The organism is Mesorhizobium sp. WSM4906 (assembly GCF_029674625.1).
Lineage (GTDB): Bacteria > Pseudomonadota > Alphaproteobacteria > Rhizobiales > Rhizobiaceae > Mesorhizobium.
Map to the genome: position 1 here is coordinate 56,484 of NZ_CP121355.1, position 55,588 is coordinate 112,071.

53 protein-coding genes, 2 tRNA genes and 1 other RNA gene (2 of these 56 only partly in view) are annotated in these 55,588 nt (G+C 64.6%); 32 read left to right on the forward strand and 24 right to left on the reverse strand.

What is annotated here, in order from left to right; translation table 11 throughout:
- The 10 genes from nikC to ffs all read right to left on the reverse strand — a co-directional run.
- Positions 1-382, reverse strand: partial view of a nickel transporter permease gene (gene nikC, locus QAZ22_RS00270; RefSeq protein ID WP_278204960.1) — the 5' portion only. The gene continues 545 nt to the left of window position 1, outside the view; only the first 382 of its 927 coding nucleotides appear in the window; the start codon lies at positions 380-382; its stop codon lies off the left edge, out of view.
- 184 nt (positions 383-566) lie between these two features.
- Entirely contained in the window at positions 567-1,634 is a 1,068-nt protein-coding gene (locus QAZ22_RS00275) for an ABC transporter permease (protein ID WP_278204961.1), read from the reverse strand.
- Between the two features lie 13 nt (positions 1,635-1,647).
- Positions 1,648-3,276, reverse strand: a complete 1,629-nt coding sequence (locus tag QAZ22_RS00280) for an ABC transporter substrate-binding protein (RefSeq protein ID WP_278204962.1) — start codon at positions 3,274-3,276, stop codon at positions 1,648-1,650.
- Positions 3,277-3,545: 269 nt separating this feature from the next.
- Entirely contained in the window at positions 3,546-4,820 is a 1,275-nt protein-coding gene (locus QAZ22_RS00285) for a lytic murein transglycosylase (protein ID WP_278204963.1), read from the reverse strand.
- 75 nt (positions 4,821-4,895) lie between these two features.
- Complete coding sequence (locus tag QAZ22_RS00290; protein WP_278207931.1) at positions 4,896-6,002, reverse strand: IS481 family transposase; 1,107 nt, start codon at positions 6,000-6,002, stop codon at positions 4,896-4,898.
- A 287-nt stretch (positions 6,003-6,289) separates the two neighbouring features.
- Positions 6,290-6,895 carry a recombination mediator RecR gene (recR, locus tag QAZ22_RS00295; RefSeq protein WP_278204964.1) on the reverse strand — a complete coding sequence of 202 codons (606 nt, stop codon included), beginning with the start codon at positions 6,893-6,895 and terminating at the stop codon, positions 6,290-6,292.
- A 104-nt stretch (positions 6,896-6,999) separates the two neighbouring features.
- Positions 7,000-7,980, reverse strand: a complete 981-nt coding sequence (locus QAZ22_RS00300) for a cell wall hydrolase (protein ID WP_278204965.1) — start codon at positions 7,978-7,980, stop codon at positions 7,000-7,002.
- 217 nt (positions 7,981-8,197) lie between these two features.
- The gene (locus QAZ22_RS00305) at positions 8,198-8,521 is read right to left on the reverse strand and encodes a YbaB/EbfC family nucleoid-associated protein (protein WP_071101772.1); all 324 of its coding nucleotides are present in this window, start codon (positions 8,519-8,521) and stop codon (positions 8,198-8,200) included.
- Between the two features lie 118 nt (positions 8,522-8,639).
- A complete protein-coding gene (locus QAZ22_RS00310; protein WP_278204966.1) occupies positions 8,640-10,451 on the reverse strand; it encodes a DNA polymerase III subunit gamma/tau in 1,812 nt (603 codons plus the stop codon).
- 106 nt (positions 10,452-10,557) lie between these two features.
- Positions 10,558-10,654: signal recognition particle sRNA small type (gene ffs, locus QAZ22_RS00315), an RNA gene on the reverse strand.
- Between the two features lie 180 nt (positions 10,655-10,834).
- Between ffs and QAZ22_RS00320 the strand changes: the two genes are divergently transcribed.
- Genes QAZ22_RS00320 through QAZ22_RS00330 form a run of 3 tightly spaced genes read left to right on the forward strand, consistent with a single transcriptional unit; the run spans position 10,835 to position 12,557 of the window.
- Positions 10,835-11,254: an HIT family protein gene (locus QAZ22_RS00320; protein WP_278204967.1), complete on the forward strand. Its 420-nt coding sequence runs from the start codon at positions 10,835-10,837 to the stop codon at positions 11,252-11,254.
- Between the two features lie 45 nt (positions 11,255-11,299).
- Positions 11,300-12,241, forward strand: a complete 942-nt coding sequence (gene nudC, locus QAZ22_RS00325; protein WP_278204968.1) for an NAD(+) diphosphatase — start codon at positions 11,300-11,302, stop codon at positions 12,239-12,241.
- Positions 12,242-12,254: 13 nt separating this feature from the next.
- Positions 12,255-12,557, forward strand: coding sequence for a Dabb family protein (locus QAZ22_RS00330; RefSeq protein WP_278204969.1), 303 nt, complete (start codon positions 12,255-12,257; stop codon positions 12,555-12,557).
- A 260-nt stretch (positions 12,558-12,817) separates the two neighbouring features.
- On the opposite strand, the gene QAZ22_RS00335 is transcribed toward QAZ22_RS00330, so the two are convergent.
- Complete coding sequence (locus tag QAZ22_RS00335) at positions 12,818-13,681, reverse strand: prephenate dehydratase (protein ID WP_278204970.1); 864 nt, start codon at positions 13,679-13,681, stop codon at positions 12,818-12,820.
- 26 nt (positions 13,682-13,707) lie between these two features.
- Positions 13,708-14,436, reverse strand: coding sequence for a 3-deoxy-manno-octulosonate cytidylyltransferase (locus QAZ22_RS00340; protein WP_278204971.1), 729 nt, complete (start codon positions 14,434-14,436; stop codon positions 13,708-13,710).
- A 191-nt stretch (positions 14,437-14,627) separates the two neighbouring features.
- On the opposite strand from QAZ22_RS00340, the gene QAZ22_RS00345 reads away from it, so the two are divergent.
- From QAZ22_RS00345 to QAZ22_RS00375, 7 genes are all read left to right on the forward strand, one after another.
- A complete protein-coding gene (locus QAZ22_RS00345) occupies positions 14,628-15,293 on the forward strand; it encodes a cytochrome c family protein (RefSeq protein ID WP_278204972.1) in 666 nt (221 codons plus the stop codon).
- Between the two features lie 257 nt (positions 15,294-15,550).
- Positions 15,551-17,431, forward strand: a complete 1,881-nt coding sequence (locus QAZ22_RS00350; RefSeq protein WP_278204973.1) for an extracellular solute-binding protein — start codon at positions 15,551-15,553, stop codon at positions 17,429-17,431.
- Between the two features lie 14 nt (positions 17,432-17,445).
- Positions 17,446-19,308 carry an extracellular solute-binding protein gene (locus QAZ22_RS00355; RefSeq protein ID WP_278207754.1) on the forward strand — a complete coding sequence of 621 codons (1,863 nt, stop codon included), beginning with the start codon at positions 17,446-17,448 and terminating at the stop codon, positions 19,306-19,308.
- Between the two features lie 279 nt (positions 19,309-19,587).
- Positions 19,588-20,682, forward strand: coding sequence for a microcin C ABC transporter permease YejB (locus QAZ22_RS00360; RefSeq protein WP_278076057.1), 1,095 nt, complete (start codon positions 19,588-19,590; stop codon positions 20,680-20,682).
- On the forward strand, positions 20,682-21,821 hold the full coding sequence (locus tag QAZ22_RS00365; RefSeq protein WP_278076056.1) for an ABC transporter permease: 1,140 nt from the start codon (positions 20,682-20,684) through the stop codon (positions 21,819-21,821). Before QAZ22_RS00360 ends, QAZ22_RS00365 begins: the two co-directional genes overlap by 1 nt.
- Positions 21,818-23,446, forward strand: a complete 1,629-nt coding sequence (locus QAZ22_RS00370) for an ABC transporter ATP-binding protein (protein WP_278204974.1) — start codon at positions 21,818-21,820, stop codon at positions 23,444-23,446. Before QAZ22_RS00365 ends, QAZ22_RS00370 begins: the two co-directional genes overlap by 4 nt.
- A gap of 37 nt (positions 23,447-23,483) precedes the next feature.
- Entirely contained in the window at positions 23,484-24,425 is a 942-nt protein-coding gene (locus QAZ22_RS00375; RefSeq protein WP_278204975.1) for a glyoxylate/hydroxypyruvate reductase A, read from the forward strand.
- On the opposite strand, the gene QAZ22_RS00380 is transcribed toward QAZ22_RS00375, so the two are convergent.
- Complete coding sequence (locus tag QAZ22_RS00380) at positions 24,419-24,805, reverse strand: hypothetical protein (RefSeq protein ID WP_278204976.1); 387 nt, start codon at positions 24,803-24,805, stop codon at positions 24,419-24,421. The genes QAZ22_RS00375 and QAZ22_RS00380 overlap by 7 nt on opposite strands.
- A 295-nt stretch (positions 24,806-25,100) precedes the next feature.
- Positions 25,101-26,018 carry a methyltransferase domain-containing protein gene (locus tag QAZ22_RS00385; RefSeq protein ID WP_278204977.1) on the reverse strand — a complete coding sequence of 306 codons (918 nt, stop codon included), beginning with the start codon at positions 26,016-26,018 and terminating at the stop codon, positions 25,101-25,103.
- A gap of 107 nt (positions 26,019-26,125) precedes the next feature.
- Between QAZ22_RS00385 and QAZ22_RS00390 the strand changes: the two genes are divergently transcribed.
- Both QAZ22_RS00390 and QAZ22_RS00395 read left to right on the forward strand, forming a co-directional pair.
- Positions 26,126-27,136 carry a ligase-associated DNA damage response exonuclease gene (locus QAZ22_RS00390; protein ID WP_278204978.1) on the forward strand — a complete coding sequence of 337 codons (1,011 nt, stop codon included), beginning with the start codon at positions 26,126-26,128 and terminating at the stop codon, positions 27,134-27,136.
- 232 nt (positions 27,137-27,368) lie between these two features.
- On the forward strand, positions 27,369-28,970 hold the full coding sequence (locus tag QAZ22_RS00395; RefSeq protein ID WP_278204979.1) for a cisplatin damage response ATP-dependent DNA ligase: 1,602 nt from the start codon (positions 27,369-27,371) through the stop codon (positions 28,968-28,970).
- 175 nt (positions 28,971-29,145) lie between these two features.
- On the opposite strand, the gene QAZ22_RS00400 is transcribed toward QAZ22_RS00395, so the two are convergent.
- A complete protein-coding gene (locus QAZ22_RS00400) occupies positions 29,146-30,348 on the reverse strand; it encodes a hypothetical protein (RefSeq protein ID WP_278204980.1) in 1,203 nt (400 codons plus the stop codon).
- Between the two features lie 347 nt (positions 30,349-30,695).
- Between QAZ22_RS00400 and QAZ22_RS00405 the strand changes: the two genes are divergently transcribed.
- The 3 genes from QAZ22_RS00405 (at position 30,696) to QAZ22_RS00415 (ending at position 31,743) form a co-directional block, all read left to right on the forward strand.
- Positions 30,696-30,771 (forward strand) — tRNA-Thr (locus QAZ22_RS00405).
- Positions 30,746-31,450: a hypothetical protein gene (locus QAZ22_RS00410; protein WP_278204982.1), complete on the forward strand. Its 705-nt coding sequence runs from the start codon at positions 30,746-30,748 to the stop codon at positions 31,448-31,450. Before QAZ22_RS00405 ends, QAZ22_RS00410 begins: the two co-directional genes overlap by 26 nt.
- A gap of 38 nt (positions 31,451-31,488) precedes the next feature.
- Positions 31,489-31,743 carry a hypothetical protein gene (locus QAZ22_RS00415; RefSeq protein WP_278204983.1) on the forward strand — a complete coding sequence of 85 codons (255 nt, stop codon included), beginning with the start codon at positions 31,489-31,491 and terminating at the stop codon, positions 31,741-31,743.
- Between the two features lie 270 nt (positions 31,744-32,013).
- Here QAZ22_RS00415 and QAZ22_RS00420 read toward each other — a convergent pair whose 3' ends face one another.
- The 3 genes from QAZ22_RS00420 to QAZ22_RS00430 all read right to left on the reverse strand — a co-directional run bounded on the left by QAZ22_RS00420 (position 32,014) and on the right by QAZ22_RS00430 (position 33,536).
- Positions 32,014-32,268 carry a hypothetical protein gene (locus tag QAZ22_RS00420; RefSeq protein ID WP_278204984.1) on the reverse strand — a complete coding sequence of 85 codons (255 nt, stop codon included), beginning with the start codon at positions 32,266-32,268 and terminating at the stop codon, positions 32,014-32,016.
- The gene (locus QAZ22_RS00425) at positions 32,261-32,764 is read right to left on the reverse strand and encodes a type II toxin-antitoxin system HicB family antitoxin (protein WP_278204985.1); all 504 of its coding nucleotides are present in this window, start codon (positions 32,762-32,764) and stop codon (positions 32,261-32,263) included. The genes QAZ22_RS00420 and QAZ22_RS00425 overlap by 8 nt, the downstream gene beginning before the upstream one ends.
- A gap of 409 nt (positions 32,765-33,173) precedes the next feature.
- Entirely contained in the window at positions 33,174-33,536 is a 363-nt protein-coding gene (locus QAZ22_RS00430; protein WP_278204986.1) for a hypothetical protein, read from the reverse strand.
- 30 nt (positions 33,537-33,566) lie between these two features.
- On the opposite strand from QAZ22_RS00430, the gene QAZ22_RS00435 reads away from it, so the two are divergent.
- The 9 genes from QAZ22_RS00435 to QAZ22_RS00475 all read left to right on the forward strand — a co-directional run bounded on the left by QAZ22_RS00435 (position 33,567) and on the right by QAZ22_RS00475 (position 39,649).
- A tRNA-Thr gene (locus tag QAZ22_RS00435) sits at positions 33,567-33,646 on the forward strand.
- Between the two features lie 475 nt (positions 33,647-34,121).
- Positions 34,122-34,310, forward strand: a complete 189-nt coding sequence (locus QAZ22_RS00440; protein ID WP_278204987.1) for a DUF2158 domain-containing protein — start codon at positions 34,122-34,124, stop codon at positions 34,308-34,310.
- Between the two features lie 144 nt (positions 34,311-34,454).
- On the forward strand, positions 34,455-34,880 hold the full coding sequence (locus tag QAZ22_RS00445; protein ID WP_278204988.1) for an acid-shock protein: 426 nt from the start codon (positions 34,455-34,457) through the stop codon (positions 34,878-34,880).
- Between the two features lie 45 nt (positions 34,881-34,925).
- Positions 34,926-35,468 carry an RNA polymerase sigma factor gene (locus QAZ22_RS00450; protein ID WP_278204989.1) on the forward strand — a complete coding sequence of 181 codons (543 nt, stop codon included), beginning with the start codon at positions 34,926-34,928 and terminating at the stop codon, positions 35,466-35,468.
- Positions 35,469-35,533: 65 nt separating this feature from the next.
- Complete coding sequence (locus tag QAZ22_RS00455; RefSeq protein ID WP_278204990.1) at positions 35,534-35,983, forward strand: hypothetical protein; 450 nt, start codon at positions 35,534-35,536, stop codon at positions 35,981-35,983.
- Positions 35,980-36,426, forward strand: a complete 447-nt coding sequence (locus tag QAZ22_RS00460) for a periplasmic heavy metal sensor (protein WP_278204991.1) — start codon at positions 35,980-35,982, stop codon at positions 36,424-36,426. Before QAZ22_RS00455 ends, QAZ22_RS00460 begins: the two co-directional genes overlap by 4 nt.
- 107 nt (positions 36,427-36,533) lie before the next feature.
- Positions 36,534-36,818, forward strand: coding sequence for a hypothetical protein (locus tag QAZ22_RS00465; RefSeq protein ID WP_278204992.1), 285 nt, complete (start codon positions 36,534-36,536; stop codon positions 36,816-36,818).
- 102 nt (positions 36,819-36,920) lie between these two features.
- Complete coding sequence (locus tag QAZ22_RS00470; RefSeq protein ID WP_278204993.1) at positions 36,921-38,375, forward strand: DUF1800 family protein; 1,455 nt, start codon at positions 36,921-36,923, stop codon at positions 38,373-38,375.
- A 35-nt stretch (positions 38,376-38,410) separates the two neighbouring features.
- A complete protein-coding gene (locus QAZ22_RS00475) occupies positions 38,411-39,649 on the forward strand; it encodes a DUF1501 domain-containing protein (protein WP_278204994.1) in 1,239 nt (412 codons plus the stop codon).
- Between the two features lie 356 nt (positions 39,650-40,005).
- Here QAZ22_RS00475 and QAZ22_RS00480 read toward each other — a convergent pair whose 3' ends face one another.
- Positions 40,006-40,266, reverse strand: coding sequence for a hypothetical protein (locus QAZ22_RS00480; protein ID WP_278204995.1), 261 nt, complete (start codon positions 40,264-40,266; stop codon positions 40,006-40,008).
- 224 nt (positions 40,267-40,490) lie between these two features.
- Between QAZ22_RS00480 and QAZ22_RS00485 the strand changes: the two genes are divergently transcribed.
- A complete protein-coding gene (locus QAZ22_RS00485) occupies positions 40,491-40,937 on the forward strand; it encodes a pyridoxamine 5'-phosphate oxidase family protein (protein WP_278204996.1) in 447 nt (148 codons plus the stop codon).
- Positions 40,938-41,057: 120 nt separating this feature from the next.
- Here QAZ22_RS00485 and QAZ22_RS00490 read toward each other — a convergent pair whose 3' ends face one another.
- From QAZ22_RS00490 to QAZ22_RS00510, 5 genes are all read right to left on the reverse strand, one after another.
- Positions 41,058-42,644, reverse strand: a complete 1,587-nt coding sequence (locus QAZ22_RS00490) for an indolepyruvate oxidoreductase subunit beta family protein (RefSeq protein ID WP_278204997.1) — start codon at positions 42,642-42,644, stop codon at positions 41,058-41,060.
- Positions 42,637-44,790, reverse strand: coding sequence for an indolepyruvate ferredoxin oxidoreductase subunit alpha (locus QAZ22_RS00495; RefSeq protein WP_278204998.1), 2,154 nt, complete (start codon positions 44,788-44,790; stop codon positions 42,637-42,639). Before QAZ22_RS00495 ends, QAZ22_RS00490 begins: the two co-directional genes overlap by 8 nt.
- A gap of 61 nt (positions 44,791-44,851) precedes the next feature.
- Complete coding sequence (locus tag QAZ22_RS00500; protein ID WP_040993909.1) at positions 44,852-45,334, reverse strand: MarR family transcriptional regulator; 483 nt, start codon at positions 45,332-45,334, stop codon at positions 44,852-44,854.
- On the reverse strand, positions 45,334-46,905 hold the full coding sequence (locus tag QAZ22_RS00505) for an NAD(P)/FAD-dependent oxidoreductase (protein ID WP_278204999.1): 1,572 nt from the start codon (positions 46,903-46,905) through the stop codon (positions 45,334-45,336). The genes QAZ22_RS00500 and QAZ22_RS00505 overlap by 1 nt, the downstream gene beginning before the upstream one ends.
- Before the next feature lie 304 nt (positions 46,906-47,209).
- Complete coding sequence (locus QAZ22_RS00510) at positions 47,210-48,001, reverse strand: cyclase family protein (RefSeq protein WP_278205000.1); 792 nt, start codon at positions 47,999-48,001, stop codon at positions 47,210-47,212.
- A gap of 117 nt (positions 48,002-48,118) precedes the next feature.
- Here QAZ22_RS00510 and QAZ22_RS00515 point away from each other — a divergent pair, with 117 nt between their 5' ends.
- The 7 genes from QAZ22_RS00515 to QAZ22_RS00545 all read left to right on the forward strand — a co-directional run.
- Positions 48,119-49,693: an NAD(P)/FAD-dependent oxidoreductase gene (locus QAZ22_RS00515; protein WP_278205001.1), complete on the forward strand. Its 1,575-nt coding sequence runs from the start codon at positions 48,119-48,121 to the stop codon at positions 49,691-49,693.
- An 87-nt stretch (positions 49,694-49,780) separates the two neighbouring features.
- A complete protein-coding gene (locus tag QAZ22_RS00520) occupies positions 49,781-51,310 on the forward strand; it encodes an ABC transporter substrate-binding protein (protein WP_278205002.1) in 1,530 nt (509 codons plus the stop codon).
- Positions 51,311-51,499: 189 nt separating this feature from the next.
- Entirely contained in the window at positions 51,500-52,507 is a 1,008-nt protein-coding gene (locus QAZ22_RS00525) for an ABC transporter permease (RefSeq protein WP_278205003.1), read from the forward strand.
- Positions 52,500-53,348, forward strand: coding sequence for an ABC transporter permease (locus tag QAZ22_RS00530; protein WP_278205004.1), 849 nt, complete (start codon positions 52,500-52,502; stop codon positions 53,346-53,348). Before QAZ22_RS00525 ends, QAZ22_RS00530 begins: the two co-directional genes overlap by 8 nt.
- Positions 53,345-54,223 carry an ABC transporter ATP-binding protein gene (locus QAZ22_RS00535; protein ID WP_278205005.1) on the forward strand — a complete coding sequence of 293 codons (879 nt, stop codon included), beginning with the start codon at positions 53,345-53,347 and terminating at the stop codon, positions 54,221-54,223. The genes QAZ22_RS00530 and QAZ22_RS00535 overlap by 4 nt, the downstream gene beginning before the upstream one ends.
- Complete coding sequence (locus tag QAZ22_RS00540; RefSeq protein ID WP_278205006.1) at positions 54,216-55,046, forward strand: ATP-binding cassette domain-containing protein; 831 nt, start codon at positions 54,216-54,218, stop codon at positions 55,044-55,046. Before QAZ22_RS00535 ends, QAZ22_RS00540 begins: the two co-directional genes overlap by 8 nt.
- Positions 55,047-55,124: 78 nt before the next feature.
- On the forward strand, positions 55,125-55,588 hold the 5' portion of the coding sequence (locus tag QAZ22_RS00545) for a VOC family protein (protein ID WP_278205007.1). Its footprint extends 136 nt past the window's final position; only the first 464 of its 600 coding nucleotides appear in the window; it begins with the start codon at positions 55,125-55,127; its stop codon lies off the right edge, out of view.

A 55,588-nucleotide genomic window follows, 5' to 3' on the forward strand; every position in this document is an offset into this window, starting at 1 on the left:
TGCCGACCAGCAGGCCGATGGGGGCGGCGATGACGGCGACGAGGATGACGACGTAGAGCGTCCAGCGCGAACCGTAGACGATGCGCGAATAGATGTCGCGGCCAAGGTCGTCGGTGCCGAACCAGTGCGCCGCGCCGGGCGGAAGCAAACGGGCGTTCTTCAGATCGCCCACGGTCGGCGAATAGGGCGCCAGCACGCCGGCAAAGGCGGCGACCGCGACCAGCGCGAGGATGATCAGCAGACCGACGAGGGCCAACCGGTTGGCAGAAAAACGCCGCCACGCCACATAGGCGCGGCCGAGCCGCGCCTGCACGCGCGAGGCCGGCCGCTCCGACAGCAACCATTGGCGACGGGAGAGAGGGCCGGCGTCGGAGGCGGTCATGACGATGCCTCTTGAAGCTGTCGACCCCCACTCCGGTCTGCTTCGCAGACCACCTCTCCCCCATTCGACGGGGGAGAGGAAAGGCGCCGGCTTTTCCTTTCCCCCGGGTAGGGGGAGAGGTGGCCCGAAGGGCCGTAGTGAGGGTGATCGGCCGCGGCCACGCCCGAGAATGCGATACCTCTGATCATCCGGCCTTCGTCCTTGGGTCAAGAAGCCGATAGAGCAGGTCGGACAGAAGATTGATGGCGATGAAGACCGAGCCGATGATGATGGTGCCGCCGAGCACCGCGTTCATGTCGGCGTTCTGCAGCGAATTGGTGATGTAGAGTCCGATGCCCGGCCAGGAGAAAACGGTCTCGGTCAGCACCGAACCTTCAAGCAGGCTGGCATAGGAGAGCGCGATCACCGTCACCATCGGCACTGCTGCATTGCGCAGCGCATGGCCCCAGATGATGCGCGTTTCCGACAGGCCCTTGGCGCGCGCGGCGACGATGTATTCCTGCGCCATTTCGTTCAGCATGAAGGAGCGTGTCATGCGGCTGATATAGGCGAGCGCGAAATATCCGAGCAGCGAGGCCGGCAGGATGATGTGGCGGTAGGCGTCATAAAAGACATCCCACTGGCCCTGCATCGCCGCGTCGAGAAGGTAGAAGCCGGTGATCGGCGTGAAGGTGTATTCGTAGACGACGTCGAGCCGCGCCGGAAAGGCGACCCATTGCAACTTGGCGTAGAACAGCACGAGGCCGAGCAGTCCCAGCCAGAAGATCGGCACGGAATAGCCGATCAGGCCGATGATGCGCACGATCTGGTCGATGAGGCTGCCGCACCGCACCGCCGCCAGCACACCGAGCGGCACGCCGATGACGGCGCCGATGATGGTGCCCAGCGTGGCGAGCTCGATCGTCGCCGGGAAGACGCGGCGGATGTCGGACATAACCGGATTGGTGGTCAGTACAGAGGTGCCGAAATCGCCGCTCAGCGCGCTTTTGACATAGATGTAAAACTGCTCGATCAGCGGCAGGTCGAGGCCCATCTCGCGGCGCGTGCGCTCGACGACGGCCGTCGGCGCACGGTCGCCGAGCACGGCCAGCACCGGATCGATGGGGATGACGCGGCCGATGAAGAAGGTCACCGCGAGAAGACCGAGATAGGTCGTCACCGCGATGACCAGGAAGCGGCCAACCGATGATAAAATGGCGACGGCACGGGCGCTGCCGCGCCCTGCCGCCGCCTGGTTTTCAGCTACGCTCACGCGTCCGACGAGCCTACTTGGAAACCGTCCAGACGAAATTGGTATCGAAGCTCGGGCCGAGCTTGAAATCCTTGAGGTTCTTGCGCAGTCCCGCCACTTCCAGCTGCTGATGGATGATGACGAAGGGGCTGGTATCGAGGATCTTCTGCTGCAGGTCCTTGTACATGTCGCCGCGCTTGGCCGAATCCTTCTCCAGCAGCGCCGCCTCGGTTTCCTTGGTCAGGTCCGGAATGTCCCAAGCATTGCGCCAGGCCAGCGTCTTGATCTTGGCCGCGTCGGAATTGTCCGGGTTCGAGGCGAAGGTCTGGGCGTTGGAGTTCGGATCGAAATAGTCCTGCCCCCAGTTGCCGATATAGATGTCGTGGTTGCGCGCGCGGTACTTGGTCAGCGTCTGCTTGCCGTCGCCAGGGATGATCTCCAGCTTGATGCCGGCCTGGCCGAGCGTCTGCTGGATCGATTCCGCCATGCCGGTGGTCGGCTGGCCGGTGCGCACGTCCATGGTCACCTTGAAGCCATCGGCCAACCCGGCCTTGGCGAGCAGTTCCTTGGCCTTGGCGACGTCGAGCTTGAAGGGATTCTCGTCGACGGCGCCGAGGTCGCCCTTGGGCAGGAAGGACTGATGGATCTCGCCGATGCCCTTGAGGATGGTCGAGGCCATCGCGTCGTAGTCGACCAGATATTTGAACGCCTGGCGAACCTCCGGCTTGGCAAGGTTCGGATTCTTCTGGTTGAGGCTGATGTAGTAGACCGTGCCTTTCGGGGCGCTGGTGGTGGTGAGATCGGCGTTCTTGGCGACGGCGTCGAGGTCGTTCGGCTCGAGGTTGCGGGCAACGTCGATGTCGCCGGCTTCGAGCGCCAGACGCTGGGCGGAGCTTTCCTTCATGTTGCGGTAGATGACGCGGGCCAGCTTCGCCTTTTCGCCGTTGTAGTTGTCGTTGCGCTCCAAAACGACGGCTTCATTGGCGCGCCATTCACGCAGCTTGTAGGGGCCGGAGCCGGCATAGCCGGTCTTCAGCCAGGCATTGCCGAAGTCGTTGTCCCATTTGTAGTCGGCGCTGGGCGTTACGGCCGCGACATGTTCCTTGACCAGCTTGCTGTCGACGACGGAAGCGACGGTGGCCGACAGGCAGTTCAGCACGAAGCTCGGCGCGTAGGCCTTGTCGACGACGAATTGGAAAGTCGTGTCGTCGACCGCCTTGGCCTTCTCGGTGACGTTGTCGCCGCTGATGCCGAACTGATTGATGATGAAGGCTGGGCTCTTGTCGAGCTTGATGGCGCGCTCGAAGGAGTAGGCGACGTCGGCCGCGGTGATCGGATTGCCGGAAGCGAACTTCATGCCGGGCTTGAGCTTGAAGGTGTAGGTCAGGCCGTCGTCGGAAACGGTCCAGCTCTCGGCGAGGTCGCCCTTGACCTTGGAGGTGTCGCTGAGGTCGAGTCGTACCAGGAGATCATAGGTGTTGCCGGTGACTTCGGCGGTCGACAGCTCGAACGCCTCGCCCGGATCCATCGAGATGATGTCGTCGATGGCGAAGCCTTCGACCAGCGTGTCGGCAGGCGTGACCGCAAAAGCGGGCGCCGCAAGCAGCGCAGACATCGCCACACCCGCAAGCAAGCCACGGAGAGCAAACTTTTCCAGCATCATGATGATCGTTCCCTGTTTTGTTGACCTGAGGTTCCCGGCTCAGGGCTGCATTATTCTTTGCGAAGCCGACGGCGGCTTGGACCACTTACCGTCGTGGTTTTTGTCCAGTTGGTCAACACCCTATTCGGCAGCGTTCGTACCGGCAACGCGCATTTTGCGAAACAGCTTATTGGGCCAGAACGAGTGGTCACGAGTCGACCCGTGCGCCGGCTAATCGAAGCCTTCAATCAGGAAAAATCTGCTAGACTTTCGACCCTTGGAAGTCACCGTCATTTCAGTTGCGCAACCAGGGTCGCGTCGGGAAAGCAGGTCGCAGGCTTGCCGTTCTTCGCTTGCCAGACGCCGATCGAGCGGCGCGTCTTGAAGCCGGGCAGGCCGTCGGCGCTGCCGACGTCGTAGCCCTTCGCCTGCAGCGCCTGCTGGAGTGCCGCGATGTCGGACCGGTGGAGATCGCCCACCGGGCCCCAGGTGCCGGAGAAGGTGACGTCACCCTTGGCGATGCGGTCGGCGGCGTGGCCGATGAACAGCGCATAGAGGTCGCTGGTGTTGTATTCCTTCAGCACATAGAAGTTCGGCGTGACGATGAAGGCCGGGCCGCTGCGCCCGGCCGGCATCAGGAGGAAGCCTTCGGCCTTCAGCTCGCTGGCCTGGAACGCCTTGCCGTCGGCGCGCCTGATGCCCATCGCCACCCAGTCGGAAATCTTCTTGCCCTGGTCCGGTCCTTCAAGCGAGCAGGAGACGTTTGCCGGCGCGATCACCTCCGTCCCCCAGCCGCGTCCCCTTACCCAGCCATAATGGACGAGATAGTTGGCGATGGAAGCGAGCACGTCGGGCGTCGAGTTCCAGATGTCGGGCCGCCCGTCGCCATCGAAATCGACGGCGTGCTTCAGAAAGGACGTCGGCATGAATTGCGGCTGGCCGAGCGCGCCGGCCCAGGACGACTTCATCGCATCGACCGGGGCGAGCCTGCGCTCGACGATCTCGAGCGCGGCCAGCACCTCGATGCGAAAGAAATCCTTTTTCGTCGACGTGAACGCCTTGGTGCCCAGCACCTCGAAGGCGTCGTAAGGCATCTTGGCGGCGCCGAAGCCGGTCTCGCGGCCCCAGATCGCCAGCACGATGTCGCCGGGCACGCCGTAGCGCTTTTCGATCAGCCCGAGCACCCTCGCATTGGCACTCTCGCGCGCCCGTCCACCGGTGGTGACGGCGCGAATGATCTTCTCGGCGAAATAATTGGCGGGCGGACCGAACTCGGCCTGGTGCTGCTTTTCGGGCGTCGTCGGCTTCACGCCGGGCATGACGAGGTCCGGCAGCTTCAGGTTCGGCTTCACGCCGATGAAGGCGGCATCGAAGGTTTTCTTGGAGATGCCCTTGGCCTTGGCTTCGGGCCAGAGGTCGTTCTGCAGCCAGGCCTGGAATTGACCGTCGATGGGGGCGGCGCGGGTGGGGATGGAGAGGAACAGCCCGACAAGTGCTGCAAGGAAGGAAAGTACAGCCAATCTGAGAAGCCGGCGCCAGGCACCCCCCTCTGTCCTGCCGGACATCTCCCCCTCAAGGGGGTGTATGGACTGGGGACATCGCGAACAGGTGTGCGAAGACATCGCGAACAGTTTCCCATGCTAGCGCTGGAACTGGTTGAGGTCGATGGTTTGGATCTTCTGGTGTCGGAAGAAGACATCGAAGACGCCGTCGATTTCGGTCGGCCTGAAGGCGACGACCTTGCCGGCGACGGCGTTGCAGATCTTGAAGGCACGCCCGAACAGCGAGGTCGCTCCCTTCTGCTGGATTTTGCGCAGGAGGTCGCCGGCGGCGTAGTCGAAGGGCGCCACGGTCTCGCAGAAGTCGCGGCCGGAGGGCCGGTAGCGGTCGAGCGGCACAGCGCCGGCAAGGCCGTCGTGCGGGCGCTTGGTGTTGTAGAGATGGCGCCAGCTGTCGAAGGCGCTCTGGGCGTGCTGGAGGCTCTCGAAGGGCGGCCCCTGCAGCGCCTCGGCCTTGAGGGAGCGGTGGAAGCGCTCGTCCTTGCCCAGCGTCTGGGGATGGTAGGGCCGGGAATGACTGATGGCCACGCCCACCTCGATCAGCCAGACGCCGAGCACGGTGAGGTTGTTGCGGCCGCCGTCGCCCCAGGGCGGGCCGTTGTCGATGGCGATGCGCCACGGCAGGCCATAGCGCCGGAACGCCGTGATCAGCCGCGCCTTGACGGTCTCGGTCGTCTCGTCGGAGCAGGCCTCCAGGGCCAGCGAGAAGCGCGAATGGTCGTCGAGCACGGTGAGCGGATGCAGCCGTCCCTGGCGCAGTGGCACATGGCCCTTGAAGTCCATCTGCCACAGATCGTTGGGGGCTTCGTGCTCGAAGCGGATGAAGGGCTGAGCGCCGCCGCCCAACGCACCCAGCTCGACGCCGTTGCGCCGCAAGATGCCGCTCACCGTCGAAGGAGCAATGGCGCCGATGCCGTCGCGCTCGAGCACGCCAGCGATCTTGCGCCCACCCCAGGCCGGGCATTCCTTCCGCAGCGACACAACCGCTGCTTCCAGCGACGGCGGGCTGCGCCGCGGGCTCGACTTTGGCCGCCGCGAACGCTCCGCCAGCCCGGCTACGCCTTCCGCACCAAACCGCGCGATCAATTTGTGCCCGCAGGTTCGTCCGATCCCGAAGCGACGGCACAGCGCGCTCACATTCGCCCCTGGCGCCAGCGCCAGTCTTACAAACTCTTCCTTCTGGCTCATCACGCTCCTGGCCTCGAATGGCACCACGAACCTCCCCGCGCAAAACGCACGAAACTGTTCGCGATGTCTTCGCACACCTGTTCGCGATGTCCCCAGTCCATACAGGGGGGAGATTGGCAGTTTCGCCGGCAACATTTTCCTTTCAACGTTGGCGATTGGCGAAAGCCAGGGCGACATCCAATCTCCCCCCTTGAGGGGGAGATGTCCGGCAGGACAGAGGGGGGTGCTTAGCGCCAACTTCGAAGGATGCATTCCAGTCATAGCGCGCATCCTCCGTCTCGCTGCGCTCAAAACGCCGTCCTCGAGCGCAGCGCCGCGGCCAGCGTGCCTTCGTCGAGGTAATCGAGCTCGCCGCCGACCGGAACGCCGTGCGCGAGCCGTGTCACCTTGATTTCGAAGCCCGAGAGCTGGTCGGTCAAGTAATGCGCCGTCGTCTGGCCCTCGACGGTGGCGTTGACGGCGAGGATCACCTCCTTCACCTCGCCGCCGGCGACGCGGTCGATCAATGAGCGGATGTTGAGCTGGTCCGGGCCGATGCCGTCGAGCGGCGACAGCGTGCCGCCGAGCACGTGGTAGCGCACGTTCATGGCGGCGGCACGCTCCAGCGCCCAGAGGTCGGAGACGTCCTCCACGACGATCAGCGTGCCGGCATCGCGACGCGGGTCGGTGCAGATCATGCAGGGGTCGGAGGTGTCGACATTGCCGCAGGTCGAGCAGATGCGCACCTTGTCGACCGCCTCGCCCATGGCGGCGGCGAGTGGCTGCAGCAGTTGCTCCTTCTTCTTGATCAGATGGAGGGCCGCTCGCCTTGCCGAACGCGGACCGAGCCCCGGCACCTTGGCCAGGAGCTGGATCAGGCGTTCGATCTCTGGACCGGCGATTCGCTTCGACATCGCTCTGATCTAGGATTTTTCGGAGCGCTTTGGAACAGTCGCAACGATGCACGGCCCGCCTTGCCGCCAAGGCGGGCCGTGTGCCGAGGGTCGACTCAACAGGTTTAGAGCGGTCGGTTCTGGCTGACGATCAGCGCGCCAATGGCATCGGTGTTCTCAGGCGTCGATTGGAAACCCATCGCCGCTTCCTGGGGAGCGCTCGGAACGGAGGTGACATACCGGCCTTTCAGCGTGCCGCCGAAGCGGGACGCGTCCGGCTCCTCCATCGGCTCCTGCATCGCCACCACGGTCGGCTTCGCCGTGACGCGGCCGGACTTCTGCGAGGGCGCGGCGGAAGCCGTCATGACGGTCTGCTCGGCCGGAACGGCCGCTGGCTTGGCCGAAGGCACCGGCGCCGCTACCGCGGTCATTGCGGCCTGCTTGGCCGGATCGGCATGGACAATGGTCTTGACCACCGGCTCGGCGGAAGGGACGAGCACCGGAGCGGCGGGGTCGGTCTTCTGCGACTTGTCGGAGGCCATGGCGACCACGGGCTCGTCCGGCAGCGGCTGCCAATTGCGGCCGCGCTTCTCATAGAAGGCGTTGCCGCCGGCCACCATCGTGTAGTGCATGTTCTTGTAGGGGAAGCGCAGACCGGCGGTGTGGAAATACATCGTGTTCATGAGCTTGGCCTTGCGCTCGCCCTTGAGCACCGCCTGGGCGGCCTCCTCGACATCGGGCAGCGCCCGCGAGTTCATCGGCCGCGTCATCACGCCGGGGGCGAACTGGCCCCTCTCGCCGACGACCTCGCAGATGGTGCTGCCGTGCTGGCCCGAGCGCAGCCGGTTCATGACGACCGTGCCGACGGCGATCATGCCGTCACGGCTCGACCGGTTCGACTCGAAGAACATCGCCCTTTGCAGGCACTCCTTGTCCTTCATCGAGTATTTGTAGGAGCGCGAGCTAAGGAAGCTCGGCGTGACGGCGTCGGTCAGGCTCGCCACCGACATGCCATGTGACGTGGTCTGGCTGCAGCCGGCCAGGAACAAGGGGGAAGCGGCGATGCCGATGAGCAGCAGCGGCGTCTTCCATCGCGTCGCGATCAACAAAAAAGCCTCATTTCCAGATGCCAGCCCGCCCCGAGATGTGGCAAGAATGAGACTCTTTCAGGCAAAAAGATGGCTAGATGGTTAGCAATCCCTGGACTTGGGTAAAACTTTATGAATGCCTCGAAATGAGCCCGTGAGCAAAGCCGGCAAAATGGTTAATATTGCGGCCCGCGCTCGATTTTCATTCATAATCAATTAACTGGCGGCAGGCGCCTCAGAATGGCAATTTCATTCCGGGTGGAATCGGCAGGCCGGCAGTCAAGGCCTTGGTCTTTTCCTGCATGACCTGCTCGACCTTATTTTTGGCGTCATTGTGAGCGGCCAACAGCAGGTCTTCGAGGATCTCGACCTCGTCGTCCTTGAGCAATGACGGATCGATCTTCAGCGCCTTCATTTCGAACTTGCCTGTCAGCGTCACGCTGACCAGGCCGCCGCCCGCCTGCCCGGTGGCTTCGAGCGTCGCGATCTCGTCCTGCATGGCCTGGAACTTGGCCTGCATTTCCTTCGCCTTGCCCATCAGGCCGAGAAGATCCTTCATCGCAAATATCCTCTTTGTTTCTTTTGTCGGAGCATGATCTTGTCCGAACCGTAGGTCAGCGAAGCAAAAACCGGTTCCCACTTTTCACTGACGCGGTCCTTCGGTTCGGGATCATGCTCTAGATTTCGTCATCGTCCGCCGCCGGCTCGACAGGCAGATCGGCCTCGGTGCCTTCGACCTCCGGCACATCCGGAATGCGCACGTCGATGATCTTGGCGCCGGGAAAGCGGGCGAGGATGGCGGCGACGGTCGGATCGCTCCTGGCGTCCGAGAAGGCGTTCTCGCGCTTCGTCGTCTCCTTCTCGGCCAGCGTCTGGCCACCCTCTTCCTTCGACAGCGACACCAGCCAGTTGCGGCCGGTCCAGGCGCGCAGCTTGGCGGTGAGGTCGTTGAGCAGCATCTTCGGCGCATCGTCGGTCAGGCTGACGTCGATGCGGCCAGGCTCGATGCGCACCAGCCGCACGCAGCGCTTCAAGAGCACCTTGAAGGCGATGTCGCGATTGGCGTCGGCAAGGGCCGCAATGTCGGCCAGCGACTTCACCGGAACGGCAGGCGTCTCGACGACCGGCTCGGGCGCAGGAACGAAGGCGGCAGGCACCGGCTGCGCCTCGACCAGCCGCATCGTCTGCGCGCCGCTGGAGGTCGGCATGCGTGTTTGCGCCACCGCGCTGGCGCCGCCATTGCCGGGACTTGCCGGCGCTCCGTTGGCACGCGGCGCGCCGTTCGGCACCGGCGCCGCGCCTTCCAGCGATTTCAGCGCTTCGTCCAGGGTCGGCAGGTCGGCGGCGTGCGCCAGCCGGATCAGCACCATCTCGCCGGCGCTGACCGGGCGGTTGGAGGACTGCACCTCGGGGATGCCCTTGAGCAGCATCTGCCAGGCACGCGACAGCACGCGCACCGACAGGGTGCTCGCGAATTCCGCGCCGCGCCGCCGCTCGTCCTCGGAGAGCGAGGCGTCCTCGGCCGCCGCCGGCACGAAACGCAGCCGGGTGACGAGATGATTGAATTCGGCCAAATCGGTGAGCACGGCGGCAGGGTCGGCGCCGGTGTCGTACTGCGCCCGGAACTCGGCCAAAGCAGCCGCCACGTCGCCCTTCATGACATGCTCGAACAGGTCGATGATGCGGGCGCGGTCAGCGAGCCCCAGCATCGCGCGCACCGCCTCGGCGCTGACCGTGCCGCTGCCATGGGCGATCGCCTGGTCGAGAATCGAAAGCGAATCGCGCGCCGAGCCCTCGGCGGCGCGGGCGATCATCGCCAGGGCCTCGTCGTCGACGGAAATGCCTTCCTTGGCGGCGATAGAAGAAAGATGCGCGACGAGCGCGCCGGCATCGATGCGCCTCAGATCGAAGCGCTGGCAGCGCGACAGAACCGTGATCGGCACCTTGCGGATCTCGGTGGTGGCGAAGATGAATTTGACGTGCGGCGGCGGCTCTTCCAGCGTCTTCAGCAGGCCGTTGAAGGCCTGGGTGGAGAGCATATGCACTTCGTCGATGATGTAGACCTTGTAGCGGGCCGAGACCGGCGCATAGCGCACGCGGTCGATGATGTCCCTGATGTCGTCGATGCCGGTGTGGGAGGCGGCGTCCATCTCGATGACGTCGACATGGCGGCCTTCCATGATCGCCTGGCAATGCTCGCCGGGAATCGAGAGGTCGACGGAGGGCTGGTCGACGGTCGCCGTCTTGTAGTTCAGCGCCCGTGCCAGGATGCGCGCCGTCGTCGTCTTGCCGACGCCGCGCACGCCGGTCAGCATCCAGGCCTGGGCGATGCGGCCAGTGGCGAAGGCGTTGGTCAGGGTGCGGACCATCGGCTCCTGGCCGATCAGCTCGGAGAAATTGGAGGGCCGATATTTGCGTGCCAGCACGCGATAGGCGCCGGCCTTTCCTGTCTCCAGGCTTTCTGGCCCCAAATTTCCGGCTTCGCTCATTCGCCGTCAAAAGCTCCAAGGACCGCGACGGAAGGCGGCCGATTCCTGCGCATAGTCTCGCCCGCACGGCTTGGCGCCGTCAATGTCGCGGGAGAAAGGCGAAGAGGCGGGAGGCTGGAACAATGACCCGTTCCGGGCTCGTTAGGGCTGCTTCCTTCCGGACCTGACCCGGTTGGCGAGTGGATCGTCCACCACCAACCTCCCGCGCTCCATATCGGCAATTCGGCGCCGAAATGCAAGGGCGGAGGTGAATGGCCGGCCCGGCCAGGCGGGCAAGAAGCCTTCAAATCAACAATAGCGGCCAATGATTCGCTTGCAGCCATCTTGCCGCCGCTCTAGCGTTCCCCGGTTTGAAAAAAGTTACAAAAGCGAAGGAAACGCCCATGCTGCCTGGCCTCAAGGCCGGTTTCACACTAGACGCCCGGTTGGAGGCGGACAGTGAGCAGCTCATGTGGCTCGGCCTGTGCGAGCTCAGGGTGATGAACGATCGTCGCTGGCCGTGGCTTATCCTGGTTCCGCAGCGGCCCGGCATCGAGGAGTTGCACGACATGACGCCGCTCGACCAGGCGATGCTGACCTTCGAGACCAACATGGTGGCGCAGGCGCTGAAGCGGGTGACCGGCTGCACCAAGATCAACACCGGCGCGCTCGGCAACATCGTGCGCCAGCTGCATGTCCACGTCATCGCGCGCACCGAGGGCGACCCGGGCTGGCCCGGGCCGGTCTGGGGGCACGGTATGCGCGAGCCCTATCAACGCCCCGATATCCGCCGGTTTGCCGAAACCATCAAGGCAGCGCTATAAGCCGACCAGTGTCCATCCCCCGCTTTCCCGAGACCCCGAGTCCACATGAGCTTCCGTCTGTTTGACGCGCCATTGCGCGAGCCGAGCCAGTTCGTCGGTTTCGCCGGAAACCGGATCGACCGGCAGTCGGAAAACCGCGCCGACGACGCGGTCGAAAAGGCGCTCGCCGAGCGATCGGCGCGGCTGATGCTGATGCATGGCGGCCGGCTCTATCTGAAACTCGCCGACGGCAGGTTCGACCCCTGGTTCGAGACGGCGGAAAGCCGGGCCTTCGAGGTTTCGCTCGACCGCGGCGTGCTGCTCGGCTTTTCCGAGGACGGCCCGGTGCTTGCCGTGCCCGCCGGCATCGAGCCGGAAAAGTTGCCCGAGACGATCAAGGCGATCGACTATCGTTCGGTCTACATGCAGGGTTTGATCGACGAAGCGGCCGCCGGCGCGCTGGCGCAAGGCGCGGCGCTGCTTGCCTGGCATGCCAGCCACGCTTTCTGCAGCAAGTGCGGCAATGCTTCCGAAATGCGCGCCGGCGGCTACAGACGGCACTGTCCGGCCTGCGGCACCGACCATTTCCCGCGCACCGACCCGGTGGCGATCATGCTGACGGCGACGCGCGAGAAATGCCTGCTCGGGCGCGGCCGGCATTTCGCGCCGGGCATGTATTCGGCGCTGGCCGGCTTCATCGAACCGGGCGAGACGATCGAGGCGGCGGTGCGCCGCGAGACGCTGGAGGAGGCCGGCATCCGGCTCGGCCGTGTCGTCTATCATGCCAGCCAGCCGTGGCCGTTTCCCTATTCGCTGATGATCGGCTGCTTCGGCGAGCCGCTCAACGAGGATATCCAGGCCGACCTCAACGAGCTGGAGGACTGCCGCTGGTTTTTCCGCGACGAGGTGCGCTCGATGCTGGTCAGGGAGCATGCCGGCGGGTTGATCACACCGCCGAAAGGGGCGATCGCCCACCACCTCATCCGCGCCTGGGTCGACAGCGAATAGGAGCAGCCGAAAAATGATCCGTCATACCGTCGTGTTCACGCTGAAGCATCCGCCGCATTCGCTGGAGGCGAAACGTTTCCTCCACGACGCGAAGAAGATCCTCACCGAGATCAAAGGCGTCACGCATTTCGAGCAGCTGCGCCAGGTGAGCCCCAAGAACGACTATCAGTTCGGCTTCTCGATGGAGTTCGCCGACCAGGCCGCCTACACCAGGTATAACGAGCACCCCGACCATATCGCCTTCGTACGCGACCGCTGGGTTCCGGAGGTCGAGGCGTTCATGGAGATCGACTACGTGCCGTTGGGTTGGGGCTGATAAGCGGGTTGAGCGCAAACGTCGCAGATTGGCGAAGGCCTTCGTGCTTCGTCATCCACGGGCGAAGCAAGGAGCGCAGCGACGCGCGTAGACCCGAGGATCCATTCCGTGACGTCGAAGCGTTACAACGGTCCAGAATTCTGCTCCGCTGCGCCCCTTGACTGAGGTAACGGCATGGATCCTCGGGTCTGCGCTCCGCTTCGCGTCGCTCCGCCCGTGGATGACGACCTCGCGAAGGCTCCCGCCAATCCGAAGACCGTTCAGTCCGCGACCTTCCACTGCTCGCGCGACGCGCTCGCCGGATAGACGCCGAGGATGCGCATCTCGCGCGAGAAGAAGCGCAGTTCGTCGAGCGCCAGCTTGACCAGCGGATCGTCGGGGTGGCCCTCGATGTCGGCGTAGAACAGCGTCGCGGTGAAGGCGCCGAGCTGATAGCTCTCGAGCTTGGTCATGTTGATGCCGTTGGTGGCGAAGCCGCCCATGGCCTTGTAGAGCGCGGCCGGCACGTTGCGGACGCGGAAGATGAAGGTGGTCATCATCTTGGCGTCGGGCGATGGCCGCTCGGCCCACTGCTTGTTCTTGGTCAGCACGACGAAGCGGGTGACGTTCGAGTCGGTGTCCTCGACATTCTTCTCGATGATGTCGAGGCCGTAGAGCTCGGCGGCGAGCGCAGGCGCCAGCGAGGCCATGGTGCGATCCTTGACCTCGGAAACCATCTTGGCCGAACCCGCCGTGTCGCCGGCGACCACCGGCTTCCAGCCGTTCTTGCGGATGTATTTGCGGCACTGGCCAAGCGCGTGGATATGGCTGTGCACCGTCTTGATCTCTTCGCGCCTGACACCCGGCAGCACCATCAGCTGGAAATGGATCGGCAGGAAATACTCGCCGACGATGTGCAGGCGCGATTCCGGCAACAGATGATGGATGTCGGCGACGCGCCCTGCGATCGTGTTCTCGATCGGGATCATGGCGAGATCGGCCTTGCCGGTCTCCACGGCGTTGAAAGCGTCCTCGAAAGTCGGACAGGGCAACGGATCCATCGACGGGAACATGTTGCGGCAAGCGGTGTCGGAGTTGGCGCCGGGCTCGCCCTGGAAGGAGATTCTGTTGGTCTTTTCGGGCATTCGCCAATGTCTCGCTTACGGATGTCTCAATTTGAAAGGATTTGCCTGGCGCGTTCGAGATCGTCGGGCGTGTCGACGCCGAGCGGCAGCGACCGGACGATCTCGGCATCGATGCGCATGCCGGCTTCAAGCGCCCGCAGCTGCTCCAGCCGTTCACGGCGCTCCAGCGGCGACGGCTTCAACGCGACGAAGCGTTCGAGCGCCGCGCGCCGATAGGCGTAGAGGCCGACATGGTGATAGAGCGGGCCTTCCCCCCAAGGCGCCGTGGCGCGCGTGAAATAGAGCGCCCTGAGCCGCGTCGGGGACAGCGGCGAGCCGACGATCTTGACGACGTTCGGATTGGTCCTTTCCTCGTCGCGGACGATCTCGACGCCGAGCGTGGCGATGTCGACCGACGGGTCGTCGAAGGGCCGCAGCGATGCGCCGATGATTTCAGGGTCGATGGTCGGCAGATCGCCCTGCACATTGACGATGGTTCCGACCTCTTTCCTCGGGTCAATCGCGGCAAGGGCCTCGAAGATGCGGTCGGAGCCCGATTCGTGGTCGGCACGCGTCATCACCGCTTCGAAACCGTGCTCCCGGACCGCCGAGGCAACCGCTTCCGTGTCCGTCGCCACGACCACGCGGCCAAGCCCGGCCTCGGCGCCACGGCGGGCGACATGGACGATCATCGGCGCGCCGGCGATGTCGGCCAGCGGCTTGCCCGGCAGGCGCGTCGAGGCCATGCGGGCGGGGATCAGGATCAATGTCGACATGGGACTTCAGGGCGGCCGGGAAAGCGGATGGAAAGTGGCAAAACGTCTCACTGGAAGCGCCCTTATAGGTGTTGCAACGCCGAAGCAAAAGACCTAGTTTCCGCGCGATTTGACTGGCCCTCCCGGGCCTTTAGCGATACCGACGGACGGAGTGGACGGGACGGTCCGCCGGAAAAGGGAGCAAGGGGCGTATGGATTCCAACGAAGTCAACAAGCTGCTCGGCGGATTCCTCGGAACCTGCTTCGTCGTCTTTTCCGTGGGCATCGTTTCCGACGCGCTGTTTGCTTCCCCCGCGCCCGAGAAGCCCGGCTTCGCCATCGAGGCTCAAGAACCGGCCGAAGGCGGCGGTGCCGCAGCGCCCGCCGCCGAAGCCAAGCCGATCGCCGACCTGCTCGCCACCGCCAATGCCGAGGCGGGCGCCGCCATCTTCAAGAAGTGCCAGGCCTGCCATTCCGGCGAGAAGGGCGGCCCGAACAAAGTCGGTCCGGACCTCTGGGATGTCGTCGACCGGCCCGTCGCCGAGCATGAAGGCTTCGCTTATTCGGCCGGCATGAAGGACTTTTCCAAGGGCGGCGCCGAGAAGTGGACCTACGACAACCTCAACCACTTCATCACCTCGCCGAAGAAGTTCGTGAAGGGCACGGCGATGGGCTTTGCCGGCCTGCCGAAGGATGAAGACCGCGCCAACGTGATCGCCTATCTGCGCACGTTGTCGGACAATCCGAAGCCGCTGCCGCAGCCGGGTGCTTCGGCCGAGGCCAAGCCCGCCGAAGGCGCCAAGCCCGCGGAAGGTGCCGCACCCGCCAAGCCGGCCGAAGGCGCCGCTCCGGCCAAGCCGGCCGCACCCGCTCAATAAACAATTTGTCATGAAGACACCTTGGAAAAGCCGGGTTCGTCCCGGCTTTTCTGTTAGGAAAACCGCATATGCGGCGACAAAAGCCGGCGCTTGCGGTTTTCACCGGCGTCAAATGATCTAGATTGCCGGTGGGCAGAGCAATTCCAGGAAAAGTGGGAACCGGTTTTCCGTCCGGAATTGCGTCGAAACAAAGCGAAGGAGCGGTCGTCGTTTCCGTGAAACGATGAACGCTTCAGAGCTCGCGACGAGGAGAACGCATGACGGTTGGCCGCTCCCGAACGTTTTTCGCATCGATGCTGGCGGTTGCTTTCGCCGCGAGCCTGCAGGCCAGCTTCGCCGACGAATGGCACACGACTTCCTCGCTGATCGGCCCCTCCAAATACGGCGACAATTTCCAGCGCTACGACTACGTCAATCCGGATGCTCCAAAGGGCGGCACCTACAACTCCGTGGTTACCGGCACCTTCGACAGCTTCAATCCCTACATCGTGCAGGGATCGCCAGCCTCCGGCTTCGCGCAGTTCGGCGGCGGCCTGCTCTACGACACGCTGATGGACCAGGCGACCGATGAGGGCAGCGTCAGCCACCCGCTGGTCGCAGAGGCCTACAAATACCCGTCCGACTATTCGTCGGCTACTTACCGGCTCAACCCTCAAGCCAAGTGGCATGACGGCCAGCCGATCACCGTCGACGACGTGGTCTGGTCGTTCCAGGTGCTGAAGGCCAACAGCCCGATGTACAATCGCTATTTCGAGAACGTGACCGAAGCGGTCGCCATATCGGACCGCGAGGTCGAGTTCCATTTCAACCAGAAAGGCAATCGCGAACTGCCCAAGATCCTCGGCGACCTCGTCGTTTTGCCGAAGCACTGGTGGGAGGGCACCGATGCCAGCGGCAAGAAGCGCGACATCACAAGGCCGACGCTCGAACCGCCGCTCGGCTCCGGCGCCTACAGAATAGCCAGCTTCAAGCCGGGCTCGGAGATCGTCTGGCAGCGCGTGACCGACTATTGGGGCGCCAAGCTGCCGGTGAAGATCGGCCGCGAGAATTTCGATACCCAGCGCTTCACCTATATCCTGGACGACAATGCCGCCTGGCAAGCCTTCAGCAAGGGCGGGCTCGACGACATCAAGCCGGAAAACAGTTCGCGGCGTTGGGCGACGGCTTACAACTTTCCGGCGGTGAACGCCGGCGACGTGATCAAAAAGGAATTCAAAACCACCTCGCCCGAGCCGATGCAGGCTTTCGTGCTCAATCAGCGGCGGCCGCTGTTCCAGGACCGGCTGGTGCGCGCCGCGCTGACCTATCCGTTCGACTTCGAAACGATGAACCGCACGCTGTTCTACAATTCGAACACGCGCACCCACAGCTATTTCGAGGGCACGGAGCTGGCGTCGAGCGGGCTGCCGCAAGGCAAGGAACTCGAAATCCTGGAGAAGTATCGCGACAAGCTGCCGCCGGAGCTGTTCACGCAGGAATTCAAGCTGCCGGTCTACGATTCACCGCAAGCGGAGCGGAAGAATCTGAAGCAGGCGGTCGACCTTTTTGCAAAGGCAGGCTGGGTCATCAAGGGCGGCAAGATGGTGAATGCCAAGACCGGCCAGCCCTTCAAGTTCGAGATACTCGGCTCGAACGACACCGACCAGGTCATCGCCAGTCCGTGGATCGCAAACCTGCGCAAGATCGGCGTCGATGCCACGCTGCGCATCATCGACCAGACGCAATACATCAACCGCGTCAACAATTTCGACTACGACGTCGTCACCAGCATACTCCAGCAATCGGAATCGCCTGGCAACGAGCAGCGCGATTTCTGGAGCTCGAAGGCGGCGGACACGCCGGGATCGCGCAACTATTCCGGCATCAAGAACCCGGTGGTCGACGCGCTCGTCGACCGCATCATCTTCGCCACCGACCGCGACGATCTCGTCGCCACCACCCATGCGCTCGATCGGGTGCTGTTGTGGAACTACTATGTCGTGCCGCAATACTACCGCGCGGTGGTTTGGCTCGCCTATTGGAACAAGTTCGGCATGCCGGAAAAGCAGCCCAGCTACCGTGGCGCCGACATCGATTCCTGGTGGGTCGACACAGCGAAGGAGAAGGCGCTGGCCGCCAAGTACAAGGGGCTCAATTGATGAGGCGGCAGACAATGCTTCCTCGTCGCGACTTCCTGGCGCTCGGCGCTGCAACGGCGGCCAGGGCACTGCTTCCCGGCCGCGCCTTTGCCGCCATTCCGACGGGCGTGAAGGTGCATGGCCTGTCGGCTTTCGGCGATCTCAAATACAAGCCCGACTTCACGCATTTCGACTATGTCAATCCGGGCGCCCCAAAGGGCGGCCAGATGAATTTCGCACCACCGAACGCAACTCTGAATCAAAGCTTTCTAACCTTCAACACCCTGAATTCCCTGGTGTTGAAGGGAGATTCACCGCCGCGCACCGAACTCTGTTTCGACTCGCTGATGACAAGCGCGCTCGATGAGCCGGATGCCGTCTACGGTCTGCTTGCGGAGTCCGTTACCTTGTCGCAAGACCGCAACGGCTTCCGCTTCGCCCTAAGACCGCAAGCGAGATTCCACGATGGCACGCCTCTGACCGCCGACGACGTCGCCTTCGCTTTGAAGCTGTACAAGGACCAAGGCCATCCAAACCTGTCCAAGGCGCTGCGCTATATGACGGAGGCGGTTGCCATCGATGCCGTCACCCTCAACCTCACCTTCAACGGCGAACAATCCGCGCAGAACATTCTTTCGGTCGTGGTGATGCCGATCGTGTCCAAGGCCTTTTACACGGCCAATGAGTTCGATGCCTCGACGATGACGCCGCCGCTCGGTTCCGGACCATACAAGATAGGACGCGTCGTGGCAGGACAGACCGTCGAGTATGAGCGCGTCGCCGACTATTGGGGCCGCGATCTCCCCGTGAACCGTGGTGTTAACAATTTCGATCGCATTCGTATCGACTTCTATCTCGACCGCCAGGCCGCATTTGAGGCCTTCAAGAAGGGCGACACCCATTTCCGCGAGGAATTTACCTCGCGGGTGTGGGCAACCGGCTATGACTTTCCGGCGCTTAAGGAGAGCAAGGTCGTCAAACGGGAATTTCCCGGCGAGAAATCGCCGGATATGCAGGCCGTCGCGCTGAATCAGCGTCGCGCGCAATTCCGTGATGTGCGCGTAAGGCAAGCGATCGCCAACTGCTTCGATTTCGAATGGACCAAGCGCGTCCTGTTTTTTGGCTCTTACGAGCGTTCGCAATCGAATTTCGAACGCTCGGACTACAAGGCCGAAGGACTGCCATCTCCCCAGGAACTGGCCCTGCTGGAGCCTTTTCGGGCCGAATTGCCGCCAGAGACGTTCGGCGAGCCGGTGATGCAGCCCGTATCCGACGGTTCGGGTCGCGACCGCAAGCTGATGGGCAAGGCTTCAAGACTGCTTGCCGAAGCCGGCTGGAAGCGAACAGGCGATTTCGTCGTCAATGAAAAGGGGGAGCGGCTGCGCGTGGAAATGCTCGCCGAGGACGATGGCATCGTCCGTCTCTTCACCAAATGGTTTGAGAATATGAAGGCGATTGGGATCGACGCGTCCATCCGGCAAGTCGATTCGACGCAGTATGAACAGCGGCAGAGCGATTTCGACTTCGATTTCAACCTGCTCCATTGGTCGATAGGGGCAACGCCCACTGCCGACGGGCTGGAGATGCTCTACGACTCGCGAATGGCGAAAATCCCGGGGCAGCGCAACTATCCAGGCACCGAGAGCCGGGCCATCGACGCGCTGATCGTGGCAGTGGGCAAGGCCGGCAATCGGGCAGAGCTCGTTACGGTGCTCCGAGCGCTCGACCGGGTCTTGCGCGCGCGGCTAGACTGGATTCCAACATATTATCTCGCGAATCACCGCGTCGCCTATTGGGACATGTTCGGCTTTCCAGAGCAGAAACCCGATTTCGGCTTTCCGGTCGAGACGACGTGGTGGATCGACAAGGAGAAGGCGGCAAAGATTGGCAAAGGGTGACTTTCTTGCGGACGTCGGCGCCGCCCCTCACCTGCCTGCCGGCATCCTCTCCCCGTGTAGGGACGGGGAGAGGGGGGCTTTCGTCGGCGGTTTCGCCAATCACGAGCATCGCAATAAGAGCGCCGAGATTGCGGCCAGCCCATTTCTCCCCGTCACTATACGGGGAGAAATGTCCGGCAGGACAATGAGGGGCGGCGCCGGCGTCTACAATTGGTCTGAAGCGATTGCCTTGGGATCACCCACAGACACAGCGGTTCTCCCGAAGGAGGATAATTTCTGATGGGCGCCTATATCCTGCGCCGCATCCTTTTGATGATCCCGACGCTGTTCGGCATCATGGCGATCTCCTTCGCCGTCATCCAGTTCGCGCCGGGCGGCCCGGTCGAGCAGGTCATCGCCAAGCTCACCAACCAGGGCGGCGCCGATCGTCTCGGCGGCGGCGGTGGCGATGCCGGCGCCACCAATCTCGATGTCGCCGGCGATGTCAGCTCGAAATATCGCGGCGCGCAGGGGCTGGACCCCGAATTCATCAAGAAGCTCGAAAAGCAGTTCGGCTTCGACAAGCCGCCGCTCGAACGCTTCGGCATGATGCTGTGGAACTATGCCCGCTTCGATTTCGGCGACAGCTATTTCCGCGACATCTCGGTGCTCGACCTGATCCTGGAAAAGATGCCGGTGTCGATCTCGATCGGGCTGTGGATCACGCTTCTGTCCTACCTGATCTCGATCCCGCTCGGCATCCGCAAGGCGGTGCAGGACGGCTCGACCTTCGACGTCTGGACGAGCGGCGTGGTGATCGTCGGCTACGCCATCCCCGGCTTCCTGTTCGGCATTCTCCTGATGGTGCTTTTCGCCGGCGGCTCGTTCTGGGACTGGTTCCCGCTGCGCGGCATCGTTTCCGACAATTGGGACCAGTTGTCCTGGCCGGACAAGATCCTCGACTATTTCTGGCACATGACGCTGCCGCTGACGGCGCTGGTGCTGTCGGCCTTCGCCACGACGACGCTTCTGACCAAGAACTCCTTCCTCGAGGAGATCCGCAAGCAATATGTGGTGACGGCGCGGGCCAAGGGCCTGTCGGAGCGCAAGGTGCTCTACGGCCACGTCTTCCGCAACGCCATGCTGATCGTCATCGCCGGCTTTCCCGGCGCCTTCATCTCGGCCTTCTTCACCGGCTCGCTGCTGATCGAGAACATCTTCTCGCTCGACGGCCTCGGCCTGCTCGGCTTCAAGTCGGTGATCGACCGCGACTATCCGGTCGTCTTTGCCAATCTCTACATCTTCTCGCTGCTCGGCCTGTTCGTCGGCCTGCTGTCGGACCTGATCTACACCTGGGTCGATCCGCGCATCGATTTCGAGCGGAGAGACGTCTGATGGCGGCAGTCTCGGCCGAAACCAAGCCGGCTCGTGCCGCCCGGCCGTGGTTGTCGCCGCTCAACCAGCGGCGGTTGCAGAACTTCAAGGCGAACCGGCGCGGCTACTGGTCGCTGTGGATCTTCCTGTTGCTGTTCGTGCTGTCGCTGTTTTCCGAGCTGATCGCCAACGACAAGCCGATCATCGCCTCCTACAAGGGCGAGATCCTGTTCCCGGTGCTGGTCGCCTATCCGGAAGAGAAGTTCGGCGGCTTCTATGCCGTCACCGACTATCGCGATCCGGTCATCCAGGACGAGATCAATGCCAATGGCTGGATGATCTGGCCGCCGGTCCGCTATTCCTACCAGACGGTCAACAACGCCATCCCCGAGGCGGCGCCCGCCAAGCCGTCCTGGCTCTATGACAAGAAGGCGCGCTGCAGCCAGTATCCGCAAGGCGAGGCCGATCCCAACTGCGTCGTCGGCAACTGGAACTGGCTCGGCACCGACGACCAGGCGCGCGACGTGCTGGCGCGCGTGCTTTACGGCTTCCGCATCTCTGTGCTGTTCGGGCTCATCCTGACGCTCGGCTCATCACTGATCGGCGTCGCGGCGGGCGCGGTGCAGGGCTATTTCGGCGGCTGGACGGACCTTCTGTTCCAGCGCTTCATCGAGATCTGGTCGGCGATCCCGGTGCTCTATCTGCTGCTCATCGTCTCCGCGATCCTGCCGCCCGGTTTCTTCATCCTGCTCGGTCTGATGCTTTTGTTCTCCTGGGTGGCGCTGGTCGGCGTGGTGCGCGCCGAATTCCTGCGCGCGCGCAACTTCGAATATGTCAACGCGGCGCGCGCGCTCGGCGTACCCAACCTCACCATCATGTTCCGCCACCTCCTGCCCAACGCCATGGTGGCGACGCTGACCTTCCTGCCCTTCCTGCTCAGTGGCTCGATCTCGACGCTGACCTCGCTCGACTATCTCGGCTTCGGCCTGCCGCCCGGCTCCGCCTCGCTCGGCGAGCTGCTGAAACAGGCGCAGCGCAATCTCAACGCGCCATGGCTCGGCATCTCCGGCTTCATCGTGATCTCGCTGATGCTGTCGCTGCTGGTCTTCATCGGCGAGGCGACGCGCGACGCCTTCGATCCGCGCAAGACGTTCAAATGAGCGAAGCCCTGCTCTCCGTCCGCGATTTGAGCGTCGCCTTCGCGCAAGGCGGCAGCCAGTCGACGGCCGTCGACCGCATCTCCTTCGACATCGCCAGGGGCGAGACGCTGGCGCTGGTCGGCGAATCCGGCTCCGGCAAATCGGTCTCCGCGCTCTCGGTGCTGAAACTTCTGCCCTACCCCGCGGCCAGCCATCCCTCGGGGAAGATCCTGTTCCACGGCGCCGATCTGCTGAGCGCCAACGAAAGGACGCTGCGCGGCGTGCGCGGCAACAAGATCACCATGATCTTCCAGGAGCCGATGACCTCGCTCAATCCGCTGCACACGATCGAGCAGCAGATCGTCGAGGTGCTGTCGCTGCATCAGGGGCTGGGCGACCGGCAGGCCCGCGCGCGCACGCTGGAATTGCTGACCGAGGTCGGCATCCGCGATCCGCAGAAGCGGCTCGACGCCTATCCGCACCAGCTCTCCGGCGGCCAGCGCCAGCGCGTCATGATCGCCATGGCCCTGGCCAACGAGCCGGAACTCTTGATCGCCGACGAGCCGACGACGGCGCTCGACGTCACCGTGCAGGCGCAAATCCTCGAACTGCTCGCGGACCTGAAGAGCCGCAAGGGCATGTCGATGCTGTTCATCACCCACGACCTCGGCATCGTGAGAAAGATCGCCGATCGCGTCTGCGTGATGACCAAGGGCAGAATAGTCGAGACCGGGCCGACCAAGGAGATTTTCGCCAACCCGCAGCACGCCTACACGAAGCACCTCCTGGCCGCCGAGCCGAAGGGCAAGCCGCCGGCGGCGAATGCCAATGCCACGGCGGTGATGACCGGCAAGGACATCAAGGTCTGGTTCCCGATCAAGCGCGGCTTCTTCCGCCGCACCGTCGATCACGTGAAGGCGGTGGACGGCATCGACGTCACCGTGCGCGCCGGCCAGACGCTGGGCGTCGTCGGCGAATCCGGCTCCGGCAAGACCACGCTCGGCCTGGCGCTCGCCCGGATGATCTCCTCGACGGGCGCGATCAATTTCAACGGCCGCGACATCAACGAGCTTTCCTTCAGCGCCATGCGGCCGCTGCGGCGCGAGCTGCAGATCGTCTTCCAGGACCCGTTCGGATCGCTCAGCCCGCGCATGTCGGTCGCCGAGATCATCGAGGAAGGGCTGAAGATCCACGAGCCGAAACTCTCCCCCGACGAGCGCGACGACAAGGTGGTCGACGTGCTGAAGGAAGTCGGGCTCGATCCCGAAACCCGCCACCGCTATCCGCATGAATTCTCGGGCGGCCAGCGCCAGCGCGTCGCCATCGCGCGGGCCATGGTGCTCAATCCGCGCTTCGTCATGCTCGACGAGCCGACCTCGGCGCTCGACATGAGCGTGCAGGCGCAGGTGGTCGACCTTTTGCGCAACCTGCAGGCCAGGCACAACCTGGCCTATCTCTTCATCAGCCACGACCTGAAAGTCATCCGCGCCCTTGCCAATGACGTCATCGTCATGCGCAATGGCCAGATCGTCGAAGCCGGACCGTCCGAACAGATTTTCGGCAGCCCGCAAACCGACTATACCCGGGCGCTGATCTCGGCCGCGTTCCGGATCGAGACCGCGCCGACCGGCGTGGTCAGCGAATAGGCTGACCGACCCGAAATACAGGGAAGACACTCCGCGAATGGAAAAAGGCAAAGTCCTGCTTGCCCTCACCGGCTTTCACCCGCAGCGCTGGCGCGAACTGCTCGCGGCCGAGCGTGATGTGGTGCTGGAGCCCGACGGTCCCAGCGATCCCTCGATCGCCTATGCGGTGGTGTGGAAGCAGAAACCCAACCTCTTGTCGTCGCTGCCCAATCTGCGCGCCATCTTCTCGATCGGCGCCGGCGTCGATCACATCTTCGCCGATCCAGGCCTGCCCGACGTGCCGATCGTCAGGATCGTCGCCGACAATCTCACGCAATACATGACCGAATATGTCGTTTGGCGTGTGCTCGATCACCATCGCCAGGGCATGCTCTACCGCACGCAGCAGCAGAAGAAGATCTGGCACGAGCCGCCGCAGCGGCCGGCCGGCGACATCTCCGTCGGCATCATGGGGCTCGGCCATCTCGGCCGCGCCTCGGCCTCGGTGCTGCTCTCGCTCGGCTTCGCCGTCAACGGCTGGTCGCGCAGCGAGCGCCCGATGCAGGGCGTTTCGACCTATTCCGGCGAGGCGGGGCTGATCCCGTTCCTCAACGCCACCGACATCCTGGTGGTGCTGCTGCCGCTGACGCCGCGCACGCAAGGCATCGTCAACTACGGCGTACTGAAGGAATTGCGCAGGCGCAACGGCCTCGGCGGCGCGGTGCTGATCAACGCCGGGCGCGGGCGGCTGCAGAAGGATGCCGACATCCTGCGCGCGCTGGACGACGGGACGCTGAAGGAAGCGAGCCTCGACGTGTTCGAAGTCGAGCCGCTGCCGAAGACAAGCCCGCTGTGGAGCCATCCGAAGGTGTTCGTGACGCCGCATGCGGCGGCGACCTCGGATCCCGCCCATCTGGTGCCGATCATGCTTAGGCAGATGGCGGCCTTCGAGCGCGGCGAAAAGCTCGAGAACCTAGTCGACCGCGAAGCGGGCTACTGAGCCGGCGAAGTCGGCTTCGAGGCCGGCAGCGCGAACTTGTCCTTCTTCTTCGGCTTGCCGCAGTCGCGGCGGTCGATCGAGCGGCTCATGGCGTCGATCTCGCCGCTCGCCTTGTCGCTGTCGCGCTTCGCCTTGGAGCGCATGTCCGGCATGAACGGGCCGAAACCCATCGCCGGGTTGGAGAAGTTCGGCTTGGCAGTGATCGGCAGATTGTATTGCTGCGCCACCTGATTGCGCTGCGCCACCAATTGGTCGCAAGGCACATCGTCATATTGCAGCGAGGACTGCACGGCCTCGTCCTGGCGTTCGGCCATCGAGGTGCCCCCGACGCAGCCCGCCACCATCAGGCAAGACGCCAACGCAACCATGTTCCAGCGCATGGGTTCCCTCCGTGCAGTATCCGCCCGGTATCACCCCGACACGCGATTCGGGCTTTTTCGCGGGCAGCGATTCGGGCTTTCTTCGTAGCACAGGATCAATACGAAGGTCGGCGGGACAGCACCCCCCTCTGTCCTGCCGGACATCTCCCCCGCAAGGGCCCGCAAGGGGGAGATTGGCAGCTGCGGCCTGCTGCGCTGGAGATTGGCGAAAGCGGCCGCGACATCCGATCTCCCCCTTGCGGAGATGGCTGGCAGGCCAGAGGGGGTGGGAAGGACCGCAGCGTTGACGATCCTTTTACACCGCGTGGCCTTTCCCAGCTACCACAGCCAACCCTTCTACCGGCTCGCTCCGATCCTGGCGGATGACGGCTGGATCGAGCGACAGGATGGAAAACCCGCTGGCGGCGAGAACGCACCGCACATAAGCCTCGGAATGCGCGTAGCGCCGCGACGGCAGCAGCGCGAAGTCGCCCCCATCCGCAAGCGTCTCGACCGAGAACGCGAACAGGCCGCCATCGGCCAATGCGCCGGCAATCGCGCCGACGATGCGGTCGAGCGCGCCGACATAGATGAAGACGTCGGCCGCGACCACGAGATCGACTTTCGCGCCGTCATAGGAAAAATGCTGAAGGTCGGCCTTGGTCAGAAGATCGTAGATGCCCTTGGTCCTCGCCTTCCGCAACATGCTGGCCGAGATGTCGTAGCCTTCGAGCCGATCGACCATCGGACGCAGCCTTTCGCCCATCAGGCCGGTGCCGCAGCCGAGGTCGAGGGCCAGGTGAAAACGGCCCGGCCTTGCCGCGCTAATGGCCCGGTCGAGAAAGTCCGGCATCCGGTAGCCGAGTTTTCCGACCAGCGATTCCTCGAACCTGTCGGCATAGTGATCGAACAGGGTTTCGACGAAAGCGCTGGGCGGAGCCGCTGCCGCCGGCGCATGGCCGATCAACTGCAGCTTGAGAGAGGCGCCCAGCCGGTCCGTGGGATCGAGCTTCAGCGCCATCGTCCAGGCCTGGGCGGCTTGGCCGAGAAGACCCGCAGCCTCCTGCATTTCGCCGAGACGAAACCATCCCGCCGGCCATTGCGGCGCCAGTTCCAGCGCGCCGAGCAAAAGCTCCGCCGCCTGCGCGGGCTCGCCGGAAGCCAGCAGCATCTCGGCGAAGTCGGCGCGACGGTCGGCGTTCAGATCGCCGGACGAGGCCTGAAGCGGTTTCATGGTTGAGGGATCCAACCGGCAAAGCGGACCGGCGGCCGGCTGTAGGACGAGTCAGCAGCCTCTTGCAACAGGCTTCCCGCGGAGAATTTAGCCATTATCTTCAAGCCATGCGCGCCAGCGACCTGCTCAAGCCACGACCGGAAGGGCTCTACTGCCCGCCAGGCGATTTCTTCATCGATCCGGTGCGGCCGGTGGGCCGCGCGCTGATCACGCACGGCCATTCCGACCATGCGCGCTCCGGCCACCGCTCGGTGCTGGCGACGCAAGAGACGCTCGACATCATGGGGCTGCGCAATGGCGAGGATTTCGCCGGCACGACGCAGGCAGCGATCCTCGGCGAGACGATCGATATCAATGGCGTCTCCGTCACCTTCCATCCGGCCGGGCACGTGCTGGGCTCGGCGCAGATCTGCGTCGAGCACCAGGGCATGCGCATCGTCGCCTCCGGCGATTACAAGCGGCAGAAGGACGCCACCTGCCTGCCGTTCGAGCCGGTGCCGTGCGATGTCTTCATCACCGAGGCGACCTTCGGCCTGCCGGTGTTCCGCCATCCCCCGGACCATGAGGAGATCGCGCGCGTGCTGAAATCGGCGGCGCAGTTTCCCGAGCGCTCGCATCTGATCGGCGCCTATGCGCTCGGCAAGGCGCAGCGGGTGATGCGGCTTTTGCGCGACGCCGGCTACGACAGGCCGATCTATATCCATGGCGCGCTGGCCAAGCTCAGCGAATATTACCAGAGCCAGCACATCGATCTCGGCGAGATCGAGCCGGCAACGGTCGAGAGTGGCGGCAAGGCCGATTTCACCGGCGCCATCGTCGTCGGCCCGCCGGCGGCATTCGCCGACCGATGGGCGCGGCGCTTCCCCGACCCGATCTCCTGCTTCGCTTCAGGCTGGATGCGCATCCGTCAGCGCGCCAAGCAAGGCGGCGTCGAGCTGCCGCTGATCATTTCCGACCATGCCGACTGGAACGAGCTCATCGCCACGATCAAGGAAACGGGCGCCGAGGAGATCTGGGTGACGCACGGCCGCGAGGAAGCGCTGGTGCGCTGGTGCGAGCTGGAGGGAATCGCGGCAAGGCCGCTGCATCTGGTGGGGTACGAGGACGAGGGCGATTGATGCAACACGGTTCGGCAATCGTCACCGCCGAGTTCTACGACACCCCCCTCTGTCCTGCCGGACATCTCCCCCTCAAGGGGGGAGATTGGCAGCTTGAACGCCGGCCCCTCTCTACCGGCGCCGAAGATTGGCGAAAGCCGACGCGACGTCCAATCTCCCCCCTTGAGGGGGAGATGTCCGGCAGGACAGAGAGGGGGGCCTCGCGCCGGCCTTCGCCATTGGCGTGTCGCGCATGAACCGCTTCGCCGAGCTCCTCGACCGTCTCGTCCTGACGCCGTCGCGCAACGGCAAGCTGACGCTGCTCACCGATTACTTCCGCGGCGTTGAGGACCCCGACCGCGGGCTGGCGCTGGCGGCGATCACCGGGGACCTCTCGATCGCGGCGGTGAAGCCGGCGATGCTGCGCGCGCTGGTGGTCGAGCGCATGGATCCGGTGCTGTTCGGCTATTCCTACGACTATGTCGGCGATCTCGCCGAGACGGTGTCGCTGGTCTGGCCGCAGCCGGCCGGCCATCTCCCGAACCACGCGCCGACATTGGCCGAAGTGGTCGGCAAGCTGCAGGCGGCGAGCCGCTCCGACGGGCCGCAGGTGCTGGCGCGGCTGCTCGACAGCGCCGGCATCTCGGCGCGCTTCGCCATCATCAAGCTGGTGACCGGCGGCCTGCGCATCGGCGTGTCGGCGCGGCTCGCCAAGCAGGCGCTGGCCGATCTCGGCCAAGTCGATATCGTCGAGATCGAGGAGCTCTGGCACGGGCTGACGCCGCCCTACACCGAGCTTTTCGCGTGGCTGGAAGGACGGGCGGAAAAACCGAGGAGCGCGGCGCTCGCATTGTTCCGCCCGGTGATGCTCTCCAATGCGGTCGACGACGGAGATCTCGAAAAGCTCAACCACGCCGACTATGCGGCGGAGTGGAAGTGGGACGGCATCCGCGTCCAGGCGGTGTGCGAGGGCGGCATCCGACGGCTCTATTCGCGCACCGGCGACGATGTCTCCAGCGCCTTTCCCGACCTTGCCGCGGCGATGGATTTCGAGGCGGCGCTCGACGGCGAGCTCTTGGTCGGCGATCCGCGCGAGGCGACCGGAACCTTTTCCGACCTGCAGCAGCGGCTGAACCGCAAGAGCGTGTCGCCGAAAATCCAGCAGCAATATCCGGCCTTCATGCGCTGCTACGACGCGCTGCAGATCGACGGCGAGGATTTGCGCGGCCTCGCCTTCGCCGAGCGCCGAACCCGCCTCGAAGCCTTCGTCGGGACGCTCGACCCCAGCCGCTTCGACCTCTCGCCGCTGGTCGAGTTTCCGGATTGGGCGGCACTCGAGCGGCTGCGCCAAGCGCCGCCGCATCCGATCATCGAAGGGGTGATGCTGAAGCGCTGGGATTCGCCCTATCTCGCCGGCCGGCCGAAAGGTCCGTGGTTCAAGTGGAAGCGTGACCCGCACACGGTCGACGCGGTGCTGATGTATGCGCAGCGCGGCCACGGCAAGCGCTCGAGCTTCTATTCCGACTACACTTTCGGCGTCTGGGCCGGACCGGAAGGCGCGGAAGAGCTGGTGCCGGTCGGCAAGGCCTATTTCGGCTTCACCGACGAGGAACTGCGGCAGATCGACAAATATGTCCGCGACAACACGGTCGAGCGTTTCGGCCCGGTGCGCTCGGTGCGGGCCGACCGCAAGAACGGGCTGGTGCTGGAAGTGGCGTTCGAAGGCCTCAACCGCTCGACGCGGCACAAGTCGGGCGTCGCCATGCGGTTTCCCCGCATCTCTCGGCTGCGCTGGGACAAGCCGGCCGCCGAGGCCGACCGCATCGAGACGCTGCAGGCGCTGCTCGACCGCTAGCAAAATCCAACGCCGGTGCTTCACCCCACCCGGCGCTTCGCGCCGACCTCCCCATCAAGGGGAGGTAGGGGTTGGCGCTGACCCTCTACCTCCCCTTGATGGGGAGGTCGCGCCGAAGGCGCGGGTGGGGTGAAGCACTGGCGGCGGCAAGCTTGCCGCGCGCCGAAAGACCAATCTATTCCGCGATCGAAACGCGGATCTCGTAGATGTCGACGGACTTGCCCTGCTTGTCGAAGTCGGAATTGACCGCGATGGTACCTGCGGCCCCCGGCTGCTTGTTCGGGAACTGGACGTCGAACAGGTACTCGTTGCGTTCGTGGCCGACCGCGTAGCGCTTGCGGCCGCAATCGCCGAACTCGCCGAAATTGCAGTCGACCGAGATCTGCGTCTCCTTGCCTTCTTCCGAGCGGGCGATGATGTCGAACATCGCGTGCTTGCCGGCGAGCTTTTCCAGCACGCCCTGGCCGACGTCGAAGGCGATCGCCGAGCCGGACGCGCCGGAGCGGATGCGCAGGAACTGGCCGGTGTCGTCCTTCATCACGTCGGCGGCGGCATCCGATGGCGTGCTGACATGGGTCGGATCGCTGGGCGAGAAGACGTTGACCCAGTTCTTCGACTGATCCGCCTCGCCCGACTTTTGCGGCGAGCCGGGTTCGGTGGGTTGCGAAGACTCCTCCCCTTCCAGCGTCGGCTCCGGCTCCGGCGGACCGGTGTTGAGCTCGGCCGCAGTCTTGAAGACGCCGGTCTGCTGGGCGAAGTAGAGACCGATGCCGGCGGCCGCGATAAGCGTCGCCGCGACGAAGATGGCGGTGAGCGGCAGGCGCCGTCCGCGGATCCGCCGTTCGTCGCGATCCGGCGCCACTTCGGCCCCGTTGCCGACCGACGCTCCGGGAGAATCATCGAGGGTCGGCGCGTCGGGAAGCGTTTCGTCCGGCATGATGTCGGGCACGCGCGGCAGCACGCGCGAGCGCGGCGCGTCCGACGCGTCGGGCTGCACCGGACCATCGATGATGATCGACGGCGACGGCACCGCCTGGTCGGAACCCCGCGGCACATCCACCGACGGCGCGGAAGACCGGCTCGGCGTATCGACCGCGGGCGCCGGCGCGGCGTTGCCGGCGGACGTGCCGCTGTCCAGCGGAAGCGTCACATCCGGAACGGCCTGAACGGCCGGCAGGAATTCGGATTCGATCTCGGCGATCTTGGCCTGCACCGCCTTGCGGCGGTTGATGGCGGCCTCCACCGTCACATTCGGATTGGCCTGCAGGACGCGGTCCAGCGCGGCGAAGGCCGAGCGATAGACCTTCTCGCGAAACACCCGGTCCTCGGCATTGCCTTTCTCGAAGGCGTTGCGGATCGCTTTCTCGATGGCGTCCAAGCGAGCTCCCTCTGCGCGTTCGCTCACAGTTCATCGATCGTTAGCCGCAGGCGACCAATCAATCAACGGGCGAGCGGCTGCCTAGCCGACGCATCCAGTGCCCATTTCGGCGTTTTTGTTTGAAGAATCAACATTTTTTGTCGCCGTTGCCGGATCAGCCGGGGTGAACGAAATGCCAGCCCGCCGGTTTCCGCCAAGCCGCGCTGGCGCGAGCCTGACGCCGTCATGCGGCAGCAGCCGACGGGAATTGGCGCGCACGGGCGCAGGATTTCGCCGCCAGCCATCTTGAATTAGCTGACGGTTGAGTCTATCAACCGGCGCATCTTGGAAGCCCAGCGGCTTCCCGGGCCGCTTTAGCTCAGTTGGTAGAGCACATCATTCGTAATGATGGGGTCGCGTGTTCGAGTCACGCAAGCGGCACCAGTTTTCCAAAGGTTTCAGGGTCTACGCTTCAGCAAACCCCTTCACCGCCACCCTTTCAAGACACATTCCGGGACACAAACCGATGGCGAAGCGTCGGGAGCAGGACGTCAACTACCAGTTCGCAATGGACGCGAACCCTCATAGCTGGCTGCTCGCTGCCGATAGCCTACACCTTCAGGCGATCGCGCTTGCCAGCAAGGACCCAAAGGGCTTGCTCATCCAGCGCGATGGGCAAGGCCGGGTAATCGGTCAGTGGGACGAATCTAACAAAGCCCGGTTTTTGCTCGGAGGATTTGCGCTTGAGAACGCGATCAAGGCATTCCTGGTCTATGAGCATCCACATTGGATCTCGAACGGTAGGCTCGCAAAGAACCTTCGATCGCACTCGCTGACAGGGCTCCATGCGCAGTCGACTCTCATCCCATACAAGACGCGGCACCGAGGTGCGTTGGCGGCGTTCGAGCAAGGGCTGGAGTCCTGGGCCCGATATCCATGCGCGCTCTCGGTCGAGGAATCCGAGCCAGAGCCGGCGATGACGGCGGCAATCTGGACCGGCTACATCTTTCTGATGCGCGCATATGGGCGCCGCCTGCAACAGCTCCTCTCTGGAAAGCTCTGGGAAGGCCCCCACGGCTTCAAGGGTCGCTGGACTTTTAGCGGGGAATTCCTATCCGTCTAAGACGCTGGCTAAGCGAAAACATTCCACGTTGGAACAATTTGAACCGGGCGCTTGGAGCCCTTGATGATCTGGTCACAAAGCCGAAGCGCGAACTCGACACAGCGGCGGTTTGCCGCCGCTACAGGATCTCCGATACCACACTCGATCGACGACTCGACGATCGGTCGAGCAGGTTCCCGCAGCCGCATTGGCGCGGCCGGCGCCGGTTCTGGCTCGAGAGCGAACTGGACGCCTATGATGCAGCGCGTCGACTGGTGCTCGAGGCGCCGATGAAGCTTGAGCTGTTTTCCTGACAGCCTCGACGACCGTCGGACGCAGGTCGAGGCTGCGCGCCCTGCACCACAATGCCAAAGCAGCGATTTCGTCAGGTACCTGTCAGGAAAAAACTCAAGCGCCGCTCAAGCTCTCACTCGACGAGAAAGTATTCCATGCGGGAAGATTTTCAGGGCGAGCCGAGGCCAAATCCGTCTAAGGCCTGTCAAAAGTCGACCGGGCCTGAAACCTGAGGAATCGGCCAGCCCGCTGCTCCAGTCCCCTTTGACAGCCGCCGGGTGAAATCCGTGCTAGGCCGCACGGTTAACCTCTCCGGCGTCGATCACCAAAGCTTCTGGAGAGTCAGCTACCGCCTTCATCAGGCCAATGCCTGCGACCGCAACTGCAGCGCCTGGCACCACCTGAGAAGGAGTAGGCCCCATATTGGCCGCGGCCAGTCCGAAATTTAGCACCAACTGCCACTTACCTTCATGGAGGCCTGCTTGCTTAACCAGCGCCTCAAGGACTTCCTTATAGGTGAACTCGTACTGCTTGATGTCAGGCATCTGCAAAGCCCTTGGTTGGCATTTGAAGGTACGTCGCTCCGGAGGCGACTTTGAACGAACCCTGGTTGGACAAGAAATTCACAACGTTCGTAAAGTTCACCTCCAGCGACACCGTCGCGGCAGATTGTACCGGCAGGATTATTGGTCGAGCTCGGGAACCGACCTGTTCCGCGAGACACGTAACGATAAACTGATTGAGACTTACCCCATCGCGGTCTGCGTACAGCGCCGCCCGTTGATGGAGGCTCTTAGGCATGCGCAGCACCAACTTGCCACTATAGCCTGCAGCCTGCATCGGTTCGGGAATTTCTTGGCCTTGGGAAAGCGCCGCACCAATCCAGTCTACGGCCACTTCTTCTAGATTTTCCAACGCTTCCGCCGCCGTATCGCCCATAGCGATGCAGCCTGGAAATTCAACAATCTCGGCGGAAAAACCGCCCTCGGGATCGGGGATTACCATCCGCCCATAAGGCTTCTTAAGAATCTCCGTTACCATTGCACTCACCGTCACCTTGCGCCCCCGTTGCCCTTTCCTGTGCGTCTAAGAGATCTTCCCAAGCTGCGGCATCGGCTTCGAGGTGATCCAGAATGACCTTCTGGGCCTGGTATCCAACTTTCGCTCCACCCCCGTGCCGCGAAATTGGGAAGGGCCGATGCCCTTGAAAAGGAGACAGCCACATCACGTGATTGCTGCCTGAGTAGGTAGTGCGGCCCGCCAACGAAGCGAGTCCTTCGAGATCCCCGCTGTCCAGCAACGATCGTCTCGCGTTCGCGATCTCCTTCCATAGCTTGGCAAGCTTTTTCCTATTCATAGTACTACAGGCGGTATCACAATGGAAACGAAAAGTGGAGTCCCCCCAGAAAGAGATTCACATGGTTTCCAATTCCGCAATTTTGCGCACGGCCTATGTCGGGCGCTTTTTGCTCGCGTTCTTCCGAGCTTGCAGGGCGGCGAGAGCGCGTTTGTAGGCCTTGCTTGGCTTCGCTGGCGCCGTCGGATCATCCCTCTCCCGTGAGGATTTCCGCCAGAGGAAGAGCTCGTCGAGCTGCTTGGGCGAGATGAGCACCCTTTTGTCGACGTGGTAGCAAAGACCGGCTTTGAGAACCTTTTCGCGCAGCCATCTGGGGGACATGCGCAGGCCGCGCGCCGCGAAGCGCGCGGACCAATATTCTGGCGGTTGAGCAGCCATAATGACTTCTGGCTGCAGCGCGGCCGCGGCGACGCGCGCGGCGGCCTCTGGCCCGAGTCCCTCGAGCAAGAGAGCCACGCACGCCTCAGCCGTCCTGACCGCCTTTTCGGCAGCAGTGGTAGAGCACTCCCCTAGTACGGGAGTGCTCATGCGCTGGGGGCTTTCGAAGAACGCCAGCGCCGCCGCCAGGAGGCTTCTGACGATCGGTTCGCCATGGTTCTCCTCCAGCACCTCCCGGGCGAGGCGCAGCGCCGCCGTGGCGCCCTCGTGCGACGACGCCGGCGCGGTCCAAGCGACCAGGATGGCGTCCGGGTCGCTGCAGAGGCGCCGGAAGGCCTCAGCCTCGTCCTCCTGTCATTGGGACACAGATCGGGACACGTCGTCGCGCGATAGGTGCCAGTTGCCGCTGATATTATCGTTGTCTACCAAACTGCTGTAAAGGCGGCTGAAATCGCGGCGTCGGCCGCCACCTTCGATAGTCTGCGATTGCCCACAGGAAGGCCCGCCACAGAATTCGTAATGATGGGGTCGCGTGTTCGAGTCACGCAAGCGGCACCAGTTTTCCCTGTATTTCCAGCCCTGTACCATTTTGTCGACGCATCTCGGCCATTGTCGGGAACCGCTGTTGGTGGGAAACTCCCGATGTCAGCATGGGAGGTCAAAATGCCCAATGGTTTCAAGACTGGAGACGTCGTCAGGCTGAAATCCGGAGGCCCGGACATGACAGTGAGCGATGGCGCTGCCTCGGGCACTTTTCTTTGCCACTGGTTCAACCGCGAGGGCGACGTCTGGACCCCGCAGCATGCCGGCTTCAAGTCGGACCAGCTGGTGGTGGTCGACGAACGGAAATAGGTTTTCGGCCCCCGACGGGCTGCTTTCCGGCGCTGCCGGACCCGCCGGTTTCGTTTGGCGGAACGACCGACGGATTTTCCCTGTCAGCGCGTTCAACGGTTGAAGCGCGGCCGCCAATGGCCGCGCGCAACCGGAGACGAGAGCATGATCCGCCGTATTTTCCTAGTCGTTGTCCTTGGCCTGCAGGCCGCCGCCGCGGCCGCCCAGACAACGACGCCTGCCCCCGCCCAACCTGCGCCAAGCGCCCCAACTTCCGCCTCCGCCAAGCCCGGCACCACGCTGGAGAAGTTCGAGGCGCGCCGGGAAAAGGCGTTCATGGCTGCCGACACCGACGGCGACGGCAAGGTCAGCCTCGCCGAGTGGACGGCGTTCCAGGAAAAGCGCAAGGCCAAGGGCGATCCGGCCAAAGCCTTCGCGCGCATGGATACCAACAAGGACGGCTTCGTCGACAAGTCCGAGCTCGATGCCTTCCTCGCCAAACGCTTCGCCAGGCTCGACAAGAACGGCGACGGCGTGCTCGTCGCCGACGAGCGGCCGGGCCACAAAACCGCTCCCAATCAGGAGCAATGACCGAGAGGTCATGCAGCACAATGATCATCGGGAGCGCCCAGCTTGATGGGCGCCGATCCGGACGAGGAACTGGTACGGCGCATCGGTGCCGGCGACCAAGCCGCCGTGCAGGCGATGGTGGCGCGCAAGCTGCCGCGCGTGCTTTCGCTTGCCACCCGCATGCTCGGCGATGCGGCCGAGGCCGAGGACGTCGCCCAGGAGACCTTCGTGCGCATCTGGCGCCATGCCTCGGGCTGGCACCGGGGGCGCGCGCGTTTCGACACCTGGATTCACCGGGTGGCGCTCAACCTCTGTTACGACCGGCTGCGGCGACGCCGCGAATGGACGACGGACGAACTGCCGGAGGTGGCCGATGAGGCGCCGCTGCCCGATGCCCTTCCCGGAGACGAAGGCCGGCGCGTCCAGCAGGCCTTGCAGCGCATCGCGCCGCGCCAGCGCGAGGCGATCGTGCTGGTCTATTATCAGGAGATGTCCAATATCGAGGCCGCCGGCGCCATGCAGGTCAGCGTCGATGCGCTGGAAAGCCTGCTCGCGCGCGGCCGGCGTTCGCTGCAGGCCATGCTCGTCGGAGATGATGGCGATGACTGAGCACCTTGCAGTGGTTGGGACTGCGACTCGGGGGGCCACGTCAATACCGTGGAAGGGGAAACGAGATGGCTGAGAACCGGAAGAGCGGCGACCGGCAGATGGATGCCCGGCGCTTCGCCGCGCTGGCGGGCGCCTATGGCAGCGCCTTGCATCGCTGGCCGCGGGCCGAGCAGGCTGCCGCCATGCTGTTTGCCGAGAGCGAGGAGGGCCGCGCCATCCTCGAGCGCGCCGGCAGGCTCGACGCCATACTCGACCGGCATCGCACTGAAGCCCCTAGCCATTGGTTGCATGCTGCGATTGTTGCCAAGGCGGCTACCGAGGTCAGGCAGGGACGGCATCGCCGGTTCTGGTGGCTGGGCTTCGGGCTGGCCGGCGTCGGCCTCGCCGGCGCCGTGGCCGGGCTGGCGCTGGTCACCGTCGTCGCTCCGGACGCCCCGTCAGACCATTATGCGATGGATGCCAACGCAACGTCGTTCGGCGATGCCGGTCCCGACGCCGACACGGAGGACCTATGAACACTCGTCTTTTCGTGGCATCGCTGGTGCTTAACGTCTTTCTGATCGGTGCTGTCGCCAGCGGTGCAGGCTGGCTGATCGGCCGTTCGGGAGTGGGTTATTCGCTGGAATCGGCCGGCGGGCAGCTTCCCGCCAACGACCGCAAGGCGTTCCGCCAGGCATTGCGCGAGGTGCGCCGCGAGTCGAGGCAAATCATCCTCGACGGGCAGCAGGCACGACGCGAGGCGGCAAACCTCTTGCAACAGCCGACGCTCGACACCAACGCGCTGGCCGCCGCCCTGGAGCGGGCGCGCAACGCCGACGCCACCATCCGCAGCCGGCTCGAACAGCGTATCGTCGAATTCGCCGCGTCGAGCTCGCCGGAGGACCGCAAGCTGCTGGCCGACGCCTTGCTGCGGCATGTCGGCAGGCAGCGGCCGATCCCGGCAAAAAATACACCCTGACCAGCGACGGAAACCGCCGCCGCCTCCGTTCAAGGGAAAGAGGGACAGGCCTGCCCGCGAGAACGCGGGCAGGTTCTCTTCAACCTCGAGAACTTCGGGAGTATCCCATGAACGGTCTGACGAAATATTCGCTCGCTGCCGCGCTCGCCGTCGGCGGGACGGTTGCCGCAAGCGCCGCTTCGGCGACGCCGATCGCGCCGGTTGCGGCCCCGGCAATCGTCGAGCATGTCGCCTGGGGCTGCGGCCCCGGCTGGCACCCCAACCGGTGGGGACACTGCGTGCCCAATCGCCGCGTGATCTATCCGGGCTATTACTATTGGGGCGGACCGCGCGTCTATATCGGCCCGGCCTGGCATCCGTATCACCGCTGGCACCACTGGCGCCGCTGGTAGGCCGCTGCCAGCCTCATGATGCCAGTGCCGACATCATGAGGCGCTTCGACAATTAGGACATGCGGCCGGCGCGACCTGCGTCGGCCCGCGACGGAGGCTGCGTTGGCCCTATCCGCTTCAAGTCCCGCTCCGCCCGATCCGGCGCTTGTCGCGCTCAATCGCTTCGGGCTCGGCGCGAGACCCGACGACGATCTCGGCAAGATCGCGGCCGACCCGCGCGGCTATCTCAAGGCGGAGCTCAAGCAGCAGGACATCGCGCTCATCCCGGCCGACGCTTCGAAGAATGCCGGACTGTTGGACAGCACCGCCGCGATCCAGGCCAGCATGGCCGCCGCCGCGGAACGCAAGGCGGCGCGGGTTGCGAAAGCGGCGCCCGCCATGCAGCCTGCGACCGACACTGCGGACAACCCGACCGACGCAAAGGAGAAGCCGGTCGCGCCGCCGGTCGAGGCCGATATCTACAGGGATGAAGCCCAAGCCCGTTTCGACAGGGCGCTCGGTGCCGCACCCGGCTTCGTCGAACGGCTGGTCGGTTTCTGGTCGAACCATTTCTGCGTCTCGGTCGCCAAAGGCCAGATCGTGCGGGCCTGCGCCGGCGCTTTCGAGCGCGAGGCGATCCGGCCCTTCGTGCTCGGCCGCTTCGCCGACATGCTGCTGGCGGTCGAGCATCACCCGGCGATGCTGTTCTATCTCGACAACCAGCAGTCGATCGGGCCGGATTCCCGCGCCGGCAAAAGGCGCGGCCGCGGCCTCAACGAGAACCTCGCCCGCGAGATCCTGGAACTGCATACGCTCGGCGTCGGCAGCGGCTATTCCCAAGCCGACGTCACCAGTTTCGCCGGCATGCTGACCGGCTGGACGATCGCGGGACGGAAGGGGCGGCTCGGCGAACCCGGCACTTTCGTCTTCAACGCCAATGCGCATCAGCCTGGCGAGGCGGTGCTGCTCGGCAAGACCTATCCGGCCGGCGGCATGGGCCAGGCGGAGGCGGCGCTGAACGACATCGCCCGCCAGCCGGCGACCGCGCGGCACATCGCCACCAAGCTCGCGCGCCACTTCCTCGCCGACGATCCTTCCCCTCAGTCGGTCGCGCATCTCGCCGAAGTCTTCACCAAGACGGACGGCGACCTGCGCGCGCTGGCGCTCGCCCTGGTCGATCTGCCCGAAGCCTGGTCGATGCCGCTGACAAAACTGCGCTCGCCGTTCGACTATGTCGTGGCGGTCCGGCGTGCCATCGGCGCAAGCGCCGGCAACGAGCCGCAACGCACGCTTCGCTGGCTAAGGGCGCTGGGCGAGCCGCTCTGGCAGCCGCCCGGGCCGAACGGCTTTTCCGACCGGACGGACAACTGGGCTTCGGCCGAGGGCCTGAAGACGCGCCTCGACATCGCGTGGCAAGCCGCGCGACAGGCCGACAACGTCGGCAATCCCGACGCCATGCTTTCCACCCTGATCGGCGCCTCAGCTTCGGCCGAGACGCGAGAAGCGGTCGCGCGCGCCGAATCCAAGCAGCAGGGCCTGGCGCTGCTGCTGATCGCGCCCGAATTCCAAAGAAGATGATTTCAGCGCCGGTGAACAACAATGGAGAAGCGGCTATGAGCCTTCTATGTGAAACGCCGAATCCATCCCGCCGCGCCGTGCTGATGACCGGCGGCGCGCTGTTTGCCTGGGCCTATCTGCCGCGCTTCGCGCGCGCCGCCGACAATCGCGATCCGCGCCTGATCGTCATCGTGCTGCGCGGCGCGCTGGACGGCCTGTCGACGGTGGGCCCGGTCGGCGATCCCGACTATGCCGGCCTGCATGGCGACATCGCGCTCTCGCTCTCAGGCGCCAATCCGGCGCTGCCGCTGGACGGTTTTTTCGCGCTCAATCCGGCGATGCCTGTGTTCGCGCGGCTGTTCAAGGCGGGCCAGGCGGCGGTAGTGCATGCGGCTGCGACCGGCTATCGCGACCGCTCGCATTTCGACGGCCAGGACGTGCTGGAAAGCGGCCTGCCCGGTCCCGGCGACGCCACCACCGGCTGGCTCAACCGGGCGCTGGCCAACCTGCCGGCAGGCGATAGGATAGCGAAAGCCGGCGGGCTGGCGGTCGGGCCGTCGACGCCGCTGGTGATCCGAGGCTCCGCGCCCGTGCTCGGCTGGGCGCCGCAGGCGCTGCCGACGCCGGGCGACGCGCTGGCCGAGCGTGTGCTCGACCTCTATAACCACCGCGATCCGATGCTGGCGGCCGCGTTGCAGAAAGGCCTCGACGCCGACCGACTGGCGCTCGGCGACCAACTCGACGGCAAGGCGATGAAACCCAGAGGCGGTCTCGACAACGCCGCCGGCATGCGGCAGTCGGCGCAGGGCGCGGCGAAGCTGATGGCGAGCGACGACGGGCCGCGCATCGCAGCGCTCGCCTTCGACGGCTGGGACACGCATGTCAACGAAGGCGGTGCGACCGGGCGGCTCGCCAATCTGCTCGGCGGCCTCGACGGCGCCTTCGAGGAATTCGAGAAAGGGCTTGGCTCCAGCTGGAAGGACACGGCGGTCGTCGCCATCACCGAATTCGGCCGCACCGCCCGCATCAACGGCACCGTCGGCACCGATCACGGCACCGGCACGGTGGTGCTTCTTGCTGGCGGCGCGATCAAGGGCGGTCGCGTCATCGCCGACTGGCCCGGCCTGAAGCCGGCTCAGCTTTACGAAGGCCGCGACCTGGCGCCGACCAGCGACGTGCGCGCGGTGCTGAAGGGCGTTTTGGCCGACCAGTTTGGGCTGTCGACGGCGGTGCTCGGCGACAGGGTATTTCCGGACTCGGCGACGGTGAAGCCGATGCGGGATTTGGTGGTGTGAGTTCTGAGTATGCCCGTCAGCGATGAGCTTCGGCGCCCGTCAGTTCGTCATCCACGGGCGAAGCGGGAGCGAAGCGGACGCGGAGACCCGAGGATCCATTCCGTTACCTTAATCGAAGGGGCGCAGCGGAGCAGAATTCTGCATCGGGGCAACGCCTCAACGTCACGGAATGGATCCTCGGGTCTGCGCCGCGTCGCTTCGCTCCTTGCTTCGCCCGTGGATGACGAGGCTGAGGGGCTTCGGCCAATCACGATTGCTGGCGCGAAGGTCCGCCGAATGAACCCCTGCATGGGGGAACTCAGCAAAAAACGCCCGCGCCGTTTCCGGAGCGGGCGTCTGTCCCCAAAAAGCGATCATCAGCTCCAATAGCCGGGATGCCAACGGCCGTAATACCAGAAGCCGGGGTGCCAATGGCGCACGGGCCGGATGACCACGCGGCGGTTCGGCACACACCTGCCCCAGCGATTCACGTGCCAGCCGGGACCGCAGCGCCAGCCGACGGTTTCGACCAGCAGCGGCGCGGCGCCGGGCTTGGCCATCGGCATGGCCTGCGCGCCGGCGGCGGACAGCAAAGTGCCGACCGCCAAAGCGAGCGGTAGAAAATACTTGGTGAGCATAAAGTTCGTCTCCGTGATTCACCCCCATCACGGTTGAACGGGGCGCACGGCCGAATTCCGTCGGAGCGGGGCCGATCACGTCTTTGTTAAAGCGGGCAACCCGGTGGAGCGGCTTAGCGAGGCCCCAGCACGGTCCGATCAGGCTGCGCCCGCGGAGGATTTGATTCACGTCAACACGAGCAGCGGCCAAGAGGCGAAAATATGAGAAACAGGAAATCGTACCGATGATGGTCCGCACGCTCTCTACCTTGGAATGCACGAAGTTGCTGATAGCCAATCGCGTCGGCCATCTGGCATGCGCGAAGGATGGGCAACCTTACCTCGTGTGCTTCAACTACGCCTATGCCGACAATCACCTCTATGCATTCTCCCTGCCGGGCAAGAAGATCGACTGGATGCGGGCCAATCCTCTGGTGTGCGCCCAGGTCGACGAACACACCCAGGGGCGTGGCTGGAGAAGCGTGATTGTCGACGGCCGCTATGAGGAATTGCCGGACAAAATCGGCCACCGGGTCCAGCGCGACCATGCATGGGCGGTGCTGAGCAAGCACACGGACTGGTGGGAGCCTGGCGCACTCAAGCCTGTCATGCCTCCCGTCTCGGACAGCTTGCCGCACATCTTTTTCCGAATCCATGTCGAGCAGGTCTCGGGACGGGAAGCAAGTGAATAGGCTAGAGCAATTCCAGGAAAAGTGTGAGCGGTTTTCCGCCCGGAATTGCGTAAAAACAAAGAGTTAGAGCGGTTCGGCGTTTCCGTGAAACGGTGAACCGCTCTAGCGACTTTCGGATGCTTATGAAGCCGGGCTGTCGGCAAGCGTCGCCACGGTCTTCAGCGCGCCGTCGAGCATCTCACCCTTCTCGTCCTTCAGCGCCGCCTCGCGCAGGCGGCGGATCCAGTCGGCGGCGTCCTCGCGGCCCTCGAGCATGGGAAGCGCAGAGAGCACGCGGTCGAATTTCGACTGGGCCCGCGCATGGGTGTCGCTGTAGCCCTTGATCAGGCGGCGGCAGTTCAGGATTTCGGTGGCGAGCGCATAGTTTTCGCGCGCATGGGCGAGCGCGAGGTCGTACCAGCGTTCCAGATGCTCGACTTCGACCTTGTGGCGCAGCAGGCGGCGGCGCCAGCGGCGCAGGCCGCCGATGAGCCAGAGCATGACGAAGCCGGCAAGACTGTCGGTGCGGATATGGCGACCGCGATTGATGCGGCGGTCGAGGAAGGCAGCGAGCTTGGGGCGGTCCTCGATATAGCTGCCGAGCCCCACGGGAAGCGTGCCGCAGAATTCCTCGATGCGCGGATGGAAATATTCGGTGACCTGCAGGACCGAACCTTCCTTCACGCCGACCTCGTTGCGCACGCGGCGGTCGCGGGTCGAGCGCGTCTTCAAATCGGCGACGCGGATCATGTCGTCATAGCACATGGCATTGGCCAGATGTTTCGCCGCCGCAATCGACAGCGCATAGCCGCGCTCCGCTTTGTCCAGCGTGACGGCCTTGTCCAGCCGGTCGAGATATTCGCCGCCATAGGCGATGTCCTGGAAGTCGACGACCTTTCTCAGGCCGCGCCCGGCCATGTCGCGCACCGGCGCCGGCAGCGCCGCGACGCGGGCAGCAAGCTCCTGCCACCCTTTCAGCAAGGTTTCGGGACCACTGACCCTGGCCGTTGACTTGGCTTCACCAGCGGCTGGTGTTGCCGCTGCCTTGTCCCCGTCCGGCGCGGCCGCGATGCCGCGCGCGCGGTCATAGGCGGCGGCGAAGGCGGCAAGGCTCGCCTTGACGCCGCGGCCGCCGGCGCCGATCGCCTCTTCGTAGCTGGCGCGGGCAAACGGCAGCGCGTCGGAGCCAGCCAGGGCGCCGAGCAGGCTGGCCGAGATCATGGTGCCGTTCTCGGCGGCGATCTTTTCCATGTCGAAGGCGATGAAACGTTTCGCCGCGGTTTGCGCCGTTGCGTGCACCTTCTCCGACGAGGCGCGGCCATCGCCCGGCTCGATCTTTTCCGAGACGGCGGCGATGCGATGCGAGGAGGCGATCAGCGTCGTCCGCTCGGGCGTGACGAAGCCGCGGATGATCGCGCGGCCGGCTTCCATCAGCTCGGCGGCGATCAATATGTCGACGTCGCCCTGCGAGGGCGACAGCGCGAAGACCGGCAGCCGGCCGGTGTCGCGGGCCATTTCGATGTAATAGATCGTTGCTCCGGTGCGCTGGGCGACGCCGGCCACCGATGTCGACTGCGCGATGTAGCCGCTGCGCTCCGCGACGTCGGTGATCCAGTCGGCGAGCACGCCTCCTCCCTGGCCGCCGACCGCGAGCACGGCGAGTTTTATCACCCGCTCGTCATCAGGGGCGCCCGTCTTCGGGCGCAAGGGTGAAGCCTGCTCAAGCATCGGCGAACATCAGGCGGCGGCTCTCGCGGCGGCGCTGCAAAAGGCCGATCGCGGCGCGGCGCGCGCTTTCCAGGAAACGATCCCAGCGGTTGGGATTGTGCACGATATCGGCGCGGTAGAAGGACGGGCAGAGCACGGCGGCATCCGCCACCTCGCCGCAGTTGCCGCAGCCGACGCAGTTCTGGTCGATCGAAGCGACAGGATCGTCGCGCAGCGGATCGTCGAGCGTCTTCACCGACAGCGACGGACAGCCTGAGAGCCGCATGCAGGCGTGGTCGCCGGTGCAGACGTCCTCGTCGACGCCAAATCTCGGCTTGACTACCCTTGTCCCCCCCTTGATCGCCTTGTCGACCAGCGGCTTCTCGCGGCGCTGGCGGTTGAGCATGCATTCGGAGGAGGCGACGATGACCTTCGGTCCCTTCTCCTCGGTGGTCAGCGCCTCGCGCAGCGCGGCGCGCATCTTGCCGACATCATAGGTGCGATCGATGTGGCGTAGCCATTTGACGCCCATGCCTTTCACCGCTTCGGTAATCGGATGTTTCGTCGACTTCGTCCGGTTCGAGGCGCGCGAGGACAGGACGTCCTGGCCGCCGGTGGCGGCGGAGTAAAAATTGTCGACGATGACGATGACGCCGTCATTCTTGTTGAAGACCGCGTTGCCGATCGAGGACGTCAGCCCGTTGTGCCAGAAGCCGCCGTCGCCGACGAAAGAGATCGAGCGGCGTTTTGCTTCCGGCGAATTGAAGGCGGAAGCCGAGGCCGGCCCCAACCCGTAGCCCATGGTGGTGGCGCCGAGCTCGAAGGGGGGCATGATCGAGAACAGATGGCAGCCTATGTCGGACGCGATGTGATGCTTGCCGAGCTCCTGCTCGACCAGTTTTGTCGCGGCAAAGATCGGCCGCTCTGGGCAGCCGACGCAGAAGCCCGGCGGACGGCCAGGGACGACATTGATGAGATCGGCGGTATCGACGCCCTCGCCCAGCTTGTTCGGCGCGCGAACCTCGCCCGGCAGCAGATGCGGGGCATAGGCGCGCAGAAAAGAGCCGATGCCGTCGAGCATCACCTGTCCGGTATATTCGCCGGCCATCGGCAGATGCTCCTTGCCGACGAGCTTGGTGCCGCGGCCGGCCTTGTGCAGCATCGCCGCGAAAGCCTGCTCGATATAGTTGGGCTGGCCTTCCTCGACCACCAGCACCGCCTGCTTGCCCTCGCAGAAGGCGAGGAACTCGTCATCGATGAGCGGATAGACGGCGTTCAAGACATAAAGCGGCACGTCGGTGTCGCCATAGGTATCGGCAAGGCCGAGCCGCTGCAGCGCGCGGACGACGGAATTGTACATGCCGCCCTGCATGACGATGCCGACCGAGCCGTGGTCCGATCCGAAGATCTCGTTGATCTTGCACTCGCGAATGAAATCGACCGCCGCCGGCCAGCGTTTCGCGACCTTCTCCTTCTCGTGCAGGAACGAAGCTGGCGGCAGCACGATGCGGCCGGTGTCGCGGCGCGGCGCGGCAAGCGCATCGGCCACCGACATTGGCGGGCGCCTGTTGTCCTTGGCGATGAAGTGGCCGTGGACGTGGCAGCAGCGTATGCGCACCTGCAGCATGACCGGCGTGTTCGACGCCTCCGACAGCTCGAAGCCGTCCTCGACCGCCTTGACGATGGAAGGCAGGTTCGGGCGCGGATCGAGCAGCCAGACCTGGCTCTTCATGGCAAACGCATGGCTGCGCTCCTGCATGATCGAGGAGCCCTCGCCATAGTCCTCGCCGACGATGATCAGCGCGCCGCCGGTGACGCCGCCGGATGCCAAGTTGGCAAGCGCGTCGGAAGCGACGTTGGTGCCGACCGTCGACTTGAAGGTGGCCGCACCCCGGATCGGGTAATGCACGGAGGCGGCGAGCATGGCGGTGGCGGTCGCCTCCGAGGCGCTCGCCTCGAAATGCACGCCGAGCTCGCCGAGAATGTCCTGCGCGTCGGCGAGCACGTCCATCAGATGGCTGATCGGCGCGCCCTGGTAGCCGCCGACATAGCCGACGCCGCATTGCAGCAGCGCCTTGGTGATGGCGAGGATGCCTTCGCCGGCGAATTCCTGGCCGGCCCCTAACCTCAGCTTTTCGACTTCCTTGGCAAAAGACCGTTCGGCCATCTCTGCCTCCTTCCGTTGCCGCCTGCCCGTTGCCATTTGGCGGGCGGCGCGTATGTCAAACTCAGATGTCGTGCTTGCGGATGTTCTTCAGCATCTTCTGCAGAATCGCGATCAGCGCGGCATATTCGGCATCGTCGACACCGTCGAACATGGCCTCGAAGGCGTCGTGCATGGCCGGCCAGGCGCGGGTGAACAGCGCGCGGCCGTCATCGGTCAGGAACACATGGCGGAAGCGGCTGTCGGTGACGCCCTGCTCGCGCCGCACGAGGCCCTGGCCTTCCAGCGTGTCGAGCGTTCGGCTCAAGGTCGACTGCTCGATCACCGTATAGACCGAGAGGTCGTTGACGGTGACGCCGTCGGTCACCGAGAGCACGGCCAATGTGCGCACCTGCGGAATGGTCAGGCCCTGCTTACGGAAATCCTCGCGCAAAGTGGCGTTGTAGCGGCCCATGATGCGGTTCATCAGATAGGGCGCGAATTGCTGCAGGCCGATCTGGCCGAGAGTCGAGATGCGCTGACGCTTTTCGGGAAGCTTCTGTTCCATCAGAGCCTCTCCGCCAAGAGAAAGCCGGAGCCGCCGCCGAGGCCGGCGCCCGGATGGGTCGAGGCGCCGATATGGTAGAGGCCTCGGATGCCGGTCTCATGGTTGCGGCTTGCCTTGAACGGCCGCCACAGGAAGGACTGATCGATAGTCGACGAGCCGCCGTAAGGATCGCCGCCGACAAGGTTGATGTTCATCGCCTCCAGATCGGCCGGCGAATAGGCGCGGCGCGCGATCACACTTTCGTTGAAGCCATCGATGTGGCTGGCAAGGATCGCCTCGACCCTGTCGGCATAGGCTTCGCACAATGCGTCGCTCCATCGCCCGTCGGCCGGCGTTTCCAACCGGCCCGCCGCATCGCCCTTGATAACGCGCGGTGCCTCCGGCAGTTGCAGCCACAGGATCGCCTTGCCTTCCGGGCAGCGCGAGGGGTCGAGCGCGTGCGGCTGGCCGACGCAGATGGTCGGCACCTCCGGCAGCAGGCCGCGCACCGCTTCGTTGCAGGCTTTCGAAACGCCGTCGAGTCCCGGCGTCAGATGCAGCAGCGCCACCTTGTCGAGGCCTTCGCCGCGCCAGGCCGGCGGCTTGTCGAGCGCATAGTGAATTTGGAAATTGCCCTTGCCGTAGCGGTACTTCAGCGTCGCCTCAGTGGCCGCCGCAGGGGCGTCCCTGCCAAGCAGGCGGCTGTAGAGCTGTGTCGGCGTGACCGAGCAGATGACGCCCTTTGCCGCCGTCAGCGTCTCGCTGGAAGCAAGCCGCACGCCGCTGGCACGGCCGCCGCTCTGGACGATCGAGACGACATCGGCATTGACGCGGATTTCGCCGCCGCGCTCCTTGATCAGCGCCTCGAAGGCGGCGAGCAGGTTCTTCGCGCCACCCCTGACGATCGGCGCGCCGGCCGCCTCCAGCGCGAAAGCTATGACCTTGGCGATCTGGCCGGAAAAAGCGTCTTCCGGCCCGAGCCCGGCATGCAGCACCCAGGGCGCCCAGAGCGCGCGGACGGTTTCCGACTTGTAAGCGGTCTCCAGCCAGCCGCGCGCCGGCACCAGCGCCTCGCCCATGAAGGCGGCAAGCTCGCGCGGACCGCGCCGCCAGGCCTCGCCGGCCAAGAGCTTGGTCGTCGGATAAGACCAGAGCGCGCCCCCGAGCAGGCCGAACAGCAGCCCGGCATTGCGCTCGATATCGCCGACATCGCCGCCATGGCGGTCGCCGTCGCCGGAGGCAATTGCGTTCAGCGCCGCGATGTTGGCGGCGCGGTCGGTGGTGAGCACGGCATGGCTGCCGTCGGGCCTGAGCACGCCGGTGGGCGTCGCGGTGTGGCAGAACTCCAGCCCGTGCCGCGCGAGGTCCTTGCCAAGTGCTGCATAGGCCGGCGAGGTGATGAACAGCACGAAGGTCGTCGCCATCACGTCATGGACGAAGCCCGGCGCCGTGATCTCCTCGGTGCGCATGCAACCGCCGGTGCGGTCGTTGCGCTCGAGCACGAGCACCTTGGCGCCCTTGGCACCGAGCATCGCCGCGCAGACCAGGGCGTTGATGCCGCTGCCGACGATGATGTGATCGGCGGCGGTCATTGGATGCTCCCTAGTGACGGGAGGCCAATCGGGCTAAGCCGCGTTCCTTCGCGCCCCCCTCTGTCCTGCCGGACATCTCCCCCTCTTGGGGGGAGATCGGATGTCGCGACGACCTTCGCCAATCGCCCGCGTCGCGAAAATGAGCGGGGCGCTGGGACAGCTAATCTCCCCCCTTGTGGGGGAGATGTCCGGCAGGACAGAGGGGGGCGCCGTAGAGCGCTGACGCTCCAAGACGGCCACCTCGACCTCCTCATCACTCCATCGCCCGCAAGCATGATCTTCTCCCGAAGACCGCCGCCTCGCCCTATTTGCCCGGCACCAGCGCCAGCGCGCGGACCGGGCTGCCGGTGCCGTGCTCGATCTTGAGCGGAGCGGCGATCAGGATCGCGCCTTTCGGCGGAAGCTGGTCGAGATTGCAGAGGCTGGCCAGCCCGTAGCGGTTGGCCTTGTGCATCAGCGTGTGCGCCGGGAACGGCGGCTCCATGCCGCCGGCCTTGCCGGCATCGGTGCCGATCGTCTCCGAGCCCCAGCCCTTGATGTCCTTGCTGATCAGGAACTGGATGGCTTCGGCCGTCGGTCCCGGCGTGTGCGGGCCGGTCTCGTTGGCGTTGAGGAACTCGGCTTCCGAACCGTTGCGCTTGTACCAGTCGGTTCGCATCACCACCCATTCGCCGGGGTTGATGGCGCCGTGCTTGGCTTCCCAGGCCTCGATGTGGTCGACGGTGAGCAGGAAGTCGTGGTCGGCGGCTGCTTCCTTCGAGCAGTCGATGACGTTGACCGGGCCGACGAAATTCTGCGCCGGAATGGTGTCGGTGGCGCCGTCCGGATAGTCCTTGCCGGTGATCCAGTGCTGCGGCGCGTCGAAATGCGTGCCCGAATGCTCGCCAAGCTTCAGCCAGTTCCAGGCCCACCACGGCCCGTTCTTGTCATATTTGGAGATCGAGTGGATCTCGACCTTCGGCGTGTCGACGGCGAGTTCCGGCGGCAGCTTGATCAGCGGCGTGTCCGGTCCGAGCGGCGCCGACAGGTCGACCACCTTGATGGCGCCCGAAAGCAGCTGGCCGGCGACCTCGCCGAGGAGTTTTTGCGTGTCCATGGTTCTGTTCCCTCTTGTTCGTGACCTTCAAGGCTCGTTGCGGCCCTTAATATCCTACTAGACGAAAACATATGCATCTGCAATTATCTTTAAGCATAAAGCATTTTGGGGAGGGGCGTGAGCGAGTTCGACGCCATCTTTGTCGGGGCGGGCCACAACAGTCTGGCCTGCGCGGCGCATCTGTCGCTCAAAGGCTGGAAAACAGCGGTTTTCGAGCGCAGCCAGGCGATTGGCGGCGCCGTTCGGACCGCCGAATACACGCTTCCCGGTTTCCGTCACGATTTCGGCGCGATGAATCTGAGCCTGTTCGCCGGCTCGGCCTTCCACCGGAAATATGCAAATGAATTGAAAAGCCATGGGCTGGAATTCGCGCCCGTCGCCGATTGTTTCGCCAGCGCTTTCCCGGACGGGAAATGGTTCGGCGTCAGCAACGATCTCGAAAAGACCGTCTCGCGGCTCGCCGCCCTCTCCACCGCCGATGCCGCCAGCTGGCGCAGGCTGGTCGGCGCTTTTCCAGGCGAAGCGGAGCACCTCTTCCGCCTGCTGGGTTCGCCGATGAGCACGCGGGCCCTGGCCGGCACGGCTTGGCACCTGTGGCGCAAGAAGGGTTTTGCCGGCGCGCTCGACACGGGCCGGCTGCTTCTCGCCTCGCCGCGCGCGTGGCTGGAGGAAAATTTCGAGACGCCGCATGTCAGGACAACGCTCGCCGCCTGGGGCATGCATCTCGACTTCGCTCCGGATATCGCCGGCGGCGCCGTGTTCCCGTACCTGGAATCGATGGCCAACCAGAGTTTCGGCATGGTGCTCGGCAAGGGCGGCGCCGACACCATCATCCGCGCGCTCGCCGGCATGGTCAAAACGGCCGGTGGCAAGATCACGCCCGGCGCGGAAGTATCGGAGATAATGGTTGCCGGTGGCCGGGCGACCGGTGTGCGTCTGGCTTCCGGCGAAACCCATGTCGCGAGCAAGGCCGTCGTTGCCGGCGTCGCGCCAGGAGCGCTTCCGGGCAAGCTTCTGCCCAATAGCTCCGGCGACGCCATCTTCGATACGGCGATGAAAAACTTCCGCCATGCGCCGGGCACGATGATGATCCATCTGGCGCTGGACGACCTGCCGCACTGGAGCGCCGGCGCCGAGCTTCGCCGGTTCGCCTATGTGCATCTGGCGCCCTCGCTCGATGCGATGTCGCGCGTCTACCAGCAAGCAATCGCCGGCATGCTGCCCGACCAGCCCGTGCTCGTCGTCGGCCAGCCGACGGCCGTCGATCCGTCGCGGGCACCGTCAGGCAAGCATGTGCTGTGGGTGCAGGTGCGCATGCTGCCGGCTGAGATCCTTGGTGACGCGGCCGGCGAGATCGCGCCCGGTTCCTGGGACGCGGTCAAGGATGCCTATGCCGAGCGCGTGCTCGACATCATCGAGAGCTATGCGCCTGGTTTGAGGCAGAGGATCCTTGGCCGCGCCGTCTTCTCGCCGATCGATCTCGAGCGCGAGAACCCGAACCTCGTCGGCGGCGACCAGATTTGCGGCAGCCACCATCTGGCGCAGAATTTTCTCTTCCGTCCGGCGCGCGGCTTCGCGCGCTGGAACACGCCGGTCTCGAACCTCTACCTCACCGGCGCCGCGACCTGGCCCGGCGCCGGCACGGGTGCGGGCTCCGGCTACATGCTCGCCCAACAGCTCGGAGGAAACTAGCAGACGGGATTCCAGGATGGACAAGGCGCGGAAAACACCGCGCGGACAATGACAGTCAAAGATGGACAACCAACAAGGGGAACGACCATGACCATCAACAGACGCGATTTGCTTGGATACGGCGCGGCGGCGATCGGCGCCGCCACGCTTGGCCTGCCGAGGGCAGCGAAGGCGGCGGACGAGCTCACGATCGCTTACAACGTCAACCTACCCTCTTGGGACCCGACGACCGGACCTTCGGCGGTGAACCCGACCATCCAGGGGCTCTACCAGTCGGTGTTCGACCAGTTCATTCCGCAAAAGCCGGACCTCTCCTTCACGCCCGGCCTGCTCACCGAGTGGGGCTGGAACGACGACCGGAGCAAGGTGATGATGACGGTGCGCGAGGGTGTGAAGTGGCATGACGGCTCGCCCTTCACACCGGAAGACGTCGTGTGGTCGCTGCGGCGCGCGGGCGACGAGAAGACCGGCAATCCGATCCAGTTCGTCTGGAAGAACGTCAACAACTTCAAGATCGACGGCAACAAGATCACCGGCGACGTGGTGCAGTTCGACCCGGTCTATTTCAAATGGATGTCGTTCCTGACCGGCTACATCATGCCGAAGGCCTATTACGAGAAGGTCGGCGCCGAGGGCTTCGAGAAGGCGCCGATCGGCACCGGGCCCTATATGGTCGACAAGTTCGAGCGCAACGCCTTCCTGCGGCTCAAGGCCAATCCGAATTACTGGGGCAACAAGCCGGCCTTCGAGAATGTGACGATCAAGTTCGTCACCGACGCGGCGAGCCGGGTCGCGGAGGTCGAGTCCGGTTCCTCGCAGGTTACGCTCGAAATTCCTTACGAGGAATATGACCGGCTGATCGCCAAGGACGGGCTCGCCGGCTCGATCAAGAACGTCTCCGATATCGGCATGATCTTCTTCAACGACATCGAGGCGATGCTGGACAAGAACGTCCGCCAGGCGGCGGTGATGGCGGTGGACAAGGAGCTCTTGGTCAAGCGGCTGCTGCGCGGCTACGGCCAGCCGATCGCGACGCTGGAGACGCCGGAATACACGGCCTTCGATCCATCGATCAAGGTCGAGCACAATCCGGAAAAGGCCAAGGAGCTGCTCGCCGCTTCCGGCTATTCGCCGAAGAAGCCGGTGAAGTTCACGATACAGACGACCAAGGGCTTCAAGCCCAAGGACTACGAGATGATCCAGGCGATCGTCGGCATGTGGCGCAAGGTAGGCATCGAGGCCAAGATCGAGGTCTACGAGATCGCCAAGCATTACGAGTTGCGCGCCGCCGACAAGCTGGCGCCGGCCGCGTTCTACAATTGGGGCAACGCCATCGGCGATCCGACCACGTCGACCGGTTTCGCGATGTATGGCCCGAGCCCGCATTCGGTGTGGGACAGCCAGGACCTGATCGACAAGATCAACCCGCTTTGGGGGGAGAAGGACGAGGCCAAGCGTATCGCCGGCTGGAAGGCCGTCGACAAATACATCGCCGAGCAGGCCTATGTGCTGCCGCTGATGCAATATGCGCAGCCGATCGTGCATTCCAAGAAAGTCAATGTCGTGCAGCATGTCTCAGGCGCGCTGCTGCCGGCGCTGATGACCCCGGCTGCCTGATCGAGATGAGGAGGCGCGGTAGCGTGTCTCCTTCAACGACGCAGCCCCCTCATCCGGCCCTTCGGGGCACCTTCTCCCCGAGGGGAGAAGAGGTCGCCGACGGCTGAGCCAGCCTCTACTCCCCACCGGGGAGAAGGTGGCCGCGAAGCGGCCGGATGAGGGGGAGTTCGTTAGAGTGATTACACACGCATGCTGCTGCAGAGATTCCTCGTTCGTCTGCTGACGATGCTGGTCACGCTGTTCGGCGTCGCCGTCGTCGTCTTCGTCGTCATCCGCGTCGCGCCCGGCGATCCGATCGCCATGATGCTGCCGCCCGGCGCCAGCGACGACGACATCGCGCGGCTGCGCGCGCTCTATGGGCTGGACAAGAGCATCGTGCAGCAGTTCTTCATCTGGCTCGCGGGCGTGCTGCATGGCGATTTCGGCACCTCGATCTCGCTGCACCAGGACGTGCTGGGGCTGGTGTTCAACCGGCTGCCGGCGACGCTCGAACTTGCAACCGTCGCGCTGCTGATGGCGATTGCGATCGGCGTCAGCGCGGCGATCCTCGGCGCCCGCTCGCGCGGCACCGCGGTCGAGGCCGGCATCGATATCGCAAGCGGCGCGACGCTCTCCATCCCCGACTTCCTCTGGGGGCTGGTGCTGATCCTGCTGTTCGGAGTGCTCATCCCCGTGTTCGACATTTCCGGCCGCGTGTCGCCGCAGCTCGACCTGCCCTTCGTCACCCAGTTCTATCTTGCCGAAAGCATTCTCAGGCTCCGCTTCGATCTCACCTGGGATTTGCTGAAGCACATGCTGATGCCGGCAGTTGCGCTGGCTCTCCCGTTGGCGGCGATCATCGCGCAGCTCATGAAACAGTCGCTGAAGGAGGTGCTCGACCTCGACTATGTCGTGCTGGCGCGGGTGAAGGGTTTTTCCGAAACGCAGGTGATCCTGCGCGAGGCGCTGAAGAACGCGGCGCTGCCGACGCTGACGCTGGTCGGCGTGCAATTCACCTTCCTGATCGGCGGCACCGTCATCGTCGAGCGGCTGTTCTCCTATGAGGGGCTCGGCAACATGGCGATCGATGCCGTCATCAACCGCGACCTGCCACTGATCCAGGGCATCGTACTGGTCTTCGCGCTGCTCTTCGTGCTGATCAACTTGGCCGTCGACATGATGTATGCGCTGCTCAATCCGAGGCTGCGCCATGGATGAGGCGCGCATCTCGCGACGCGGGCTGAGTCCAAGGCTGTGGCTGGCCGGCGGCTGGCTGCTCCTTGCGCTGCTTGCGGCCATCTTCGCGCCGCTGATCGCGCCGCAGGACCCATTGGCGCAGGACCTGATGCTGGAGCGGCTGCCGCCCTTCTGGCTGGACGGCGCCGAACCCGGCTACTGGCTGGGCACCGACAGCCTCGGCCGGGATCTGTTGTCGCGGCTGATCTTCGGCGGCCGCATCGCCTTCATCGTCGCCTTTGCCGCGGCGTCCGCGGCCTGTATCGTTGGCTCGGCGCTCGGCCTGATCGCCGGCTATTTCGGCGGCTGGGCCGACCGCATCATCTCGCGCATCGTCGATGTCTGGATGGCGTTCCCGCCCGTGCTGTTCGCGATCCTTTTGGTTGCGGTGCTGGGCACCGGCTTGAGCTCCGTCATCATCGCGATTGCCGTCATCGACTGGACGCGCTTCTGCCGGGTGATCCGCGCCGAGGCGATGAGCCAGGCGCGCATGGACTATGTCGAAAGCGCGCGCATCGCCGGCTATGGCCGCAACGGCATCATGCTGCGCGAGGTGCTGCCCAACGTGGTGCCTTCCGTGGTCGCTCTGCTGTCGCTGGAGATGGGCATCGCCGTCATCGTCGAGGCGATCCTGTCCTTCGTTAATCTGTCGATCTCGACTGACGATCCGACCTGGGGCGGCATCATCGCCGAAGGACGGCTGTCGATCCACCAGGCCTGGTGGGTGCTGGTATTTCCGCTGGTCACGCTGATCCTCACCGTGCTTTCCTTCAGCCAGTTCGGCGAGGGATTGAAGGCGCGCTTCGATCCGGTGCTGCGATGAGCCCGTGCCTCGATATTCGTCGCTTGAGCGCCGTGCTGCCCAACGGCCAGCGCGTGCTGCGCTCGGTGTCGCTCGCCGTCCAGCCCGGCGAGGTTCGCGCGCTGGTCGGCGAGAGCGGCGCCGGCAAGACGATGATCGGCAAGGCGGTGCTCGGCGTCCTGCCGAAGAGCGTGCGCATCGTCGAAGGCGAGATGCTGATCGAGGGCGAGGATCTCGGCCGCCTCGATGCGAAAGCACGACGGACCCTGATCGGCGCGCGTACGGCGCTGATCCCGCAGGACCCGCTCACCGCGCTCAACCCGTCGCGCCGCATCGGCCCGCAGATGACCGACCGGTTGGTGCGCATCCTCGGCTGGAGCGGCGAGAGGGCGGACAAACGCATCCGCCAGCTGCTCGACGAGGTGCAGATCCGCGATCCCGAGCGCGTGCTGAAAAGCTATCCGCATGAATTGTCCGGCGGCATGCGCCAGCGCGTGCTGATCGCTGCCGCCTTTGCCGCTGAACCCAGGCTGATCGTCGCGGACGAGCCGACGACAGCGCTGGATGTGACCGTGCAGAAGCAGATCCTGCGGCTGATCGCACAGCTGCAGCGCGACCACGGCACCGCGATCCTGTTCGTGACCCATGATCTCGGCGTCGTCGCCAAGATCAGCCAGAAGGTGTCGGTGCTCTATGCCGGCAAGGTTGTGGAAGAAGCCGAGACTACGGCCCTCTTCGCGTCCCCGCAGCATCCCTACACGCGGGCGCTGATCGCGGCGACGCCGCGGTACACCGATCCGCATGCGTCGCTGAAGCCGGTGGACGAGACGGTGCTCGCCGGGCTCACGGCCGAGATCGCGGCGGCCGACAAAGCGTGGAGGCCCGGCCATGGCTGAGCCGCTGTTTTCCGTGCGCGGGCTGAAGGTGGCGCTGCCCGACATGACGCGCAAGCCGCTGATCGGCCGCGCGCCGCTGGCCGAGATCCTCAAGGGACTGGACTTCGACCTGCCCAAGGGATCGGTAACCGGCATCGTCGGCGAGTCCGGCTCGGGCAAGTCGACGCTCGGCCGCGCGCTGGTGCGGCTGATCGAGCCAAGCGCGGGAGCCATCAACTTCGAAGGACGCGACATCAGCCATCTTTCGGAAGCCGAGCTCCGGCCGCTTCGCCGCGATCTGCAGATGATCTTCCAGGATCCGATGTCGTCGCTCAATCCGCGACACACGATCTTCAACATCATTGCCGCGCCGCTCAGGCAGAACGGGCTTGGCGACAGGCTCAAGGAGCGCGTGGCGGAAGCCTTGCAGCGTGTCGGCCTGCCGCAGAATTTCGCCGGCCGCTACCGCCACGAGCTGTCCGGCGGCCAGCGCCAGCGCGTCGGCATCGCCAGGGCGCTGGCGCTGTCGCCGAAATTCGTGCTGGCTGACGAGATCGTCTCCGGCCTCGACGTCTCGACACAAGCGCAGATCCTGACGCTGCTGGAGAAACTAGCGGCCGAGATGGGACTGACGGTCGCCTTCATCAGCCACGACCTGTCGGTGATCCGGCGGCTCTGCCAGCAGGTCATCGTCATGCGCGAAGGCAGGATCGTCGAGGCCAGCGCCACCGACGCGCTGTTCGACGATCCGCAGGAGGCCTACACGCGCGACCTGCTCGCCGCCATTCCGCTGCCTGAGATCGACGCGGACTGGCTGCGGCCGCCTGCCAAGGCGCCTGTGTGAGGAGAGCTTGACTACCCGCACGCCGAATAGCGGGCCTCGGATGTGCGTCTTCAAGTCAGCCCGCGAACGGAGGGTGACATGAACTACGCAACCCGCGGCACGATGGTCGCCGCGATCCTGCTCGGCGCAATGGGAGCGGCCTCGGCCGACTCGATACCCGGCATGCGCGGCCACGACCACACCGGCATCACCGTGCCCGACATGAAACAGGCCGTCGGCTTCTTCACCGATGTCGTCGGCTGCAAGAAGGCGATGTCGTTCGGTCCGTTCGCCGACGACAAGGGCACCTTCATGCAGGACCTGCTCGGCGTCGATCCGAAGGCGGTGATCGAGGAGATCACCATGGTCCGCTGCGGCACGGGATCGAACATCGAGTTGTTCAAATATACGGCACCGGACCAGAAGAACCTGCAGCCGAAGAACAGCGACATAGGCGGCTTCCACATCGCCTTCTATGTCGACGACGTCGCCGCGGCGAAAACCTACCTCGACGCCAAAGGCGTGAAGACCAGGCTGGGGCCGCTGCCGGTCAAGGAAGGGCC

What these genes read in the sequence shown, in the direction of transcription:
- QAZ22_RS00345 (WP_278204972.1), top strand. Translation starts at nt 14,628, where the DNA reads ATGGATTCCAACGAAGTCAACAAGCTGCTCGGCGGATTCCTCGGAACC.
- QAZ22_RS00335 (WP_278204970.1), bottom strand. Translation starts at nt 13,681, where the DNA reads ATGCCCGAAAAGACCAACAGAATCTCCTTCCAGGGCGAGCCCGGCGCC.
- QAZ22_RS00420 (WP_278204984.1), bottom strand. Translation starts at nt 32,268, where the DNA reads ATGCCTGACATCAAGCAGTACGAGTTCACCTATAAGGAAGTCCTTGAG.
- QAZ22_RS00510 (WP_278205000.1), bottom strand. Translation starts at nt 48,001, where the DNA reads ATGGACACGCAAAAACTCCTCGGCGAGGTCGCCGGCCAGCTGCTTTCG.
- QAZ22_RS00530 (WP_278205004.1), top strand. Translation starts at nt 52,500, where the DNA reads ATGGATGAGGCGCGCATCTCGCGACGCGGGCTGAGTCCAAGGCTGTGG.
- QAZ22_RS00380 (WP_278204976.1), bottom strand. Translation starts at nt 24,805, where the DNA reads ATGCGCTGGAACATGGTTGCGTTGGCGTCTTGCCTGATGGTGGCGGGC.
- QAZ22_RS00290 (WP_278207931.1), bottom strand. Translation starts at nt 6,002, where the DNA reads ATGAGCCAGAAGGAAGAGTTTGTAAGACTGGCGCTGGCGCCAGGGGCG.
- QAZ22_RS00340 (WP_278204971.1), bottom strand. Translation starts at nt 14,436, where the DNA reads ATGTCGACATTGATCCTGATCCCCGCCCGCATGGCCTCGACGCGCCTG.
- QAZ22_RS00445 (WP_278204988.1), top strand. Translation starts at nt 34,455, where the DNA reads ATGATCCGCCGTATTTTCCTAGTCGTTGTCCTTGGCCTGCAGGCCGCC.
- QAZ22_RS00330 (WP_278204969.1), top strand. Translation starts at nt 12,255, where the DNA reads ATGATCCGTCATACCGTCGTGTTCACGCTGAAGCATCCGCCGCATTCG.
- QAZ22_RS00460 (WP_278204991.1), top strand. Translation starts at nt 35,980, where the DNA reads ATGAACACTCGTCTTTTCGTGGCATCGCTGGTGCTTAACGTCTTTCTG.
- QAZ22_RS00500 (WP_040993909.1), bottom strand. Translation starts at nt 45,334, where the DNA reads ATGGAACAGAAGCTTCCCGAAAAGCGTCAGCGCATCTCGACTCTCGGC.
- QAZ22_RS00450 (WP_278204989.1), top strand. Translation starts at nt 34,926, where the DNA reads ATGGGCGCCGATCCGGACGAGGAACTGGTACGGCGCATCGGTGCCGGC.
- QAZ22_RS00465 (WP_278204992.1), top strand. Translation starts at nt 36,534, where the DNA reads ATGAACGGTCTGACGAAATATTCGCTCGCTGCCGCGCTCGCCGTCGGC.
- QAZ22_RS00360 (WP_278076057.1), top strand. Translation starts at nt 19,588, where the DNA reads ATGGGCGCCTATATCCTGCGCCGCATCCTTTTGATGATCCCGACGCTG.
- QAZ22_RS00455 (WP_278204990.1), top strand. Translation starts at nt 35,534, where the DNA reads ATGGCTGAGAACCGGAAGAGCGGCGACCGGCAGATGGATGCCCGGCGC.
- QAZ22_RS00390 (WP_278204978.1), top strand. Translation starts at nt 26,126, where the DNA reads ATGCGCGCCAGCGACCTGCTCAAGCCACGACCGGAAGGGCTCTACTGC.
- QAZ22_RS00310 (WP_278204966.1), bottom strand. Translation starts at nt 10,451, where the DNA reads ATGAGCGAAGCCGGAAATTTGGGGCCAGAAAGCCTGGAGACAGGAAAG.
- nudC (WP_278204968.1), top strand. Translation starts at nt 11,300, where the DNA reads ATGAGCTTCCGTCTGTTTGACGCGCCATTGCGCGAGCCGAGCCAGTTC.
- recR (WP_278204964.1), bottom strand. Translation starts at nt 6,895, where the DNA reads ATGTCGAAGCGAATCGCCGGTCCAGAGATCGAACGCCTGATCCAGCTC.
- QAZ22_RS00535 (WP_278205005.1), top strand. Translation starts at nt 53,345, where the DNA reads ATGAGCCCGTGCCTCGATATTCGTCGCTTGAGCGCCGTGCTGCCCAAC.
- QAZ22_RS00425 (WP_278204985.1), bottom strand. Translation starts at nt 32,764, where the DNA reads ATGGTAACGGAGATTCTTAAGAAGCCTTATGGGCGGATGGTAATCCCC.
- QAZ22_RS00305 (WP_071101772.1), bottom strand. Translation starts at nt 8,521, where the DNA reads ATGAAGGATCTTCTCGGCCTGATGGGCAAGGCGAAGGAAATGCAGGCC.
- QAZ22_RS00440 (WP_278204987.1), top strand. Translation starts at nt 34,122, where the DNA reads ATGCCCAATGGTTTCAAGACTGGAGACGTCGTCAGGCTGAAATCCGGA.
- QAZ22_RS00525 (WP_278205003.1), top strand. Translation starts at nt 51,500, where the DNA reads ATGCTGCTGCAGAGATTCCTCGTTCGTCTGCTGACGATGCTGGTCACG.
- QAZ22_RS00365 (WP_278076056.1), top strand. Translation starts at nt 20,682, where the DNA reads ATGGCGGCAGTCTCGGCCGAAACCAAGCCGGCTCGTGCCGCCCGGCCG.
- QAZ22_RS00505 (WP_278204999.1), bottom strand. Translation starts at nt 46,905, where the DNA reads ATGACCGCCGCCGATCACATCATCGTCGGCAGCGGCATCAACGCCCTG.
- QAZ22_RS00320 (WP_278204967.1), top strand. Translation starts at nt 10,835, where the DNA reads ATGCTGCCTGGCCTCAAGGCCGGTTTCACACTAGACGCCCGGTTGGAG.
- QAZ22_RS00375 (WP_278204975.1), top strand. Translation starts at nt 23,484, where the DNA reads ATGGAAAAAGGCAAAGTCCTGCTTGCCCTCACCGGCTTTCACCCGCAG.
- QAZ22_RS00350 (WP_278204973.1), top strand. Translation starts at nt 15,551, where the DNA reads ATGACGGTTGGCCGCTCCCGAACGTTTTTCGCATCGATGCTGGCGGTT.
- QAZ22_RS00280 (WP_278204962.1), bottom strand. Translation starts at nt 3,276, where the DNA reads ATGATGCTGGAAAAGTTTGCTCTCCGTGGCTTGCTTGCGGGTGTGGCG.
- QAZ22_RS00485 (WP_278204996.1), top strand. Translation starts at nt 40,491, where the DNA reads ATGATGGTCCGCACGCTCTCTACCTTGGAATGCACGAAGTTGCTGATA.
- QAZ22_RS00370 (WP_278204974.1), top strand. Translation starts at nt 21,818, where the DNA reads ATGAGCGAAGCCCTGCTCTCCGTCCGCGATTTGAGCGTCGCCTTCGCG.
- QAZ22_RS00490 (WP_278204997.1), bottom strand. Translation starts at nt 42,644, where the DNA reads ATGCTTGAGCAGGCTTCACCCTTGCGCCCGAAGACGGGCGCCCCTGAT.
- QAZ22_RS00385 (WP_278204977.1), bottom strand. Translation starts at nt 26,018, where the DNA reads ATGAAACCGCTTCAGGCCTCGTCCGGCGATCTGAACGCCGACCGTCGC.
- QAZ22_RS00480 (WP_278204995.1), bottom strand. Translation starts at nt 40,266, where the DNA reads ATGCTCACCAAGTATTTTCTACCGCTCGCTTTGGCGGTCGGCACTTTG.
- QAZ22_RS00285 (WP_278204963.1), bottom strand. Translation starts at nt 4,820, where the DNA reads ATGTCCGGCAGGACAGAGGGGGGTGCCTGGCGCCGGCTTCTCAGATTG.
- QAZ22_RS00355 (WP_278207754.1), top strand. Translation starts at nt 17,446, where the DNA reads ATGCTTCCTCGTCGCGACTTCCTGGCGCTCGGCGCTGCAACGGCGGCC.
- QAZ22_RS00495 (WP_278204998.1), bottom strand. Translation starts at nt 44,790, where the DNA reads ATGGCCGAACGGTCTTTTGCCAAGGAAGTCGAAAAGCTGAGGTTAGGG.
- QAZ22_RS00395 (WP_278204979.1), top strand. Translation starts at nt 27,369, where the DNA reads ATGAACCGCTTCGCCGAGCTCCTCGACCGTCTCGTCCTGACGCCGTCG.
- QAZ22_RS00520 (WP_278205002.1), top strand. Translation starts at nt 49,781, where the DNA reads ATGACCATCAACAGACGCGATTTGCTTGGATACGGCGCGGCGGCGATC.
- QAZ22_RS00540 (WP_278205006.1), top strand. Translation starts at nt 54,216, where the DNA reads ATGGCTGAGCCGCTGTTTTCCGTGCGCGGGCTGAAGGTGGCGCTGCCC.
- QAZ22_RS00475 (WP_278204994.1), top strand. Translation starts at nt 38,411, where the DNA reads ATGAGCCTTCTATGTGAAACGCCGAATCCATCCCGCCGCGCCGTGCTG.